The sequence below is a fragment of the Saccharopolyspora sp. NPDC002686 genome (assembly GCF_040295745.1).
GTDB lineage: Bacteria > Actinomycetota > Actinomycetes > Mycobacteriales > Pseudonocardiaceae > Saccharopolyspora > Saccharopolyspora oryzae.
Map to the genome: position 1 here is coordinate 1 of NZ_JBEOVY010000008.1, position 48,720 is coordinate 48,720.

Below are 48,720 nucleotides of genomic sequence, written 5' to 3' on the forward strand. Positions count from 1 at the left end.
CGGCACCCGATACACCCAGGTGGCCCAAGCACAGGGGTCGTGAGTGCGTAACAGTGTTCGAACACTGTTACGCACTCACGACATCAGGACGCTTCGACGACGGAGCGAAGAAGCTTGCCCATGCGGCTCGCGGATGCGCGGCCCGCTTCCAGGACCTCTTCGTGGTTCAGCGGTTCGCCGCTCAGGCCCGCCGCCAGGTTCGTCACCAGGGACAGGCCGAAGACCTCGGCGCCCTCGGCGCGCGCCGCGATCGCCTCCAGCACCGTCGACATGCCGACCAGGTCGACGCCGAGGGTGCTCAGCATCCGGATCTCGGCCGGGGTCTCGAAGTGCGGACCTGGCAGACCCGCGTAGACGCCTTCCTCCAGCGTCGGATCGATGCTGCGCGCGAGGTCCCGCAGCCGCGGCGAGTACAGGTCGGTGAGGTCCACGAAGTTCGCGCCGACCAGCGGCGATCGCGCGGTCATGTTGATGTGGTCGCTGATCAGCACCGGCTGCCCGACCTGCATGCCCTCGCGCAGCCCACCGGCCGCGTTGGTCAGCACCACCGTGCGGCAACCGGCGGCGATCGCGGTGCGCACTCCGTGCGCCACCGGGTCGATGCCCTTGCCCTCGTAGAGGTGCGTGCGGCCGAGCATCACCAACGCGCGCTTGTCGCCCACCGGCACGGACCTGATCTTGCCGCTGTGCCCGATCGCGCCCGGCGCGGCGAAGCCCGGCAGCTCGGCCATGCCGATCTCGGCGGCGGGAGCGCCGATCTCCTCAGCGGCGGGCTGCCAGCCGGAGCCGAGCACGACGACCAGGTCGTGGCGGTCGACGCCGGTGGCCTCGGCGAGCTTCGCGGCGGCGGCCGAAGCGGCGGCGGACGGGTCGGGAGCAGTACTAGACGTCACAGCCGCGCAGCTTAGTAGCTGCTCCGGGAATCGTCCGGGGCTTTCCCGCGTCAGGAGCTGCTGGTCTGCAGGCTCGGGGAGATCTGGTCGAGGATCTTCTGGTTCTCCACGAAGGTCCCGGCCGGGCCGGTGACCCGGACGATCCACAGGTCGTTGCCGCGTCGCGTCAGGTCGGCGAGCGAGAAGCGCTCGGCCGTGGCCCCCTGCGTGCCGAGCGTCGGTGCCACCGTCGTCGTGTAGCTCAGCCGCTTGCCCGTGCTGTTGTCGACCGGTTGCTCCGCGGCGACTTGGCCGCCTTCGCCCGCGGTCTTCGGTAGCTGGCTCAGGTAGTCGTCGACTGTGTAGCCCGAGTTGAAGTAGTTGCCGTAGCGCTGCACGGCGATCTCGATGCGTCCGTCCGGGGACACGTTCGACACCACGAGGCTGTTGGCGATGTCGGTGCGCTCGCTGTGGAACCGCCGCCACCCCTGGGCGTTGGGCGTGAGGATGCTGAACTCGCCGCCGTTGGGCGCGGCGGTGTGCTTGGCGTTGTCGGCGCGCCCGACCAGGTCCATCTGGTCGGCCACGTGGGTTTCCGTCGCCACGCCCTGCGGGGTGCCGGAGTGCGGCAGGACGTCGCGACCCATGATCACCCGGCTGGCGGCGAAGCCACCGCCCACCGCACCGGCGAAGAGCACGACGGCGGCCGCGGTCAGCGCCACCGCGGCCCACGGCGAGCGGCGGGGCGGTGGCGGGTCCTTCAGCTCGAACGGCGGCAGCCCGGGATCCCTCGCCAGCTGCCCGGCCTGGGAGTTGAGCGTGGGGTGCTTGGTCTGCGGGGGAGGCGGAACCACCGGGTTCGACGGCGTCGCCGGGACCAGCGTGCGGACGCGCACCGTCGGTGCTTCCGGGTCCAGCAGCATCGCGAACGGACGCGCTCCCGGCTCCGGCAGCAGGTGCTGCACCCGGCGGCGCACCTCGGTCAGCGGCATCCGCCGCGTCGGGTCCTTGACCATCAGCGCGGTGATGATCTCGCCGATCGGACCGGGGCGGCTCACCCGCGGCACGGGGCCGCGCACCACCTCGGTCACGGTGGCCAGCGGGTCGTCGCCGACGTCGTAGGGCGTGCGGCCCTCGGCAGCGGCGAACAGCGTCGCGCCCAGACCCCACAGGTCGGCCGACGCCGAGACCCCTTCGCCCGCCGCGACCTCGGGGGCGATGAACGCCGGGGTGCCGAGCAGGATCCCGGTGCTGGTGATGGTGTGCTCGGCGATGTTGCGGGAGATGCCGAAGTCGCTGACCTTGATCCGGCCGTCGTCGCCGATCAGCACGTTGCCCGGCTTGACGTCGCGGTGCACGATGCCCGCCCGGTGCGCGGCGTCCAGCCCGGCCGCGCAGCCTTCGGCGATCATCGCGATCTGGTGGTCGTCGAGCTCGCCGTGCTCGCCGAGGATCGCCGCGAGGCTCTGCGACGGCACGAGCTCCATGACCACGAACGGCTCGCCGTGCTCGCGGGCGACGTCGTAGAGGGTCACCACGTTGGGGTGCGAGAGCACGGCGATGGCCCGGGCCTCCCGGAGCGCGCGCTCGCGCATCTCGGCGGCCTCTTCGTCGGGCATCCCCGGCGGCAGCTTGACCTCCTTGACCGCCACCGGGCGGCGCAGGAGTTCGTCGGTACCGGCCCACACGGTGCCCATCGCACCGCCACCGAGCTTGCGGTCCAGGCGGTACCGGTCGCCGATCAGCCGGCCGGCACCGGTGAGGATGTCGTTGTCGTTCGCGGGCACGGAGGACATTCTCCACAGCGAACCGACCGCGCGAGGGCGAAACCGCCGATCGTTGCTCAGCTGGGACGCCCCCTTGCCTCCCGGGTGATCAGCGCGAATCGGTCGTATCGGCGTTACACAACGTGAGTAATCCCACCTGCGAAGTCGCCCGAAAGGCGTGGTCAGCGCGGCCAAGGTCATTCCGCCGCAACGGAAAAACCGGTGTCGATCTGCTACCGGTCGCAAGATCGCGGATTGGCTCGGACTCGTGTGTTTCGGATAAGTTGGACGCCGATCGGACCTCGCTGGCCCGAGCCTTCTCAACGCCGATACTCGCAGCGTCGCGCGCCGGAACGAGCAGCATATCCGCTTGTGGTGCGTCCGCGATGACGGTGGCGAACAATCCCCGGTGATCGGGTGTCGGCGGGTCGAGCTGACCACGACCAATCGGCGTCGAGGAGGTGCCCTTGCTCGCTTTCGTCGTCGTGCACCTGCTGGTGGCCCTGGCGCTACCGTTCCTCGCCCGGCGCAGCACCCGAGCCGCATTCCTGACCGCAGCCGTTCCCCCGGCTGCGGCTCTGTTTTGGGTGTTGTCGCAGGCAGGACCGGTGCTGTCCGGGCAGACGATCAGCGAGACCGTCGAGTGGGCACCGCTGATAGGCCTGCAGTTCGCCTTCCGGCTGGACGCGCTGTCGCTGCTGATGACCATCCTGGTGGCCGGTCTCGGCGCGGTGGTGCTGGTCTACGCCGACTCCTACTTCACCCGCGGTGGCGGCGACGCCCGGCGTTCCGCACCGCTGCTGCTGGCCTTCGCCGGGGCGATGCTCGGGCTGATCTTCTCCGACGACCTGATCACCGTCTACGTCTTCTGGGAACTGACCACGATCTGCTCGTTCCTACTGGTCGGGCAGGCCGGGCTCAGCCGCGAATCGCGCCGGTCGGCGCTGCAGGCGCTGATGATCACCAGCCTGGGCGGGCTGGTCATGCTGCTCGGCTTCGTGGTGCTGGGCGAGACCGCGGGCACCTACCGGATCTCCGAGCTGGTCGAGCACCCGCCGGGCGGCACCGCCACCGCGGTCGCCGCGGTGCTGATCCTGGTCGGCGCGTTCACCAAGTCCGCGCAGATCCCGTTCCACAACTGGCTGCCCGCAGCGATGGTCGCGCCCACCCCGATCAGCGCGTACCTGCACGCCGCGTCGATGGTCAAAGCCGGTGTGTTCCTGGTGGCCCGGCTCGCGCCGGTGTTCCTGGGCGTGCCGCAGTGGTACCTGCCCGCGATCCTGTTCGGCCTGGCCACGATGCTGCTCGGCGGCTGGCGCGCGCTGCACGAGTACGACCTGAAGAAGCTGCTGGCCTACGGCACGGTCAGCCAGCTCGGTTTCCTGATGGTGCTGTTCGGCGCCGGCACGCACACCGGGGCGATGGCCGGTGCCGCGATGCTGCTCGCGCACGGCATGTTCAAAGCGACGTTGTTCCTGGTCGTCGGCATCATCGACCACCAGGCGGGCACCCGCGACATCCGCGAGCTGTCCGGGCTGGGGCGCCGGATGCCGTGGCTGGCGGTGATCGCCGTCCTCGGCGTCGCCTCGATGGCCGGACTTCCGCCGATGCTCGGCTTCATCGGCAAGGAAGCCGCGTTCAGCGCCTTCCTCACCGGCGGCCGACCGGACCTGCTGGTGGACGTGGTGCTGGTGCTCGGCTCGATGCTGACCGTCGCCTACAGCCTGCGGATGCTGTTCGGCGCGTTCGCCGACAAGCCGGGAGTGCCGGCGACCAAGGCCAAGAAGCCCGGCCTGCAGGCGGTGCTGCCGGCCGCGGTCCCCGCGGTGGTGGGCGTCGTGCTCGGCCTCGGCTACCCGGTGGCCGACAAGCTGGCCAGCTCCTACGCCGAGGCGTTCACGCCCGTCGTCGACCCGTACCACCTGGCGCTCTGGCACGGATTCAACCTGCCGCTCCTGCTGTCCGCGATCGCCGTCGCCGGCGGTGTCGCGCTGCACCTCAGCCGGGTCCAGCTGACCGCGATGCGCAACCGGCTGCCGCGGCCGCTGGACGCGCAGCGCGGCTACGAGCGGATCATGGCGCTGCTGGAGCGGGTGGCGGTCGGCGTCACCGGTCGCCTGCAGGTCGGTTCGCTGCCGACCTACCTGGGCATCATCCTGCTGACCGTCCTGGCGGTCCCGGGCTCGGCGCTGCTGCTGCGCACCGACCTGCCGGACGACCTGCGCAGCTACGACGACCTGCTGCAGATCCCGCTGGCCATCGTGGTGATCGTCGCGGCGATCGCGGTGCTGCGCTCCCGCCGGCGGCTGACCGCGGTGCTGCTGGTCGGCGTCGTCGGCTACGGCATCGGTGGTCTGTTCATCGTGGACGGCGGCCCGGACCTGGCGCTGGCGCAGTTCCTGGTGGAGACGCTGACCCTGGTGGCGTTCGTGTTCGTGCTGCGCCGCCTGCCGGTGCGCTTCACCCAGTCCGACACCGCAGCGCTGCGGGCGCCGCGGGCGATCATCGCCGGTGCCGCCGGGATCTTCATCTCGCTGGCCGCGGTGATCTTCAGCGGCGCGCGCCACGCGCCACCGGAGGCCAGCGCCGAGTTCATCGCCAACGCCGAGAAGGGCGCGGGCGCGACCAACGTGGTCAACGCGATCATCGTCGACTTCCGCGCCTTCGACACCGTCGGCGAGATCTCGGTGCTCGCGGTGGCCGCCACCGGCGTGGCCAGCCTGATCCTGGCCTCCCGCCACGAGCGGCGGAAACGCAGCACGCGAGTACCGCCGATCACCGCCAAGACCACGATCAAGCAGCCGGAGGAGGTGCGCGAATGACGACGACGCCGGTGAAGCGCCCGTCCTGGACGACCTGGGACGCGCCGACCGAACGCTGGCTGCTGTCCGGTTTCTGCCGCGACGGCAAGCAGCGCACCATGCTGCTCGAGCTCGTCGCCCGCATCGCCTTCCCGACCGTGCTGGTGCTGTCGATCTACCTGCTGTTCGCCGGGCACGACCGGGCCGGCGGCGGGTTCAGCGGCGGCCTGGTCGCCGGGCAGGCGTTCGTGCTGCGCTACCTCGCCGGTGGCCGGATGGACGACAGCGCGATCGTCTCGATGCGGCCGCCGGTGCTGATCGGCCTGGGCCTGACCATCGCCACCGCCTCCGCGTTCCTGCCGCTGCTGTTCGGCGGCGAGCTGCTGGAGACGGCGATCTACAAGTTCGCGGTGCCGCCGCTCGGCGAGATCAAGTTCGTCACCAGCGTGCTGCTGGACAGCGGGGTGTTCCTGCTGATCGTCGGCGTCGTGCTGGACCTGCTGCGGACCTTGGGCTCGGGCATCGAGGCCGACGTCGACGCGGCGGAGCGGGGGCAGCGATGACGATCAACCTGACCATGGCCGTGGTCCTCGCGGTGCTGTACTCGGTCGGCTTCTACCTGCTGATGCAGCGCTCGCTGATGCGCATCCTGCTGGGCATCGTGATCCTCGGGCACGGCTCGAACCTGCTGCTGCAGACCGCGGGCGGGCCGCCTGCCGGGGCCGCGATGATCGGCACCACCGATCCGGCGCAGATGGCCGACCCGCTGCCGCAGGCGATGGCGCTGACCGCGATCGTGATCACCTTCGCGCTGACCACGTTCCTGCTGGCCCTGGCCTACCGCTCGTGGACGCTGCTCGGCCACGACGAGGTCCGCGACGACATCGAGGACCGGCGCATCCAGCGGCTGGAGCGCCGGCTGGCCGAGTCCGAAGAGGACAGCGCCGAGGACCTGGCGAAGGAGGCCACTCAGTGACGGTTCTCGTCGCCCTGCCCGTACTGCTCCCCCTGCTCGCGGCCGGTCTGTCGTTGGCGCTCGGGCGCTTCGCGGACTTCCAGCGCGCGCTGGGGATCCTGGTGCTCGGCGCGATCATCGCGGACGCGGCGGTGCTGCTCCACGTCGCCGACACCTCCGGCCCGGTCGTCCTGCAGATGGGCGCCTGGCCGGCCCCGATGGGCATCACGCTGGTCGCCGACCGGCTCTCGGCGCTGCTGCTGCTGGTCTCCTCGGTGGTGACCTTCGCGGTGCTGATCTACTCGATCGGCCAGCGCATCACCGACTACGGCCGGGAGCGCTCCAGCACCACGTTCCACCCGATGTACCTGGTGCTGTGCGCCGGTGTCTCGCTGGCCTACCTCACCGGCGACCTGTTCAACCTGTTCGTCGCCTTCGAGATCATGCTCAGCTCGTCGTACGTGCTGATCACCCGGCGCACCACCGCCACCCGCATCCGCGCGGGCATGACCTACGTGATCGTCAGCCTGGCGTCCTCGCTGCTGTTCATCACGATGATCGCGCTGGTCTACGCCTCGACCGGCACGGTGAACCTGGCCGACCTCGGCGAGAAGGTGCACGAGCTGCCGGCGGGCCTGCAGAGCGCCCTGGCGCTGCTGGTGGTGATCGTCTTCGGGGTGAAGGCGGCGATGGTGCCGCTGCACTTCTGGCTGCCGGACAGCTACCCGACCGCGCCCGCGCCGGTCACCGCGGTGTTCGCCGGGCTGCTCACCAAGGTCGGCATCTACGCGCTGATCCGCACCCAGACGCTGGTGTTCAGCCACGCCGAGAGCTGGAACCTGATGCTCGGCATCGCGCTGATCACCATGATCGTCGGCGCGCTCGGCGCGCTGGCCCAGAACGACCTGAACCGGCTGCTGTCGTTCCTGCTGGTCAGCCACATCGGCTACATGCTGTTCGGGCTCGGCGTCTACGACGTGATCGGCCTGACCGGCGTGATCCTCTACGTGGTGCACCACATCACCGTGCAGGCGACGTTGTTCCTGGTCAGCGGTCTGATCACGCGCCACACCGGCACCGTGGCGCTGACCCGGATGGGCGGGCTGGCCAAGGCCGCGCCGCTGATCGCGGTGCTGTTCGCGCTGCCCGCGCTGAGCCTGGCCGGGGTGCCGCCGTTCTCCGGCTTCGTCGCCAAGCTGGCGCTGCTGCAGGCCGGTGTCGGCGCCGCGACCTGGCCCGCCTACGTGGTGACCGGCGGCGCGGTGCTGACCAGCCTGCTCACCCTGTACGCGATGGCGCGGGTGTGGACGCGGGCGTTCTGGGGCCAGGTCAAAGCTCCCGAGCAGGACCCGGACCCGACCGACGAGCTGGTGGTCGGCACCGCCGACTCGAACCGCCCGATGGTGGTGGCCAGCGGGGTGCTGGTGGCCGCCAGCGTGGTGATCGCGCTGGTCGCGGGTCCGCTGGCGGAGGTCAGCGGGCGGGCCGCGACGGACCTGATGCACGGCGAGACCTACCGGAGCGCGGTGTTGGGAGGTGCCGCCGGTGAGTGAGCGGATCGCACGGCGCGGCGGGTTGGTGCGGCGGTTGCCGCTGGTGGCCTGGCTGACCGTGGTCTGGGTGATGCTGTGGGGCACCTTCGACCTGGGCACGCTGTTCTTCGGCCTGGTGGTGGCGGTGTTCGTCGCGACGCTGTTCCCGACGCCGACCATCAACACCAACATGTCGGTGCGCCCGCTGAGCCTGCTGGCGCTGGTCGGCTACCTGGCCTGGGACCTGGTGATCTCCACCGCGCGGGTGTCCTGGCAGGCGGTGACCCGCGGGCCGCGGGCGACGGCGGGGATCGTGGCGGTGACGCTGCGGACCGACTCCGACCACATCATCGCGATGGTGGCCAACGCGCTGTCGCTGGCGCCGGGCAAGTTCGTGCTGCAGATCGACCGGGTCAACCGGATCTGCTACGTCTACGCGCTCGGCATGCAGGTCGAGGACGCCGAGTCGGTGCGCCGGGAGGTGCTGGCCCTGGAGCGCCGGGTGGTGCGGGCGGTCGGCTCGGCGAACGACGTGGCGCTGGTCAGCGGAACAGAGGGACGCGCATGACATCTCTTGTGTCAGCCGGAGTTCTGCTCGACCGCACCTCAGGGGACCGTGATGCAACCCAGCCACAAGAAACCCCCACAACGCGAGATCACTCCCGAACGCAACAATCACTGAAGATCGCGGAGAGGCGGGACCGAGCATGACCTGGGTCTTCCTGGTGACCTTCGGCCTGCTGTGCGTGGCCGGGTTGCTGGTCCTGGTGCGGTTGATCCTGGGCCGCAGCACGCTGGACCGGATCGTGTCGGTCGACGTGTTCGTCACGATGATCATCGCGGGGACGTGCGTCGGCATGGGCTGGTTGCAGGACGGTTCGAACATCGCGCTGCTGGCCGCCTTCGCGCTGCTGGCCTTCATCGGGTCGGTCAGCGCTGCCCGGTTGGTCGAGAAGAAGGAGCCGTACCGATGAGCCTGCTGGACGTCTTCTCGGCGGTCTGCCTCATCGGCGGTGCGCTGTCCTGCCTGCTCGGCGCCATCGGGCTGCTGAGCTTCCCCGACGTGCTGGCCCGCCTCCAGGCCGCCACCAAGCCGCAGACGCTGGGCCTGATCCTGATCCTGATCGGCACCGCGGTGCAGCTGGACTTCATCTACGCCTCGGGCCTGATCCTGGTCGGGCTGTTCCAGATGCTCACCGCGCCGGTGATGGCGCAGCTGGTGGGCCGGGCGGCCTACCGCGCGGACAGCATCCGCCGGGACACCCTGGTGGTGGACGAGATGGGGGATCGGATCGAGCGGGAGCGCCGGGTCCGCTGATCCGATCCGGCACATCTTGAACGCGTCTGGTCACACTCCGCGCCGACTATGATCAAATGGTCCTGTACGGGTGACCACGAAAGTGTCGGTAGTCCGACGCGGCGCAGAAGGATGTGGAGCCATCATGTGGCGGACCGGCCGCGTGCTCGCTGGCCTCGCGATCGCGCTGTCCCTGTTCCTGGCTCCGACTGCGGTGGCCTCGGCGGGAGAGGCCGTCGCGCCTCCGCAGGTGGTCGTGCTGGCGCAAGACCAGCCGCCCGCTCCGCCGGCTGAAGACCCGGGCGTCGACACCCGCCAGCGCATGGCGATCGGCATCGGCGGTCTCGTGCTGATCGGTGCGGTGCTGCTGTCGCGCCGCCTGCGCAAGAAGCCGGTCTTGTTCGTCACGTGGAAAAAGTCGTGAGTTCCCGGGCGAACCGGGTGACCGACCCCTTTGCGAAATAATTTCACTGCCAATTCTCGCCATGGACTAGACCTGGCGCCGAACCTGTGGGATTTTCACAACTGACTACGTGCGTAGGCGCAAGCCCCAGGAGGCGACAAGCGTCCGACGTGCGGGTCCGGGGCGAGAGCCCCCTCAGACGTGGGTTGGCACCGGGAAGCCCCCCGACCGGTGCCAACCCACACCCTTGTCCGCACCCGTTCGGCGAACTCCGTTCTGGTTGCCCGTTCAACCATCGGCTCTGGTCCGACGATCACCAATCCGGCGGAATGCGCTGGTGGTGGGTGTTTCCGCTCGGTTGAACGTGAAATCAATGCGCGTTGAAAACAATTCTTCGGTCGCGCTGAATCGAGACCGCCCGTTCGTCGCAGGGGGCGTACCGGTGGGCTCGGTGTTCGCCGGTTGGCGCCCGCTAGACCATCGCGATGGTGCAGGATAGGGCCAAATGAGTACAGTTCCCGCTCCGCACCGTGATCACGATCGTGCCGCCGCCGCGCGCGCTCGCTGCCGCGCTTCGGTGCAACGCCACGAGCGCGAGCTGGTCGAACTCTCCCGCAGCATCCACGCCGAGCCGGAGCTCTCCTTCGCCGAGCACCGCAGCGCCGCCAAGGTCGCGGACCTGCTCGCCCGCCACGGCTTCGCGGTCAGCACGCCGGTGGCCGGCCTGGACACCGCGCTGGTCGCCGAGTCCGGCAGCGGTGAGCTGGCCGTCGCGGTCTGCGCCGAGTACGACGCGCTGCCCGAGGTCGGGCACGCCTGCGGGCACAACGTCATCGCCGCGGCCGCGGTCGGTGCCGCCCTGGCGCTGGCCGACGTCGCCGATGACCTGGGCATCTCGGTCCGCCTGATCGGCACCCCCGCCGAGGAGACCGGCGGCGGCAAGGTGCTGATGCTGGAGCGCGGCGCCTTCGACGACGTGGCGATGGCGATGATGGTGCACCCGGGTCCGGCGGAGGTCTGCCGCCCGACCTCGCTGGCCATCAACGATCTCGAAGTGCGCTACACCGGCCGCGAGGCGCACGCCGCCTCGGCCCCGCAGCTGGGCCTCAACGCGGCCGACGCGCTGACCGTCGCGCAGGTCGCGATCGGCCTGCTGCGCCAGCACCTCGAGCCGCACCAGATGGTGCACGGTATCGTTACCGCAGGTGGCGCGGCGCCGAACATCGTTCCCGCGCGCACCGCGGCGGTCTACAACTTGCGCGCTGCCGAAGCGCGTTCCCTGCAGCGCCTGGAGAACCGCATCCGGGCCTGCTTCGAGGCGGGCGCGACGGCGACCGGTTGCACGCACGAGGTCGTGCAGATCTCCCCGATCTACGCCGAGTTGGACCCCGACGGCTGGTTGTCGGAGGCCTACCGCCGCGCGATCACCGAGCTCGGGCGGGAACCGCTCGACCGAGGTGCAGAGCAGGGCCATGTCATCGGCAGCACCGACATGGGCAACGTGACCAGGTTCCTGCCCGCGATCCACCCGATGATCGCGATCGACTGCGGCGACGCGGTCAACCACCAGGCGGAGTTCGCCGCGGCCTGCGCGACCCCGACCGCCGACCGGGCGGTGCTCGACGGGGCGTTGGCGATGGCTTGGACGGCGGTGGCCGCCGCAGTGGACGGCGCGCAGCGGAACCGCCTCCTGGCGGCGTTGCGCGAGCGCTCCGCTGGGAGTTCGTCGGAAGAGTTCTGCACGTCGGGAGGCGGCGTCACCAGCCGCGGCCCGGGTGCGGGTGCCGAGCAGGACGCCGAAGGCGTGGCGTGAGCGGTGCTTGACCGCTCCTCGCCCGTGCTGCGGACCGGGTTCGGGCACCCCGCTACACACTGGAGGAATGGCGTGACCGTGGTGGATTCTCGTGGCTCGGAACCGGGCCGGCGCTCGAACGGCGGTTCGGCGGTGGAAGAAGCGGACTGGCTCGCGGCGGAGCGTTCCGCGGCGCCGGGCACGCTCCTCGCGCCGGGCGTGGGCGAGCCGTCCACCCCGATCGGCAGCACCATGTCCAGCGTGGACACCAGCGTCGGGGCCGGGGTGGTGGACCTGGGTGCAGGTCGCGGGCCGTCCTGGCTGGACTCCTGGTTGGCCGAGAACGCGCAGCGGGTGGTCGCCTGGCGGCGGCACATCCACGCCTACCCCGAGCTCTCCCGCGCCGAGCACGAGACCACGGCCTTCCTGGCCGAACGCCTCACCCGCGCCGGCCTGAAGCCGGAGGTGCTGCCGGTGGGCACCGGGCTGGTCTGCGACATCGGCGAGCACCGCCCCGGCACGCGCACGGTGGCGCTGCGCGCGGACATCGACGCGCTGCCGCTGACCGAGGCCACCGGACTGCCGTACGCCTCCACTGTGGACGGAGTCGCGCACGCTTGCGGTCACGACGCGCACACCACGGTCGCGCTGGGTGCTGCGCTAGCGCTGGCCGCCGCGCCGGAACTCCCCGGTCGAGTGCGGATGATCTTCCAGCCCGCCGAGGAGGTGATGCCCGGCGGCGCCCTGGACGTGCTGGCCGCCGGAGCTCTCGACGGGGTGGACCGGATCTTCGGCCTGCACTGCGACCCCCGGCTCCCGGTCGGGCAGATCGGCACCCGCGTCGGCGCCATCACCTCGGCCAGCGACCTGCTGGAACTCCGCCTGACCTCGCCGGGCGGGCACACTTCGCGGCCGCACCTGACCGCGGACCTGGTGCACGCGCTGGGCACCGTCATCACCGGCCTGCCGACGCTGCTGTCGCGCCGCGTCGACCCGCGCACCGGCACGGTCCTGACCTGGGGCGCGGTGCACGCGGGGGAGGCGCCGAACGCCATCCCGCAGGACGGGGTGCTCACCGGCACGCTGCGCACCGGCGACCGCGACACCTGGGCGAAGCTGGAGCCGCTGGTGCACGAGCTGGTGCACAGCCTGCTTTCGCCGCTCGGTGTCGGTTTCGACCTCCACCACCGCCGCGGCGTGCCGCCGGTGGTCAATGACGCGGAGAGCACCGAGCTGTTCCGCGCGGGCATCGAGGCCGGGCTGGGCGAGCAAGCGCTCGCGAGCACCCCGCAGTCCTCGGGCGGTGAGGACTTCGGCTGGTACCTGGAGCACGTGCCGGGTTCGTTCGCGCGGCTGGGCGTGCACTCCGGTTCCGGACGGGTCAAGGACCTGCACCAACCGACGTTCGCGCTGGACGAGCGGGCCTTGCTGGTGGGGGTCCGGGCGATGGTCCACACGGCGCTGCTGACGCTGCAGGACTAGCTGCTCGGGGGTTCCACCTGATCGAGGTGTATCCACTCGCAGCTGTATCTGTGGGCGGGGTTCGCTCCTCTGTATAGGTATGAAGACGAACATCATCTGCCTCGAAGAGCGAATCCCGACCAGCACTGCGGAATGGCCTCCCTCAGCCCGGCACGGTGCGATGGCCAGGGCTGATGCCGAACGATTGCTCGGCCCGGACGAGCTGTCCGCGGCGCTGGACGACGGCGAGTGGGTGCAGCCCTGGCACGGTGTGGTGGTCCCGGCAGCCCGCGCGCACGATCCGATGACCCGGGCAGCGGCTGCGCTGCTGCGCGCCGGGCCGCACTCGGTGCTGTCCGGTCTGACCGCGGTCGCGATGCACGGCTGCGGCCCGGCCGACGAGGTCGTGGACGTGACCATTCCCTACGACCGCGAGGTGCGGTCGCAACCAGACCTGACGGTCCACCAGGCGTGGGTCCGGGAGTGCGATGTCGTCGAGCTGGACGGCCTGCGCACCCAAGCCCTGGACTTCGCGATCACCGAGCTGCTGTGCACCGGTGACCAGCGGCAGGCCTTGGACTGCCTGGAGCAGGCGCTCGGCCAGCTCGGCGAGCACGCGGAGCACTTCCGGGAGCTGGTGGCCGAGCGGGTAGCCCGCCGCCGGGACCGTCGCGGCACCCGACGCGCGAGCGCGCTGCTCGGGTTGGCCTGGCCAAAGCCGAACAGCGCGCTGAGCGCTGGGATCGGTGGTGCGCGATGACGCTCTCAGCGCTGGAACCAGTTGGCCGCCTGGGCCGCCTCGCGAGCCGCGATGAACCGCGCGTAGGCATCGTCGTAGACGGCGCGGTTGGCCTCGATCGGCTGCAGCGGCTCCGACGTCCCGACCAGCTCGGCGGCCACTTCGGTGATGCTGCGGCCGGTCAGCAGCGACTGCGCGGTCACCGTCGCGCCGCGGGCCCCGGCCTGCTCGTCGGTGGTGCGCACGACCGGCAGGCCGGTCACGTCGGCGATCACCTGGCGCCACAGCCGGTTCGCCGAACCGCCGCCGGTGAGCCGGAGCTCGGTGGGCTGCGCGGCGGAGGCCCGCAGGCAGTCCCGGATCGCCATGGCCAGCCCCTCCAGGCAGGCCCGGGCGATCTCGGCCGGACCGTGCTCCAGGCTCAGGCCGTGCAGGCTGCCGCGCGCCGCCGGGTCGTAGAAGGGCGCGCGTTCCCCGGCCAGCGAGAGGTAGGGCAGCATCAGCAGGCCCTTGCTGCCGGGTTCGGCCTGTTCTGCCAGGTCGGTGAGGTTCTCCGGGTTGGGCAGTCCGAGCATCCGGCAGGCCCACTCCACCACCTCGGTGCCCGACAGCGTGGCGCTGGCGAGCATCCAGCGCCCCGGTGTCGGCGTGCGCAGCGACATGCCGACCGGCGTGCGTTCGAGCCGCGGGTCGTCGCTGATCACCTCGGTGCAGATCGTGGTGCCGAGGATCGTGCACGCCTGACCGGGTTCGGTGACACCGGCACCGATGGCGGTGGAGATCACGTCGTAGGCCCCGAGCACCACCGGCGTGCCCGCCGGGACGCCGAGGCGTTCGGCCGCAGCGTCGTGCAGCGGCGCGATCCGCTCCTGGCCGTCGACCACGTCGGGGAGCAGCGGCTGCGCCCAGTTCAGCCCGAGCTCGGTGAGCACGGTGGGGGAGTACTGCCCGGTCCGCGCGTCGAGGAACGGGTTGGAGGCTTCGGAGACGTCCCAGGCCAGACGTCCGGTCAGGCAGTGGAACAGCCAACCGCCGCAGGTCAGCACCTTCGCGGAGCGCTCGATCCGGTCGGGCTCGTGCTCGGCGAGCCAGCGCAGCTGCGCGTGCGGCAGACCGCCGAAGCCGACCGATCCGTTGATCTTGAACAGTTCGGCGAGGACTCCGGACCCGGCCCAGTCGGCGGCGATCTCGGAGGCGCGGGCATCGTTCCAGAGCAGCGCGGGACCGGTCGGTCGGCCGGCGTCGTCGACCAGCCAGCACCCGTCGCCCTGCGCGGTGAGCGCGAGCGCCGCGACGTCAGAACCCGTCGCGGCGATGAGCTCGGCGACGGTGTCGGCGACCGCACCCCAGACCTCGAGCATGTCCTGCTCGGCCCAGCCGGGGCGGGGATGCTCGACTCGGGTCGGGCGGCGGGCGACCGCCAGCTCGGTTCCGTCCGCGGCGTAGGCGACGCTCTTCACCACCGAGGTGCCGGCGTCGATGCCGATGGTGATCACGGGTGTTCCCTCCAGATCCCGCTTGGCGGGTCGGCGCCAGTGCTCGACCCGAGAACATCACAGCATCGAGTGTTAAAAATTTCAAGATGGATGTTATGTTGGCCGTGGGATGTGACACCGCGGTCCCGGGAGTGGACCGCCACCGGAAGGACGCGACGTGCCGCTTCAACCCACCGAGTCCGGAACCGGCCGCATCGACCTGGTGCTGCTCGACGTCGGCGGCCCGGTCTACGACGACAGCGCTTACCGCGACGCCCTGCTGCGCGCCGCGCGCGAACTCGCTGCCGAGGACGGCCGCGAGATCGACGAGGCGGAGTTCCAGCAGGTCTACGACGAGCGCCGCCAGGCCCAGGGCGGTTCGCTGCGGACCGCGGTCGCCGAGCGGTTCCTGACCGCGCAGGACCGCCAGCGCCTGTCCGAGCGCGCCGAGCAGTACTGGGAGTACCCGGTTTCGGCCCTGCACGACGACGTGCTGCCGACGCTCCAGAAGCTCGCCGGCCGCTACAAGATCGCGATCGTCGCCAACCAGCGCGCGGTGGTCGTGGACGCCCTGAGCCGCGACGGCGTGTCCGACTTCGTGGACATCTGGGCGATCTCGGAGGTCGTCGGCGCGGAGAAGCCGGACCCGCGGATCTTCCAGCACGCGCTGCGCGAAGCCGGTGTCGGACCGGAGAACGCGGTGCACGTCGGCAACCGGCTGGACACCGACGTGCGCGGTGCCCAGCGGGTCGGCCTGCGGACGGTGTGGGTGGTGCGCGGCGAGGCCCCGCCGAACCCGACGCCCGAGCAGCTCGCCGAGCCGGACATCGCGGTGTTCTCGATGGCCGAACTGCCGGAGGCGTTGGAGAAGCTGCAGGCCGCCGGATGACCAGCGGTGCACGCTCCGGGGAGGGGTGTTGATGGGAGAGCTCGTCGCAGGGGTCGACATCGCGACCGCGAACGTTCGGGTGCAGGTCCACGACCAGGCCGGCGCGGTGGTGGCCGCGGCTTCCCGCCCGTTGCCGCAGCCGGTGCGCTCGTCCGGCGGCCGTTCCGAGCAGGACGCGAGCGCCTGGTGGCCCGCGGTTCGGGACTGCCTGGCCGAGTGCACGGCCGCGCTGGGCGCGCGCAGCTCCGAGATCACCTCGCTGGCGATCTCGGCGACTTCGGGCACCGTGGTCGCGGTCGACGGCAACGGCGATCCGCTCGGTCCGGCGCTGATGTACGACGACCGGCGCGCCGAGACCGAGGCCCGAACCGCGGTCGAGGTCGGCGCACCGCGCTGGGAGCGGACCGGCATCACCCCGTCGGCCGGATCGGGCCTGGCCAGGATCGGCTGGCTGGCGCGGCACCTCCCGGAGGGGACCGCGCTGGTCTGCCACACCCCGGACGTCATCGCGCGGAAGCTGGTCGGGCGCCCGGTCGCGACCGACACCAGCCATGCCCTGAAGAGCGGCTACGACGCAGTGGCCGGGGAATGGGCGACCGAGGTCTTCGACGCGCTGGAGGTGCCGTCCCGGCTGCTCCCGGAGGTCGTGCGTCCGACAGCGGTCCTCGGCGTGGTCGACGCGACAGCTGCGGCGGAGACCGGTCTGCCGCAGGGCTGCGAGGTGCGCGCCGGGATGACCGACGGTTGCGCAGGCCAGCTGGCATGCGGGGCCGTCGATGTCGGGCAGTTCGTGACCGTGCTGGGCACGACACTGGTGCTCAAGGGCGTGTCGAAGGAGCTCGTGCACGACCCGGCCGGTGCGGTGTACAGCCACCTGCACCCGGACGGAGTGTGGCTTCCCGGCGGCGCGGCCAACATCGGCGGCTCCGCGCTGTCCGATGTGGACACCGCGGAGCTGGCGGGACTGGACGAAGCGGCCACCGAACGCGGCCCGGCGAGCGTGGTGAACTACCCGCTGCGCGGCGAAGGTGAGCGGTTCCCGTTCCTGGCGCGTCAGGCCACCCGGTTCGTGCTCGGCACGCCGGAGGACCGGGTGGACGAATACCGCTCCCGCCTCGAGGGCGTCGCCTTCTGCGAACGGCTCGCGCTGGAGCGGGTGGCCGAACTCGGTGCGCCGGCAGCAGGTCCGGTGCGCACTGCCGGTGGCGGTGCGCGCAGCCTAGCCTGGTGCCAGATCAGGGCGTCGATCCTGGACCGCCCGGTCCTGCGCGTCCAAGGTGCTGGCACCGCGCTCGGGGCAGCTCTGCTGGCGGCCAGCGGTTCGATCCACCCGGACCTGAGCACAGCGGCAGCCGCGATGGTCCCGGAGGGCGAACTGGTCGAGCCGGTGCGCTCGGAGGTCTCCCCGCTGGACGCCAGCTACCAGCGATTCCTCGCCGAACTCCGAACCCGCGGCTGGCTCGCGGCGTGATCAGGAGCCGGAGAGGGCTTCCGCGACGGTGAGGCTGTCCTCGTAGACGGCATAACGCGTGATCAGGCCGTCCTCGACGACCAGGTGCAGTGCGCAGAGCGCGGTGTACGCCTCGCCGGTGGCCTTCGCCGTCTGGCGGATGTCGCCGAGCACTACCGCCTCGTTGCCTTCCACGAGGATCCGTGCCGCGGATCCGGCCGCCTCTCCAGGCACGTGGAACTCGGCAATCGTGCGGAAGTGGTCGGCGACGTCGGCCCGGGTCGAGCGGGGGCGGATCCAGGGCACCGCCGGATGGCCTTCGGCCGGCCAGTCCAGCACCCAGTCGACCTGCTCGGCGAACACCTCGGCGATCCCGTCCGGATCGCCTTCCGCGAGCCGGCGCAGGAAGTCCTCCACAGTGGACCAGGTGTCTCCGGTCGGCACGGTGAACTGGTGGTCGGAACGGATCAGCCCGTCCGGGCCGAGGACGACGAAGGCACGACCGGTCCAGGCGATGTCGCCGCCCCCGGCCGGCACCATGTGCGTGGTGAAGGTGATCGTGTCGTGATGACCGGTCGCGTCGCCTGCGGACCGGAAGACGAAACCGGCACCCCGCACGAACTCGTCGTGGGCGGCGGTGATCCGGGCTTCGATCTCGTCGCGACCCCGGTGCTGCGCCGACTCGATCACCTCGACGCCGTCCTCGGCCCAGAGGGCGGAGACGGCGCTGCGCCGAGCCAACGGGTCGGACTCGTTCCACACGGCGACGTAGCGGTCGACGAACCGGTCGATGTCGATGTTCATGCCCGGACGCTTCCCTGACGTCTTCTGTCAGTGGACCGCACCTGGTCGATGTCGCCGACGCGGTGTGGAACAACCGCGCCGTGCGGATGCGCTGGGCCGAACCCCACGAGACGATCCGGACCGTGCGGCCGTACGGGCTGGTCCTGAAAGCGGGCCACTGGTACCTCGTGGCCGCCGCGGCCGAGCGGATCCGCACGTACCGTATCTCCCGGATCGTCGATCTGCGCGTCCTCGACGAGTGCTTCACCCGGCCGACCGGGCTCGACCTGGCCGCCCACTGGCAGGCCTACCTGGAGCGATTCGACGCGCGACGGCACCAGGCTGAACGCGGGTGGTCAGCCTTCGGCGACCTCCAGCGCGACCCCCGCCGCCCGCAGCTCGTCGAGCAGCGGGGCCGGTGTTCCGGCGTCCACGATGACCAGGTCGAACTCGGTCAGCGGCGCCAGCTCGTGCACCGCCCGCCGGTCGAACTTGGAGTGGTCCAGCAGCAGCACGCGCTTGCCCGTGGTCTCCATCAGGGCGCGCTTGACCTGGATCGTCTCCTGCGAGCGGTGCAGGCAGTGCCCGTCGACGACGGCGGTGGTGGACATGAACAGCACGTCCGAGCGCATGGTGCGGGCCAACTTGGCGGTGTGCAGCCCGAGGAAGGCGTCGTAGGACGGCTGGTAGTCGCCGCCGAGCCCGATCAGGTGCAGGCCGGGCTCGCCGCTGAGCAGGTTGATCACCGACAGGAAGTTCGTCACGACGGTCAGCGGGGCCAGCGCAGGCAACCGCTCCGCGACCGCCAGCGCGCTGGTGCTGTCGTCCAAGGCCACGACCTGACCGGGGGTGACGAGTCGCGCGGCGTGCTCGGCGATGCGCGCCTTGTCCTCGGCGGCGTCGGCGATCCGCGCCCGCACCGAGGTCTCCAGCAGCGCCGTCGGCGTCGAAGTCGCACCGCCCCGGACCTTGCGCAGCCAACCCTGCTGCTCCAGCACGTCCAGATCGCGGTGGATCGTCATGCCGCTGACGCCGTGCTTGGCGGCGAGTTCCTCGATCCGCACGAACCCGCTGGCCAGCACCTCCTGGCGGATCTCCTCGCGCCGCCCCTGCTGGCTGACCGGTGTGCCGCCCGCCTCGGCCACGCCGAACCCCTCACCTCAGAGCCCGTCGCCGCCCGGTGCCGCGGGCAGATCTCACCCGGCACGTGCGCAGCGACGAGCGACCACGTGTGCAACCGGAGTGATTATCACACGTGCGGCGTGATGTTCGGGTCAGATATCACGTGGAGAGCCGGGCCCGACGTTGTGGCACGGCCGTTTTCGCAGCTTCTCGACGTAGTCCTCGGGCGCACCGGCGGCTTCGGCAGCATCGGCCATCACACCGAGGTAGCGCGCGGACGGCAGCCCGCCTTCGTAGGCGTCGAGCACGTACAGCCAGGCCAGCACCGGACCGTCCAGCGTCTGCACCCGCAGCCGGAGCTTCTTGTGCATGCCCAGCTCGGCGCCTTCCCAGTTGTCGAGCTGCCGCTCGTCCTCCGGGCTGACGTCGTAGAGCACCGTGAAGACCTGCTCCCCGGGGTGTTCGACGATGGTGGCGAGGGCGCCTTCCCAGCCGTAGTCCTCCCCGCCGAAGGTCAACCGCCAGTCCATCAGCCAGCCCGTCCCCGCCAGCGGCGAGTGAGGGGCGCGCTTCGTCATCTGGGCCGGATCCATGTTGGACCCGTACGCGGCGTACAGAGGCACGCCCAACAGGGTAGCGATCGACAGCCCGAGCGGCGGAGCGGACGCGTCACAAAAGTGGGTGCAGACAGAACCGGTCGTCGTCACGGCTCGCACCGCCGACGCGCCGGAGCGGTGACGCTCGGTCATGGTGGCGCTGTGGGGCGCGCCACGACGGCCAATTCGGGCGACACCACCCGAATTGACCGGGCTACTCGCAGCGTACGGTGAGCGTGGCGCCCACAGGCAGGCATCGGGGAGGAACGCGAAGTGACCCGCATCGTGATCATGGGAGGCGGCCCGGCGGGCTACGAGGCGGCATTGGTCGCCGCGTCGAACGGGGCGGAGGTCACGCTGGTCGAGCCCGAAGGCCTGGGCGGGGCTTGCGTGCTCTACGACTGCGTGCCGTCGAAGACCTTCATCGCCTCCGCAGGCGCGCGTTCGGCGTACCGCGATGCCCGCGAGCTCGGCATCCGCGCGAAGACCGAGGACTCCGACGTCGACGTGGCAGTCGTGCACGGCCGGGTGAAGGGCCTCGCGCTCGCGCAGTCCGCCGACATCCGCTCCCGGGTCCGCCGCGAAGGTGTGAAGATCCTGCCCGGTCGAGCCCGCTTCACCAACCCGGCCAAGGGCATGGCCGTGCACCAGGTCGGCGTCGACCTCGCCGACGGCGGCTACGAAGAGCTGACCGCCGACGTCGTGCTGATCGCCACCGGCGCCACGCCGCGCGTCCTCAAGGGAGCGGAGCCGGACGGGGAGCGGATCCTCACCTGGCGGCAGCTGTTCGACCTGCCCGAACTTCCCGAGCACCTGGCGGTGATCGGTTCCGGCGTCACCGGTGTGGAGTTCGCCTCCGCCTACACCGAGATGGGCGTCAAGGTCACCATGATCTCCAGCCGCGACCGCGTGCTGCCGCACGAGGACGCCGACGCCGCGGCGGTGCTCGAAGAGGTGTTCGCCGAGCGCGGCACCGAGGTCGTCAAGCACGCCCGCGCCGAGAAGGTGGAGCGCACCGACTCCGGCGTGCTGATCCACCTGGCCGACGGGCGCCAGGTCGAGGCCAGCCACGCGCTGATGACCGTCGGGTCGGTCCCCAACACCACCGACATCGGGCTGGACCGGATCGGCGTCGAGCCCGACCGAGGCGGCTACATCCCGGTCGACCGGGTGTCGCGGACGTCCGTGCCGGGCGTCTACGCGGCGGGCGACTGCACGGGGCTGCTGCTGCTGGCCTCGGTGGCGGGCATGCAGGGCCGGATCGCGATGTGGCACGCGCTGGGCGAAGGCGTCACCCCGATCAAGCTCAAGACGGTCGCCGCGAACGTCTTCACCCACCCGGAGATCGCCACCGTCGGCATCAGCCAGCAGGCGATCGACAGCGGCGAGGTGCCGGCGCGGACCGTGATGATGCCGCTGGCCACCAACCCGCGCGCGAAGATGGAGGGCCTGCGCCGTGGTTTCCTCAAGGTCTTCTGCCGGCCGCAGACCGGTGTGGTGGTGGGCGGCGTCGTGGTGGCGCCGAACGCCAGCGAGCTGATCCTGCCGATCGCGCTCGCCGTGCAGAACCAGGTGACCGTGGACAACCTGGCCAACACGTTCTCGGTGTACCCGTCGCTGTCCGGCTCGCTCACCGAGGCCGGTCGGCTGCTGATGCGCCACGACGACCTGGACTGATCTCGCAGGCCTCCCTGCCTGCGGCTCGCCGGGTTCCCGGCCGGGAGGAGTGGTCATGATCGAACCTCCGGTGCTGATCTACGACGGCGACTGCGGCTTCTGCACGCGCAGCGTGCGGCTGGCCGAGCGGCTGCCGGTGCGGATGCGCGTGCTGACGTGGCAGGAGGCCGACCTCGCCGCCTACCGGACCACCCCGGACCGGGCGCGCCACGAGGTGCTGTGGGTGGCGCCGTCCGGCCGGGTCTTCGGCGGTGCGGCCGCCGTCGCCGAGCTGCTCAAGAGCTGCCGCGCGCCCTGGCCGGTGGCCGGTTTCGCGCTGTCCGCGCCGGTGTTGCGGACGCTGGCCGGGTGGGCTTACCGGGCGATCGCCGCGAACCGCTACCGGCTGCCCGGCGGTACCCCGGCGTGCCGGCTGCCGGATGAACAACGTCCGGGCCGTTCGGACCGTTCCTGATCCTTTAGATCTCGGCCGAAAGTACGAGAAGGCCCCTCGCCTTCCTGGCCGATCGGTCGACTTCGCCTGACACATCGGCTGATCCGCTGGCCCCTCGTCGCGCCATAACTTGGATGGCGTCGGGGGTTCAACAGGCCGGTTCCTCCCCGTTCTCAGGGGATCGACGGGGAGAACCGGCCCTCAGCGAGATTGGTGCGTCTTGGCACCAACGCGGTTCGAGATGCGAGGTGGCCGAGATGAGCAGCCAGGCGTTCGCGCCGGAGTTCCAGGGGAAGTTCCGGAGCATGTCGGTGAACACGAACTACGTGCAGGCGTTGGCCGAGGCGCGTGAGGAAGTCGCTCGCGCGATGGAGGAAGGCGACGATCTGGCGCTCGCCCAGGCGAAGTTGCTGGAATCCGAGGCGTGCCGGCGAGTGGGCGAGATCGCCGAGGCGAACGTGGCCTGGCGCGCCAGCTACCGGGCGGCCAGGAAGGCGGACGCGCCGGGTTCGATGGCGTGGGCGCTGTGGAACGGCGGCACGCTGGCCCGCCAATGTGGACAGATGACGGCTTCGCTGCGCTGGCTCGAGCTCGCTCGTGACATGGCCACCAAGGCGGGCGATGTGGTGGCGCTCGGGTACTCGGTCGCCGGAATCGCCGAAACGCTGCGGATCCGCGGTGACTACGAGAAGGCCCGCGAGCTCCACGTGGAGCTGCTCGCCGAAGCCCGCAAGCGGGGCGAGTGCCGGCACACGGTGTGGGCGCTCGAGGGGCTCGCCCAGCTCGACCGCAACGCGGGCGATCTGGACGCGGCGTGGGAGCGCTTCGCCGAAGCCGCGCAGATCGCCGAGGAGGGCGGCGACGAGCGCGGTCTCGCCTGGGCGTTGCGGGGGATGGCCGACGTGCTGTCCTTGCGCGGGGAGCACGACGAAGCGTTGCACCTGCTGTCGCGGGGCGAGCAGATCTGCCGCCGGATGGATCTGTCCAGCGCCCTGGCCTACAACCGGAAGATGCGCGGCAACATCCTGTTCCGGGCTTGCTGGTACGGCGAAGCGGTCCGCACCTACCAGGAAGCGCAGAAGATGTTCCGCGCCATCAACGAGCCGCGCGGTGCGGCGCTGGCCGAACTGGGCTTGATCAAGAGCCGCGACAAGCTCGGCCGACCACGACCAGCCACCGAGCGCGCCCTGCTGGCCCTCCTGGACACGCTGGACTCCCAGGAACTCCGCCACACCAGGAAGATGGTCCAGGACGCGCTCGACGACCTCCTCGAACTGGTGGCCTGACCCGAGGTTCGCCCGGCCGCCAGGTCGGGGTCAGCTACGCCGATCGGGTGCGCGGTGCCAGCGCCGGAAACCAGTACCTGCGCGCGGCTTCGGCGTTGTTCGCCGAAAGCGTGCGAGCTGCCGGCGGTGGACCGGTGGTCGACGTCGGTTGCGGTCCGGGGAGGTCGCAGCTCACCTCAACGAGCTCGGTGTCGATGCCTTCGGCATCGATCTCTCGCCCGGGATGATCGAGGTGGCCCGCCGCAACCACCCGGGTCTGCGGTTCGAAGTGGGCTCGATGACTGCTCTGGACCTGCCCGCCACCTCGGTGGGTGGTGCGCTCGCTTGGCAATCGTTGATCCACGTTCCCGACGACGAGATTCCTGCAGTACTCGGGCACTTCCACCGAGCATTGCGTCCAGGTGCGCCGCTGCAACTGCTGTTTCACGTCGGGGACGAGTCGTGGTTGAAGACGCAGGGCTACGGCGGGCACCCGATGAAGGTCCACGTCCACTGTCGTCAGCCGGGACCGACGCGAGTGGTCAGTTGGTGAGTTTCGCTGCTGTTGTGCGGAGTTCTGCTCCGGCGTTGCGGGTGATCGGGTCGCCGTGGCCGAAGCAGGCGATCTCGGTGTCCAGTTCGGCGAGGCGGCGTAACGATGCGATCGTCTTCGCCCGGTCCAGGTTGAACGTGCCGAGCATGACCTCGCCGACATTGGCGATCGTGTCCCCGGTGAACAGGGTTTTGCTCTTTGACAAGTGCAGAGCGATGCTTCCGTCGGTGTGGCCGGGGATCGACAGCACGCGGGCTCCGCCGCCGAAGTCGAGCACGTCGCCTTCGGCGATCTCCTGGTCCACCGGGCAGGGCGGGTGCGGGGGAACGTTCGGGGCGATGCTGTCGAACAGCGGTCGTTCCCAGTCGAGCAGCACCGGGTCGGGGCGCGGCCGTTCACCCTGGATGACGGCCACGTCCCCGGCGTGCGCCAGCACCGGTGCGCCGGTGGCCGCGCGGAGCTCCGCAGCGGATCCCACGTGGTCTTCGTGGCCGTGGGTGATGACGATCCGCTCCAGCTCGACGTCGAGCTCGGCCAGCAGTGCGGTGATGGCCGGGCCGGATCCGGCGATCCCGGTGTCGACGAGGGTCGCGGAGCGTCCTTCGAGCCAGAGGTACGCCTGGCCGAACTCGGGGCGCAGGAAGTACAGGCCGGGCGCGATGAGGTCGACGTCCATAGCTGCACGGTAGGCGCGAATCAGCTTGCCGCAGGCGGTTTCGTCGCGGGCGAACGGCTCGGCCGCCGGTCGCCCGCCGGAAAATGGTGCGACACGGCGAGCGGGCTGGGCTAGCCTGACCCGCATGGTGCAGTTGCAGCTCTACATCTGATCGAGCTCCCGATGAGGGCATGGTGCGGCGACTTCGTGTCGCCTGCTTCGTCGTGCCCTTCCACGCGCCCGCATCGATTCGGCGGGGCGGTGCGTTCCGCCCGCTGATCCCGGCAGTCCCTTGCCCGCACATCGCGAGTCGTCTTCGGGCGTTCGCGGTCGCAGTGAGGTGGGGCTCGGTTTCCGGGCGCGCTCAGCGACCTGTTTTCCCGTTCCTCGTTGCATCGAGGCTGTTTTCGATCAGGAGTCCCAGCAGATGACGAACTCTGCCCAGAACGCGTACCGCACCCGGCCCGCGCACATCGCGTTCTTCACCATTCCCGCTCACGGTCACATCAACCCGACCCTCGGGCTGATCACCGAGCTGGTGAACCGCGGTCACCGCGTCAGCTACGCGGTGACCGAGCCGTTCGCCGACCAGGTGGCCGAGGCCGGGGCGACACCGGTCCGCTACGACTCGATGCTGCCGGGGTCGCCGAACGCGTCCCGGCAGGAGTGGCCGTCGGAGGGGACCGAAGCGCGCTGGATGTTCCTCGAGGAGACCAGGTCCGTCGTGCCGCAGCTCGAAGAGGCGTTCGCGGGGGATCGGCCGGATCTCGTGGTCTACGACCTCGGAGATTTCCTCGTCCTCGCCGAGAAGTGGGGCGTGCCCGCGCTCCAGCTGTGCCCGACCCACGTCTACACCGAAGGGCTGGAGTCGGTCCTGGACCTGACGCCGACCCCGGAGACGACAGCGGTGGAGGAGGCCTACGACGAGTACTTCGCGGAGCAGGGCGTGGCCTTGACCAACCACGACCTCCTGCATCCGCGTCGTTGCATCGTGACGATCCCGCGGAGCTTCCAGTACTTCGGGGACCAGGCGGCGGACTCGTACGCGTTCGTCGGCCCGATGCTGACCGAACGGGCGTCCCAGGGGAGTTGGCAGGCGCCGGACGACCGGCCGGTCCTGGTGATCTCGCTGGGTTCGGCCTACAACGACCGCTTGGACTTCTACCGGCGATGCCTGGTCGCCTTCGCCGATCTCGACTGGCACGTGGTGCTGGCGGTCGGGACGGCGATCGATCCGGCCGAGCTCGGCGCGGTCCCGGCGAACTTCGAAGTACACCGGTGGATTCCGCAGCTCCGGATGCTGTCCCAGGCCAGCGCGTTCATCACGCACGCAGGCATGGGCGGCACGATGGAGGGCCTGAGCCACGGCGTGCCGCTGATCGCGGTTCCGCAGGCCGCCGACCAGTTCATGAACGCGGCCCGGATCGAGGAACTCGGCCTGGGCGTTCAGCTGGACGGTGCCACCGCCACACCTGAGCAGCTGCGCGTTGCGCTGGAGAAGGTCACCTCGGACGAGGGGATCCGGAACCGGCTGGCGGACATGCGGCGCGAGATCGAAGGAGCCGGTGGTCTGGCGCGGGCCGTCGAGATCGTCGAGGGAATGCTGTAGTCCCTCCGCGCACCACCTGCCGGATCACTCCGGCGGGTGGTGCGCTCGAACCCGCGCGAACCGCCCGAGCTGGGCATATCCACGGTGCTTGTGGTGGTACCCGGATGTTCTGTTTCCCGCGGCCCGCTCCCGCTTCCTACGGTCGGGATGCGACCTCGACGAGGTCGACGACCAGCAGCGATGCCGGAAGGAACGGGAGAACCATGGCGGAGCGGAGCCTGCGGGGCAAGGTCGCGGTCATCGGCGGCGGGGGCAAGAACCTCGGCGGCCTGCTGTCGACGACGTTCGCGGACGAGGGTGCGAAGGTCGTCGTGCACTACAACAGCGACTCCTCCGCGGCCGAGGCGGAGAAGACCGTCAACGCGGTGCGGGAAGCCGGATCCGAGGCGATCTCGGTGCAGGGCGACCTGACGCAGGTCAGCGAGGTGCGGCGGCTGTTCGACACCGCGGTGGACACCTTCGGCGGGGTCGACGTCGCGGTGAACACGACCGGGATGGTGCTGCGCAAGCCGATCCTGGAGACCACCGAGGACGACTTCGACCGCATGTTCGCGATCAACGCGAAGGCGGCGTACTTCTTCATCCAGGAGGCCGGGCGCCGGCTCAACGACGACGGCAAGATCATCAGCCTGGGCACCTCGCTGCTCGCGGCGTTCACCGACGGCTACTCCACCTACGCCGGGGGCAAGTCTCCGCTGGAGCACTTCACCCGCGCCGCGGCCAAGGAGTTCGCCGACCGCCGCATCTCGGTGAACGTGGTCGCGCCCGGTCCGATGGACACGCCGTTCTTCTACCCGCAGGAGACCCCGGAGCGGGTCGAGTTCCACAAGTCCCAGGGCATGGGCAACCAGCTCACCCACATCGAGGACATCGTGCCGGTGATCCGGTTCCTGGCCACCGACGGCTGGTGGTTCACCGGGCAGACGATGTTCCCGAACGGCGGCTACACCACCAGGTGACCGCCTCCGGCGCGGCAGGTGGTCAGGAGGGGCGGCCGCCTGCCGCGCCGAAGCAGCGGAGCATGATCGGGGCAGCTCTGGTTGCCGGTGTGGAGGAGGTAGCGGTGGTCAACCTGGCGAGGATCGGCTGGCAGGCGATGCGGGGGCGCGACCCGGAGGAGGAGCACCGCGTCTCGACCCCGCTCGAGCTGTTCTTCGACCTGTGCTTCGTGGTGGCGGTGGGGCAGGCCGCAGCGCAGCTGCACCACACCCTGGACGAGGGACATCTCGGCGGTGGGCTCGCCGGGTACGCGGCGGTGTTCTTCGCGATCTGGTGGGCGTGGGTGAACTTCACCTGGTTCGCCTCGGCCTACGACACCGACGACGTGCTCTACCGGGTGCTCACGCTGCTGCAGATGTCCGGGGTGCTCGTGCTGGCGGCCGGGGTGCCCGCCGCGTTCCAGGACTACGACTTCACCGTCGTGACCATCGGCTACGTGCTGATGCGGATCTCGATGATCTGCCACTGGGTGCGGGCCGCCGTCGAGGACCCGGCCGGCCGGGCCACCGCGCGGCGCTTCGCGATTGGGATCGCGGTGGTCCAGCTGGGGTGGATCGCGCGGCTGTGGGCGCCGGGGACGTGGGTGTACGTCACCTTCGTGGTGATGGTGCTCGCCGAGCTGGCCGTTCCGGTGTGGGCGGAATCGAACCGGCCCACTCGCTGGCACCCGGAGCACATCGCCGAGCGGTACGGCCTGTTCACCATCATCGTGCTCGGCGAGGTCATCCTCGGTGCGCTCACCGCGGTGCAGTCCGCGTTCGCCGAGTTCGGGCTCTCGCCGGCGTTGATCATGATCGCCGCTGGTGGTCTCGTGCTGGTCTTCGTCGTGTGGTGGACCTACTTCGCCGCGGGCGAACCGCGGCTCCGCAGTCTGCGCGTCGCGCTGACCTGGGGTTACGGTCATTTCGTGGTGTTCGCCGCGATCGCCGCGCTGGGCTCGGGCCTCGAAGTCGCGGTGGACACGGCAGGGCACCACTCGCACATCAGCGACCAGTCGGCGGCGTTCGCGATCGCGGTGCCGGCCGCGCTGGTGCTGGTCGCGCTGGGCCTGCTGCACCGTCTCGCGGGGACCGGCGCGATGCGGAACTTCGGGTTCGTCGTGGCGGGTGCGGTCGTGGTGCTGGCACTGCCGTTCAGCGCTCCGCTGATCGGTCTGGGTGGTGCTGTGGTGGGCATGGCTGCGGCGTTGGTCGTGACGTTGGTCGTCAACTGCCGCGGCGCCGGATCGGGCGTGGAAAGCAGGGCGTGACGTGGGCTTGGACCTGCACAAGCTGGGACATCTCGTCGCAGTGGCGGAGGAGGGCAGCTTCACCCGCGCCGCGGCGCGCTTGCACTTGTCCCAGCAGGCGTTGTCCACCTCGATCCGCGCGCTCGAACGCGAAGTCGGCGTCGACCTGCTCGAGCGCACCACCACCGGGGTGGCCGTGCTGCCGGCCGGGGAGGCGCTGATCTCCGACGCCCGAGTTTTGGACGGCGTGGCCCGCTCCGCGTTGAAGCGCGCGCGGCGGATCGGTCGCGGTGAATCTGAGGTGCTGCGCATCGGGCACACCCCGGCCGTCACCGGCGACGAAGTCACGGCGTTGCTGCGCGAGGCGCACGCGGAGCACCCGGACCTCGCCACCGACGTCAACCAGCGCTACCCCGCCGAGCTCGAGAAGCAGCTGCTCGCCGGGGAACTCGACCTCGGGCTGTGCCGGGCCATGGCACCCGCTCACGGCCTCAACCGCGCCACCCTGGTCCACCAGCGGTTGCAGGTCGCCGTTGCCGCGGAGCACCGCCTCGCCGACCGGGACGTGGTCGAGCTGTCCGAACTGGCCGACGAGCAGATCGTCGTGTGGGGCCACCCGGGCCGCTCCGGGTACACCGATCTGCTCATCGAGAGCTGCCGGAAAGCGGGCTTCGAACCGCGCACCCACCGCAACGCCATCCAGGGCACCCCGCCGGTCACCGCGGTCCTCGGAACCGAGCACGTCGCGTTCGTGACCGCTGCCCCGGGCCCGGCGGCGAACGGGAAGGTCCGGGTCATCGAGCTCACCCCGCCGATCGAGGTACCGCTGCAGGCGCTCTGGTCGGCCCACATCACGTCCGACGCCCGGCACACCTTCCTGGAGACCTTCACCTGAGCGGTCCCGGTGATCTTGGCATCACCTGCGCGGACCGCTATACCTGGTGGTTGGCGCGGAAGCGAGGTGGCCCGATGACTGCGCTGATCACCGGTCTGCGGACCTGCGACGTCCGGTTCCCGACTTCGCGGGAGCTGGACGGTTCGGACGCGATGAACCCGGACCCCGACTACTCGGCGGCCTACGCGGTGATCGAGACCGACGCCGACGACGGGCTCGAAGGCCACGGGTTCGCGTTCACCATCGGCCGGGGCAACGACGTGCAGGTCGCGGCGATCCGGGCGCTGGAGCCGTTCGTGGTCGGTCGTCAGCTGGGCAAGGTGCTGGACGATCTCGGCTCGGTGTGGCGGGAACTCGTGCACGACTCCCAACTCCGCTGGCTCGGCCCGGAGAAGGGCGTGGCGCACATGGCGATCGGCGCCGTGATCAACGCGCTGTGGGACCTGAAGGCCAAGCGGGCCGGGAAACCGCTGTGGCAGCTGCTCGCCGAGCTGTCCCCGGAGCAGATCGTCGACCTGGTCGACTTCCGCTACCTGACCGATGCGCTGACCCGCGAGGAAGCGCTGGACATCCTCCGCGGTGCGGAGCCCGGCCGCGCGGAGCGAACCGCGGAACTCCTCCGCGACGGTTATCCGGCGTACACCACGAGCCCGGGCTGGTTGGGCTACTCGGACGAGAAGCTCCGGAGGCTCTGCCGCGAAGCGGTGGACCGGGGTTTCCCGCTGCTGAAGCTGAAGGTGGGCGCGGACCTCGACGACGACGTGCGGCGGATGCGGATCGCGCGCGAAGAGGTCGGTCCGGACGTCCGCATCGCCGTCGACGCCAACCAGCGTTGGGACGTGTCCACTGCGATCAGCTGGATCTGCGAGCTCGCGCCCTTCGGCTTGTGGTGGGTGGAGGAGCCGACCAGCCCGGATGACGTGCTGGGACACGCCACGATCGCTTCGGCCGTCGCACCGGTCCGGGTGGCCACCGGGGAGCACGTCGCCAACCGCGTGGTGTTCAAGCAGTTCCTGCAGGCCAAGGCGCTGTCCTTCCTGCAGCTCGATGCGGCGCGGGTGGCCGGGGTCAATGAGAACCTGGCGATCCTGCTGCTGGCGGCGAAGTTCGGGGTCCCGGTGTGCCCGCACGCGGGTGGGGTCGGGCTGTGCGAACTGGTGCAGCACCTGGCGATGTTCGACTTCGTCGCGGTGTCCGGTTCCACCGATGGCCGCGTCGTCGAGTACGTCGACCACCTGCACGAGCACTTCGTGGACCCGGTGGTGATCCGGGACGGGCACTACCAGGCGCCGCGGCGTCCGGGCTTCTCCGCGCAGCTGCGCCCGGAGGCGCTGCGCGAGCACAGCTACCCCGACGGGCCGGTGTGGGCCGGCGGGTGAGGGACGGGGAGCGGATGCAGCGAATCGCCTTGCGCACCAAGCTGGCACCGGGCCGGGAAGCCGAGTACGAGCAGGTGCACGCGGTGATCCCGGCCGAGCTGGACGCGGCGCTGCGCGAAGCCGGCGTGCACAGCTGGCGGATCTGGCGCGACGGCCAGGACCTGTTCCACGTCGTGGAGGTCGAGGACTACCAGGCGATGCGGCGGGCGCTGCGCGACCACCCGGCCAACGTGGCCTGGCAGGCGCGGATGTCGGAGCTGCTGGCGGTCGAGGACGACTACTCCGGTGCGGACACCGGTCTCCGGCAGGTGTGGGAGCTGCCGTGAAGCTCGGCGGCTCGGACGTCGAGGTGTCCCCGCTCGGATTCGGCGGCGCGGTCATCGGGAACCTCTACCGCGCGGTCGACGAGGAAACGGCGCTCGGCGCGGTGGACGCGGCGTGGGACGCGGGGATCCGCTACTTCGACACCGCACCGCACTACGGGCTCGGCCTGGCCGAACGCCGTCTCGGCACCGCGTTGGCCGGGCGGCCGCGGTCGGAGCTGGTCGTGTCCACCAAGGTCGGCAGGCTGCTGGTGCCGAGCCCGCGAACCGCGAATACCCGCGATCCGGCGGGTTTCGACGTGCCCGCGGACCGAGAGCGGGTGTGGGACTTCAGCGCCGACGGGGTGCGGCGATCGCTGGAGACCAGCCTGCGGCGGCTCGGCCTGGACCGCGTGGACCTGGTGCTGATCCACGACCCCGACGACCACTGGGCGCAGGCGGTCGACGAGGCGTACCCGGCGTTGCACGAGCTGCGAACCCAAGGCGTGGTCGGTGCGATCGGCGTCGGGATGAACCAGTGGCGGATGCTGGAGCGGTTCGCGACCGAGACCGACGTGGACGCGGTGATGCTCGCCGGGCGCTACACGCTGCTCGAGCAGTCCGCCGCCGGCACCATGCTGCCGACGTGCCTGCGCCGCAACGTTTCCGTGCTGGCTGCAGGGGTGTTCAACGGTGGTGTCCTGGCCACCGACGAGCTCGGCCCGGAGGCGATGTTCGACTACGCGCCCGCCTCCCCGGAGCTGCGCGCGAAAGTCGCACGGATCGCGGACGTGGTCCACCGGCACGGCGCCAGCCTGCCGCAGGTGGCGATGGCCTTCACCCGCGCGCACCCGGCCGTGGCCAGCGTCGTCGTCGGAGCCAGGTCGGCCGGCGAAGTCCACCGCAACGCAGCGCTTTTCGACCGGCCGGTGCCGTCCGAGGTGTGGGCGGAACTGGTCGAGGCCGGGCTGCTGCCGGACGGCATGTCGTTGCCGGGCGTTTGACCTCCAGCGCGCTCGAGGTCCTAGCGTGGTCGCCCTGATCCGATCGGTTGAGGAGAACTTGATGACGGTGTTGGTGACGGGTGCGACCGGGAACGTCGGGCGCCGCGTGGTCGATCGGCTCCTGGCTTCCGGCGCGGAAGTGCGCGCGCTGACCAGGAATCCGGAAACCGCCGGGCTGCCAGCCGGGGTGGAGGTGTTCGGCGGCGGGCTCGGCGATGCGGAGCCGCTGCGCGAGGCGCTCGACGGGGTCGACCGGGTCTTCCTGTTCCCGGTTCCGGAAAGCACTGCGACGTTCGTCGAGCAGGCCAAGGCCGCTGGTGTCCGGCGGGTCGTGCTGCTGTCGTCGTTGGCGGTGGAGTTCGGCGAGGAGAACGCGATCGGTCAGCGCCACCGGCTGATCGAGCAGGCGATCGAGGACAACGGCTTCGAGTGGACGTTCGTGCGGCCGGGTGCGTTCGCGACCAACGCGCTGGCCTGGGCGGAGTCGATTCGTTCGGAGGGCGCGGTCCGGGAACCGTTCCCCGGCGCGCTGCAGGCGCCCATCCACGAGGACGACATCGCCGCGGTCGCGGTCACCGCACTGCTGGAGGACGGGCACGCCGGGAAGGCCTACCCGCTGACCGGACCGGAGCTGATCAGCCTCGCCGACCAGGTGCGCGCGATCGGGGACGCGATCGGCCGGGACGTCCGCTTCGAGGAGGAAACCCCGGAGCAGGCGAAGGCCCGCATGGTTGCCCAGGGGACGCCGGAAGCAATTGCGGACACCCTGGTCGGTTACCGGGCGACAGCGGGGCAGAACCCGGCCCCACCGGTGCCGACCGTGCAGCAGGTGACGGGGCGCCAGGCCCGGACCTTCCCCGAGTGGGCAGCCGACCACGTCGGCGATTTCAGCTGAGCACGGCGAGGTCGAGCGGGGATGCCGCCCGACCTCGACCGATCAGCCGTTCTTGGAGATGACGACCAAGCCGGCGGCGTCCTGGCCGGGGTCGGAGGCAAAGACGCCCGTGTCGCCGAGCACCGCGGCCGGGATCCGGGTCTCCGGGGGCAGCGCGGTGCTGCCCTGCGCGGTGACCGAGACCGGGGTCTTGGGGGAGTCGTCGTCATCGCCTTCGGCCCAGCCGTAGGCGGTGCCGTCGTCGCCGACCGAGATCAGGTTGATCTCCTTGGCCTTCTCGTCGCTGTCGGAGCAGAAGCCCTTGCCGGACTTGAGGTCGAACAGCGCGCCCTCGGCGACCAGGTACTGGCCGTTCGGGGACAGCGCCGGGGTCAGGTCCGAGGTGACCGACTCGGGGACCTGGAAGTCGACGCCCCACACCGCCGAAACATCGCACGGGGCAGTCGCTTCGACCCGACCGGTTTCCGCGTCGTGCACCGCGGTGATGACGTCGTTGGTGTCCGGGTTGGTCCACTTGGCGAGCAGATGGCCTTCGACCGCGCCGCTGATGTCGCCGTTGTAGTCGGTCTCCGGGGCCGTGGAGAACCAGGTTTCCTCGGACGGGTCGCCCAGCGTCGCCGGAACGCCCGGCGGAGCCACCTGGTCGCTGCGCCAGCCGCCGGGGATGCCGAAACCGCCGCTGCGGCCCTTGTGGACCAGGCCCTTCGACGTGGGGAAGACCGGGTCGTCCTCCCACTCCTCCGACGCGGCCGGGGTTTCGGTCGTCTTGCCGGTGGCCGGGTCGACGAGCCACGAGGTCGCGTCGGCCTGGGCCAGCAGGCCGGTCGGCGTGGACCGCAGATCGGTGGATTCGCTGGCCTCGGTCAGGTCGGCGGAGGAGACCGGGGCGACCGAGTCTCCGGAGCTGGCGGCCGGGTAGAAGGACACCGAGACGCCTTCTTCGGCCTCGTGCAGCTGGTCCGCGCGCTTCTCGCCGTAGGCCAGCACGGCGAAGTACTCCTGGCCACCGCTGGTGATGCGCATGACCCGGGGCACGGTCATCGGCCTATCGCTGTCCCACGACTCCGGATCACCTGCCAGCTGGGACTTGGTCAGGTCGGGCGCCTTCCACGGCGTGCTGCTCCAGACCTCGTCGCCGGAAGCGGCTTCGCGGACCCGGAGGACGTAGCCCTCCTGGGTCTGGTCGAGGTGGGCGATCTGCCCGGACGTCGAGGTGGCCACCGGCAGCGGTTCGAGCCCGGGCATCCAGGCCGGCTTGTACTCCCAACCGGATTCGGCGTCGAATCCGGGAGGGGCGGTGATCCGGGATTCCGCGTCGATCTCCGCCGGACCGACGGCGGGGTCCGCGGACCCGCACGCCGAGACCGCCCCGACCAGCACGCCCGACACCACCAGAGCTGCGGCTCTGCTCCCGCTCTTCATCCGTCCAACCTCCACGTCCAAGTCCACTATGGACGAAAATCGGGCGAACCGGATTTTCGCGCGCGCAGTGGGAAAACGCCAGCAAGAGAAACCCCAGAGCTCGACGGCGATTCCGGTTGCGGGTGTCGAGCTGGAGGTAGGACGAAACGAGATCGAGAACGGTTCCGCCGAGATTTCCGGACCCGGGAAGCAACCCCGAGTTCGGCCGGACGTCTTACCGGCAGGGACGAGATCGAAGGGCAGCGATCTCGCGGCGGCGACCGATGTCCTGGTGGCGAGCACCCCTCGGCTCGCCGTCCGGCGCTGCCGAGGGCGAGCAGCGCTGGGGCAGGGCGCTCCGCCCCTCCCGAAGCGTGGTTCCCTCCGATCCACCCCGGAGGGAACCACGTCGGGAACTTCGCGCAGCAGACCGAAGAAGACGCGGCCCGCACCTCGAGCAGAGGTGCGGGCCGCGCCGTCGTTTTGATTCGCCGTCAGGCGAGAAGGTTTCTCACTCGACCCAGTTCAGGGTCTTGGAGACCGCCTTCTGCCAGTTCTTGTACTCCTTCTCGCGGAGCTCGGCAGGCATCTGCGGGTCCCACTGCTTGTCCTTGGCCCAGTTCGAGCGGATGTCCTCCTCGCTGGTCCAGAAGCCCACCGCGAGGCCGGCCGCGTAGGCCGCGCCCAGCGCCGTGGTCTCCGCGACCACCGGTCGGATCACCGGCACGCCGAGGACGTCGGCCTGGAACTGCATCAGCAGCTCGTTCTTCACCATGCCGCCGTCGACCTTCAGCGACTTCAGCGGAACACCGGAGTCGGCGTTCATCGCCTCGATCACCTCGCGGGTCTGGAACGCGGTCGCCTCCAGCACCGCGCGGGCCAGGTGACCGCGGTTGACGTAGCGGGTCAGGCCGACGATCGCGCCACGGGCGTCGGAACGCCAGTGCGGTGCGAAAAGACCGGAGAACGCGGGCACGAAGTAGGCGCCACCGTTGTCCTCGACGGTGCTGGCGACCTGCTCGATCTCCGGGGCGTCGGAGATGATGCCGAGGTTGTCCCGCAGCCACTGCACCAGCGAACCGGTGACCGCGATCGAACCCTCCAGGCAGTACACCGTGTCGTTGCTGCCGATCTTGTAGCCGACCGTGGTGAGCAGCCCGTTCTCGCTGATCACTCGCTCGGTTCCGGTGTTGAGCAGCACGAAGTTGCCGGTGCCGTAGGTGTTCTTGGCCTCGCCGGGCGACAGGCAGGCCTGGCCGAAGGTGGCCGCCTGCTGGTCACCGAGGATGCCCGCGATCGGGATGCCCGCGAAAACGCCGCGCTCGCGGAACTTCCCGTACACCTCGGAGGAGGAGCGGATCTCCGGCAGCATCGCCATCGGCACGCCGAGCTCGGCGCAGATGTCGGCGTCCCAGTCCAGCCGCTCGAGGTCCATCAGCATCGTGCGGGAGGCGTTGGTCGGGTCGGTGACGTGCAGACCGCCGTCCGGGCCGCCGGTGCAGTTCCACAGGATCCAGGTGTCCATGTTGCCGAACAGCAGCTCGCCGCGCTCAGCGCGCTCGCGGGTGCCTTCGACGTTGTCCAGGATCCACTTCACCTTGGGACCGGAGAAGTAGGTCGCCAGCGGCAGACCGGTCTTGCGCTGGTACCGGTTCTGCCCGTCCTCGCCTGCGGCGAGGGCGTTGACGATCTCGTCGGTGCGGGTGTCCTGCCAGACGATCGCGTTGTACACCGGCTTGCCGGTGGCCTTCTCCCACACCACGGTGGTTTCGCGCTGGTTGGTGATGCCGACGGCGACGACGTCGGAGGACACCAGGTCGGCCTTGGCCAGCGCACCGGCGCAGACCTGCCGGGTGTTGGTCCAGATCTCGATCGGGTCGTGCTCGACCCAGCCGGCCTTCGGGAAGATCTGGCGGTGCTCGACCTGGTCGACGGCGACGACGCGGCCGGAGTGGTCGAAGATCATGCACCGGGTCGAGGTCGTGCCCTGGTCGATGGCGGCGACATAAGAAGCCATCTGTCCTTCTACCTTCCTATGTGGACGAATCTGGTCAGCTGGCGATGGGCAGTGCGAGGGCCAACGCACCCGCCAGCACACCGCCGATGATCGGGCCGGCGATCGGCACCCAGGAGTAGGCCCAGTCGGCCGAGCCCTTGCCGCGGATCGGCAGGATCGCGTAGGCGATGCGCGGACCGAGGTCGCGCGCCGGGTTGATGGCGTAGCCGGTCGGGCCGCCGAGCGAGTTGCCGATGCCGATCACGATGAAGGCGACCGCGGCGTAGCCGAGCGCCGAGTTGCCGAAGGTGGGCACGCCGTCCGCGCCGGAGGGTCCCGCCTGCGGGCTGAGGATGATCCAGAAGACCAGGACGAAGGTGCCGATGATCTCGGTGACGAGGTTCCACGGGTAGTTCCGCACGGTCGGTGCGGTGGAGAAGATGCCCAGCGTGTTGGCGGGGTCGTCGTGGGTGTCGAACTGCAGCTTGTAGACGGCCCAGCACAGGATGCCGCCCAGCGTGCCGCCGATGATCTGCGCGATGATGTAGACCGGCACCTCCGACCAGGGCGTCTGGCCGTTGATCGCCAGCCCCAGGGTGACTGCCGGGTTGATGTGCGCGCCGGTGGGTTCAGCGATGCTCGCGCCGGCGAAGACCGCGAACCCCCAACCGAAGTTGATCAGCAACCAACCGCCGTTGTGCCCGGCTGATTTGCGCAGCACGTTGTTGGCCACGACGCCGCAGCCCATCAACGTCAGTACCGCTGTCCCCATCAACTCCCAGAGGAAGATCTCCCCGAGACTGGTCGTCATCCTTGACGTCCCCTCTTCATGCCGCCGTTGGCACAGGCGGGATTTCGTGACTGTCCGACATGGAGCGAGTCGGGACGGTACTGCCGCATGTGAACACGTGTCCATGCATGCTGCCAGTCGTGGGTACCGGGTTGCTCCGTCCCGCCCAACGCCTTGGATCGACCGCGCGGGTGCTGATCGGCCCCGGTTCTGGCAGCAGCGCGACCCGACGCCGCTCCGTACTCTGCGGTAACATTAGACTTGGGGAAAACAACGTTGCAAGGCACCTCTGATGGTGTTTTTATCGAGTTGCTTGGTGTGGGAGCGAGAGGGAGGACGACGATGTCCGCTCGGCGTCCGTCCGAGAAGCAGCAGGACCGCAGGCGCAAGATCACCGAGCTGGTGATGGCCGAGGGCACCCTGCGCATCGACGACCTGGTCGCGACCATCGGTGCCAGCGCGATGACCGTCTACCGCGACCTCGCCGACCTGGAGTCGCAGGGCCTGGTGCACCGCAACCGGGGCAACGTCTCCGCCGCGTCGTCACTGCTCTACGAAGCGGCGTCGGAATACCGGCTGCCGCAGAACCAGGCGGAGAAGGAAGAGCTCGCCCGCGCCGTCGTCGAGCTGGTCGAACCCGGCCAGGCGCTGGTGCTGGACGACTCGACGACCGGTGTCTACCTGGCCCGGCTGCTGCCCGAACGGGCGCCGCTGACCGTGGTCACCAACCACCGGGGCGTGTTCGACGAGCTGCGCAACGCGCCGGGCATCAGCCTGATCTGCGTGGGCGGCGACTACCTGCCGTGGGCGGACGCCTTCGTCGGCGGCATGGCGCTGGACGCGCTGCGCAACCTGAGGGTGGACCTGGCGATCATGTCGGTCTCCGCGGTCACCGACGGGATCTGCTGCTACCCGCAGCAGGAGATGGTGCAGATCAAGAAGGCGATGCTCGCCTCCGCGCAGCGCCGGGTGCTCTACGTGGACCACACCAAGTTCGAGCGGCGGGCGTTGCACGCGGTCGCGCCGGTCGAGGACTTCGACATCGTCATCGTCGATTCCAAGACCAGCAGCGCCGACATCGAGGTGCTGCGCGACCGCGGTGCGCTGGTCGAGCAGGCAGGAAATGCGCGTGGTGTCGCACCGGGCACGGACCGTGCTGGTCGGGCATGATGACCATTCGTCAAGGTCCGGTTCCCGCGTCGGCGGTGGGCGTTGGAAAGTGCGTTGCAAGTGACTTGCGCGGTGGCGCGGGCAGTGCCCCGCGATCGCCTTCCCGGCCCGGGGTAGTCCTCGAGCGAAGGCCTGCGAGTGCACGCAGCGGAGCAAGCTGAGTCCCACCCCGCGCGCGGCTTCCGCCGCCGCTGAAAGACCTGGTGGGACGCGATTCGAGCGAGGAGGACGCGGTGTCCGAAGACAAGACCGAGAACCGGCTGAAGGGCACGTTGGGACCGGCCGAGCGGGCCGAGAACTGGCGGCGGTTGGGCGCCGACGAGTTCGACGTGGTGGTGATCGGTGGCGGGGTGACCGGTGCCGGCGCCGCGCTGGACGCCGCGACCCGCGGCCTCAAGGTCGCGCTGGTCGAGGCCCGCGACCTCGCCGCCGGCACGTCGAGCCGTTCCAGCAAGCTGTTCCACGGTGGCCTGCGCTACCTGGAGCAGCTGGAGTTCTCGCTGGTCCGCGAGGCCCTCCGGGAGCGCGAGCTGATGCTCACCCGGATCGCGCCGCACCTGGTGAAGCCGGTGCCGTTCCTGTACCCGCTGACCAAGCGGTTCGTGGAGCGCCCCTACACCGCGGCCGGTCTGTTCCTCTACGACACCATGGGCGGCGCCCGCTCGGTCCCGGGCCAGAAGCACCTCTCCCGCGCCGGTGCGCTCCGGATGGTGCCCGCGTTGAAGCGCAGCGCGCTGATCGGCGGCATCCGCTACTACGACGCGCAGGCCGACGACGCCCGCCACACCATGACGGTCGCCCGCACCGCGGCCCGCTACGGCGCGGTGGTCATGACCTCCACGCAGGTCAACGGGTTCATCCGGGAAGCCGACCGGATCGCCGGTGTGCGGGTCCGCGACGTCGAGACCGGTGCCGAGACCGAGGTCCGCGCGCAGGCCGTGATCAACGCGACCGGCGTCTGGACCGACGAGCTGCAGCACCTGTCGGGCGGCCGCGGCCGATTCCGGGTGCGCGCCAGCAAGGGCGTGCACATCGTCGTCCCGCGCGACCGCATCGTCGCCGAGTCCGGGATCATCCTGCAGACCGAGAAGTCGGTGCTGTTCGTCATCCCGTGGGGCAACCACTGGATCGTCGGCACCACCGACACCGACTGGAACCTCGACCTGGCGCACCCGGCCGCGACGAAGGCCGACATCGACTACATCCTCGAGCACGTCAACACGGTGCTGGCGACCCCGCTGAAGCACGAGGACATCGAGGGCGTCTACGCGGGTCTGCGCCCGCTGCTGGCCGGGGAGAGCGAGGAGACCTCGAAGCTGTCCCGCGAGCACGCGGTGGCGCGGGTCGCCCCGGGGCTGGTTGCGATCGCCGGCGGCAAGTACACGACGTACCGGGTGATGGCCGCCGACGCGGTCGACGCCGTGTCCCCGGACATCGCCGGCCGGATGGCCCCCTCGTGCACCGACCAGGTCCCGCTGCTCGGCGCCGACGGCTACCACGCGCTGATCAACCAGGCCGACCAGCTCGCCGCCGAGCACGGCGTGCACCCGTACCGGATCCGGCACCTGCTGGACCGCTACGGCTCGGAGATCCACGACGTGCTGGCGCTGGCCGCCGACCGCCCGGAGCTGCTCAAGCCGATCCCGGCCGCGCCGAACTACTTGCAGGCCGAGGCGGTTTACGCGTGCACCGCGGAGGGTGCCCTGCACCTGGAGGACGTGCTCACCCGGCGCACCCGCATCTCGATCGAGTACCCGCACCGCGGTGTCGACTGCGCCGAGCCGGTGGCCCGCCTGATGGCCGACGTCCTCGGCTGGGACGAGGAGCAGGTGGCGCGCGAGGTCGAGGTCTACACGCAGCGCGTCGAGGCGGAACGCGACTCGCAGACCCAGCCCGACGACCAGGCGGCGGACGCGAAGCGGTCGGCGGCCCCGGAGGCCCGCAAGCGCATCGAAGAACCGCTGGTCTGACCCTCCTCCACCGCTCCTGACCCCGGCGTCGATGTGCCGCTCCCCGGCGCATCGGCGCCGGATCGCGTTGCGGGCCAACGCAAATTCAATGGAAATCGGACCTCCGATTTCCATTGAATTTGCGCCCGGAACGGAGCACCCACCGGACACGGCCCGGAGCACCTGGCGGTTCGGGACCTGACCCGGTGTCCTGCGGTGGGTCGTCGGGTCGTGGTTCCGGGGTTCGGTGCGGGTGGTACTGAACCACAGTTTCAATTGAAACTGCGGAACCCAGGCACGGCGGATCGCAGTTTCAATTGAAACTGCGGTTCGCGGCGGGCTCAGCGGTCGGTGGTCGCTTCGGTGAGGAGTTCTTCGAGGTGGGCCGTCAGGCGGCGGGCGTCGACCGGGGCGATCGTGCTCCAGACGTCGCCGGACGGGGATTCCCGTCGCAGCTGGGCGTAGCGGCCGTGGGTCGTGTCGAAGAAGCCGACGACCCGATCTGCTCGGACCCGGCGGCCGAAGCGGTCTCGGGCCGCTGCGCCGAACTGGCCGCGAGCGCCCACGCCGGAAACCATGCCCGTCAGGGCTTCCGCGTCGTCCGGGCGGAGGCCTCGGCGTTGCAGAGCACTGGTCAGCTGCTCGACGTTGTTGCCGGCTTCTTCCGCCGCGGCGTCCAAGTCGCTGCTGCGCAGCGAGACCGAGCGCCCGGGACCTGGTGGCAGCGCGGGCAGAACCGAGATCGCTTCGCGCGGCAAGCCGCTCGCCGACGCCGAGCGGAAGGTCAGCTGATCTCCGTCCTTGACGACCAGGACCGCTTCGTCACCCTTCGCCGCGGCGAGCACCCGCACGCTGCGGTCCAGCCAGAGCCGCCCGTCGACCTCGCGGTCCGGGTGGGCCAGCAGGCGCAGCATCCGCTCCAGGTCCGCGTCGACGTCGGTCGGCCGCCCGAGACCGCGCCCGTGCAGCGAGCGCCACGCCGAGTCGACGAGCTCGGCGCGTTCGGTGTGGGTGCGGCCGGGGGACGGGACTTTGAGCACCAGCGGCATGGTTTCGAGCTCGAGGTGCTCGACGAGCACGTCGAACTCCAGCGCCGACAGGACCAGCTGCCGGGCGGTCGCGGGGAACGTCATTGTCCGGGTTCGCCGCCGATCACCGGTCGCGACGGCGACTCCGCCAGGTCGAAGAACCCGCCGCGGTTGCCGACCTTCTCCGTGACCTTCTGGTCCACGGTTTCGTCGCGCTGCTCACGCTTTCCGCGTCCACCACCGCCGGAACGCTCGTTGCCGGTCGGCCGCCCCGCGCCGGCGGACCGGCCTTCACCGCCCCGCGTCGAGGTGGTGCCGGACCTGGTGGTGATCGGCTGGCCGGTGCGCTGCGTCGCGCTCGTCGATCCGCGCGGTGCGGGCACGTTCGCCGGACCCCAGCTGATGGTCACGTTCTGCTGACCGGCGGAGACGTTGGAGCCTCCGCTCGGCGGGACGTCCACGACGACCTGCGGCGGCGGGGTGAACGAGGCCAGCGACGTCGTGTTGGTCTGCGTCGACGCCTCGTACGTGCGCATCACGTCGAACGCGCGCTGCTCGGCCGCGTGCTGCTTGGCCTCCTGGACCTCGTAGTCGGTCTGCCCGCCGAAGAGGTGCGTCAGCAGGGTTTCCGCGCCGCTCGGTTCCTCCGCGCTGACCTGCACCGGCGGCGGCATGTCGCGGCGGGCTTTGGCGATGAACTCCGCCTGCTCCTCGGCCCGCTCGCGCATCACGCTCGTGGCCTCCTGGGCCAGCGCGGCCCAGTTGCCCAGCGGCCGCAGCCCGTCGTGGGCGCTGTCGGCGGCGGCTCCGCTCCACCCGGCCATCGCCGAGGTCAGCACGGAAGCCAGCCCGGCGTCGATGTCGCCGAGCGCGCGGGTCAGCTCGCTCCAGCGCCGGACGCTGCTGGTCGAGCCGTCGGCTCCCGGGCCTTCGTTGATCTGCGCGTACAGCTCGGGGTGTCGGTACCCCTGCCACCGGTGGTCGCTCATCGCTGGTCAGCAGCCTCCGATGCCCATCGCGGTCTCGCCGTCGATGGTCGAGTACTGGCGGTTGGCGCGCTCCAAGGACTCGGCGGCGGCCTGCAGCTGGTCGCGGTAACCGCACAACGCGGTCAGCGCGTCGTCGCCGCCGCCGAGGGAGCGCTTGTTGAACTCCTCGGCGGCGTCGGCGCTGACCGGGTCGCCGGCCCACGGCCGGATGCGCAGTTCGGTGATGGCGTGCTCGATCTGCAGGCCCACCGCGTCCAGCGATTCCTGCAGCGCGTTGACCAGCCGGGGGATGGCGGCGGGCTCGACCTGCATCGAGCCGCCGGACACTCCCGGCAGGGCTTCGGTCGAGCTGTCGCCCCACGGAGCAGTTAGCGGCACGTTTTCCCCTCCCACAGGTAAGGGCCCTGATCGCGGGTGCAGGCCCTCGTGCTCGAACGCGCGGTTGTGCGGGGCCGCGCGCCGGGGCAGGTGTTGTGCGGGCACCTGGCCGGTGAGCGGAACGCCCGAGCGCTCAAGCTACTAAACGTCCAGCGGACACTGTAGTCACCAATCGTCACGCTGGGGAGTGCTCCATAAGCGGTGAGTATCACTCTTTGCATTGGGCAACTGATCGCACTGCGTGATCAACGCGGCTGGGTGGTCTGCCTGGTCTGCGTGGGTTCCGAGGTCTCCGGCGAGGACAGGGTGACCACCGCGTCCTCCGCGACCCGCTGGGCTCCGGCGCACAGCTGGTCCACCGGTGACGGCGGTTGCCCGCCGTCGTCGCGGTACAGGACGTCGAGGTGCTGGCCCTCGGCGACGTCCACCGCCACGTTGCAGGACAGGTCGAGCCCGGGCGTCTTGATGACCAGCGCCGGGAATCCGCCGACGACCACCTGGGTGGCCTCCACCTGCGCGGTGTCGTCGGTCCACACGCTCATGCCCTCGGTGGTGATCAGCGCCAGCCGGGCGCCCACCTTGGCGGTGGTGTTGCGGTAGCTGCAGGTCGCCGCGTTGCCGAAACCCGCCTCGGAGTCGGGCATCGGGTCGCGGTCGAAGCCGAGCTGGTTGCGCTGGGCGGTGGTGAGCAGCGTGCACGCCGCGACGCCGTCGAGCCCGAGCTCGTAGGGCCGTGGTGGCGGTGGGGGCTGGGTGCTCGTCGTGGGCAGCGGCATCGGTGGTGGGGCCGCGGTGTCCGCGGTCGGTTGCGACTGCCAGAGGCTGCACCCGGTGAGGGCGAGCGTGCTGGCGGCGAGCAGCGCGCTCAACCGCCGAGCCCCGGTGATCCGCGAGCTGTGCATGCCATCACCGTAACGAAGCGTGGTCGGAGGCGGCGCGGTCCTGGTAGATGAACCGAGTGATCTTCAGCGGCGCCAGGTGAACCAGAGGACGGCGATCAGCGGGATCAGCACGATCAGGGCGGCCTGCCGGGCGACGACGAGCAGCAGCACGGCCAGCACCGCCACGCCGACCGCGAGCGCGACCTTCATCCCCACCGGGCGGGGCTCGGGCGTCTGGGGCACGCGGATCGGCCGGGGATCGGGCAGATCTTCGAACAGCGCCTCGATCTCGGAGCTGAACCGGGCCGCGGCGACCTGGCGGCAGCGCTCGTCGTACTCGGCGACGTCGAGGCGTCCGACGGCGAAGTGCTCGCCGAGCAGCCGCATCGCGCCTTCGCGCTCGGGGTCGCCGATGCGGAGGTCCTTGCCCCGCCGTCCCTTCTCCACGCCCCCATCCTACGGTCGGCGGACCCCCGTTCGAGCCGGGTGAGCGGAGGGTTCCGGCACTGTTCCGCGAAACGTCGGAGGGCCCCGCCGACCGGTGTCGACGGGGCCCTCCGAGCGGAGCGGATCAGGCGTTGACGAGCTCGGTCTCGTCGGCGGCCTTGCTCTCGACCAGCGGGGTGCTCGGCTTGGCCAGCACCTCGTCGTCGAGCAGGCCCTCGCTGCGGGCGACCACGGTCGGCACCACGATCTGGCCAGCGACGTTGGTGGCGGTGCGCATCATGTCCATGATCGGGTCCACCGCGTAGGCGATGGCGATGCCGGTGGCGACCACCTCGGGCGGGAAGCCCAGCGCGGCGGTGGTCAGCGTCAGCATGGTGAACCAGCCGGTGACGCCTGCGGTGGCGATCGAGCCGAACACCGCGACCGCGACGATCGTCAGGTACTGCACCGGGCCGAGGCTGATGCCGAAGAGGTTCGCGATGAAGATCGAACCGACCGCCGGGTAGATCGCGGCGCAGCCGTCCATCTTGGTGGTCGTGGCCAGCGGCACCGCGAAGTTCGCGTAGGACGCCGGAACGCCCAGGTCCTCGGTGGTCTGCCGGGTCAGCGGCAGGCTCGCGCTGGAGGAGCGGGAGACGAACGCGAACTGCAGCACGTTCCAGGACTTGGCGAAGAAGCGCACCGGGCTGACCTTGGCGACCAGGCCCAGCAGCAGCGGGTAGACCACGAACAGCACCAGCGCGCAGGCCACGTAGGTGGAGCCGATCAGCTTCAGCAGCGGCGCGAAGAACTCGTTGCCGTAGCTGGCCACGGCGTTGCCGATCAGGCCGAGGGTGCCGATCGGGGCGAGCTTGATGATCCAGCCGAGCACTCGCTGGATGACCTCGAAGGCGGCCTTGTTGAACTCGACGAACGGCGCGGCCTTCTCGCCGAGGCTGTAGGTGGCGGCGCCGATGATCAGCGCGATGAACACGACCTGCAGCGTCTCGCCCTCGGAGAAGGCGCTGATCAGGTTGCTGGGCACCAGACCGTTGATCAGGTCCAGCCAGGAGCCGTGGGTCTTCTCGCCGATGGACTGCAGCTTCTCCGGGTCGGGTTCGATGACCAGGCCCTTGCCGGGCTGGAACACCGAGCCGACGGCCAGGCCGATCACCACCGCGATCAGCGAGGTGATGGCGAACCACAGCGCGGTCTTGCCGCCCAGGCGCGCCGCGGTCCGGCCGCCGCCGAGACCGCGCAGGCTGTTGATGCCCACCACGATCGCGGTGAAGATCAGCGGCAGCACGGTGAAGGTGAGCAGCTTGGTGAAGGTCGTGCCGATGGTGTCCAGCGTCGTGGTGAGCCACTCGGCGCCGGTCTGCTTGGCGATGTAGCCGAGCAGAGCGCCGAGCACCAGCGACGCGACGACGGCCACGGCGAACAGCTTGGGGTTGAAGCGCAGGCGCGATCGCCCAGCGGAGGTGGACACAGGGGTCTCCCGGATTCGCGGAGTGGGGTTCGAAGGCAGTTCGGATTCGAGCGGCGCGCGCGAGACGAGGGCGCGCGGATCTCAGGAAGCGGCCGTGCCGCGCTCGATCACAGACAGACGGAGCTGGCCTGCCGTCGAAGATCGACGTGCAGGCGAGAAGTCAGATACAGCCGTCGGAGGGTGTCCATCGCGAACATTTGTAACCAGCCGCGCGGCGAAACCCATCCAGGGGTAACCGAATTGTGTTCGTATTCACTCGGGCGCCGGATGTCCGATCTCACTCCGCAGTCGGGGTGCTCCACAACGTCACGACGCTGACGCCGACCTCGGCGAGCAGCTTGCGGGTCAGCGGCAGGCTGATCCCGAGCACGCTCGACGGATCGCCGTCGACACCCTCGACGAACCAGCCGCCGAAGCCTTCGAGGGTGAACCCGCCCGCGACGTGCAGCGGCTCGCCGGTCGCGACGTAGGCCTCCAGCTCGGCCTCGCTGGGCTCCCCGAACCGCACGGTGGTGCCTAGGTGCCCGTTGGCGCGCGCGATGACCTCGCCGCCCTGGAGCCGGACGATCGCGTGCCCGGTCAGCAGTTCACCGCTGCTGCCCGCGTTCTGCGCCCAGCGCTTGGCGGCCGCCTCGGGCGTGCCGGGCTTGCCGACGATCTCGCCGTGCGCCATCAGCAGCATCGAGTCGCAGCCGACGACCACCGCGTCCGGCTCCTCGACGCCGATCTCGGCGGCGACCGCGTCGGCCTTGGCCTGCGCCAGCGCCGTGACCAGCTCGGTCGGTGAGGGGTCGCCCAGCGAAGCGGTCACCGCGTCCTCGTCGACGCCGGAAACCCGCACCAGCGGCTCGATGCCGGCGGAGCGCAGGACCGAGAGGCGGGCGGGGGACGCGGAAGCAAGCACGAAGCGCACGCCGCCGATGGTAGAGACCGCCCCGCACCGGTTCCGCTCCCGGCTCGAAGCGACGAACCGCCTTCGCCCCGCTCGGCCCATCGGCCAGTGCTGCTGCTGGCGGTTCCGCGCCGAAAAGCCCGTCCTGCAGCGGGATTCAGGTGCCAAGGATGCCCCGAAAGGTGGTGTCCGCTGCGGCGACGGTCTCTTTAAATGTCCTTCGCACGAATCGTCGCGGTCTGCGGTCGGTTCGGGCTCATCCCTTCCTCTGCTCCACCCGCCCTGCTCTTCGGGCGGGCGTTCGTCCCCGGCGGTGGACGCCGGGGCTCCAGCTCCCGCGCATCGCGGCCCGATCGGTCGTGCGCGGGTGATCCCTGCCCAGAAACGGATCGAGGGAGTCGACCATGAGTCGAGGCAGAACCACCCGGTTGTTGGGTGCAGCGGTGCTGGCGGCGGGCACGCTCGCCGCCCTGGCGGTGCCCTCCAGCGCCGCACCCGCGGAGCAACAGGTGTCCCCGGAACTGCTCGCCGCGATGCAGCGGGACTTCGGGCTGACCGAGCAGCAGGCGCACGACCGGCTGGCGCGGGAAGCGGAGGCGATCCGGCTGGACCAGGCCGTGCGCGGCAGCACGGGCGGGGCCTTCGCCGGTTCCTACTTCGACGCGGCGCGCGGCAAGCTCGTCGCGGCGGTGACCGACGGACGTGCGGCGGAAGCCGCGCGCGCCGCCGGCGCGGACGCCGTGGTGGTGCCCAACAGCGAGCGGGACCTCGACGCCACGAAGTCCACTTTGGACAGCATGGACGCGTCCGCGCCGCGGTCGGTCACGGGCTGGCGCGTGGACGTGCGGTCGAACTCCGTCGTGGTGTCGGTCGACCGCACGCAGCGCGACGCCGCCACCGAGGACTTCCTGGCCGAGGCGCGGAGCCTCGACGACTCGGTGCGGGTGGAAGAGGTCGCCGAAGCGCCGCGGCCGCTCTACGACCTCATCGGCGGGGACGCCTACTACATGGGTGGCGGGCGATGCTCGGTCGGCTTCCCGGTGCGGACCTCCTCCGGCGCTGCGGGCATGGTCACCGCCGGGCACTGCGGCCGTCCGGGGACCGCGGTCTCCGGCTACAACCAGGTTTCGATGGGCACCTTCCAGGGCTCGTCGTTCCCCGGTGACGACTACGCCTGGGTCTCGGCCAACTCCAACTGGACGCCGCGCGGGCTGGTGAACATGTACAACGGCTACGGCCGGGTGGTCTCCGGCGCGTCGGTGGCGCCGACCGGTTCGTCGATCTGCCGCTCGGGTTCGACCACCGGCTGGCACTGCGGAACCGTGCAGGCGATGAACCAGACCGTGCGCTACGCCGAGGGCACGGTCTACGGGCTGACCCAGACCAACGTCTGCGCGGAGCCGGGTGACTCGGGCGGCTCGTTCATCAGCGGCAACCAGGCCCAGGGCACGACCTCGGGCGGCTCCGGCAACTGCTCCAGCGGAGGTACGACCTACTTCCAGCCGGTCCAGGAAGCGCTCAACGCCTACGGCCTCAGCCTCGTCACGGGCTAGGCCTGGTAGGTGCACGTGAGCACTTTGGGGCGCTATGGCACCCCAAAGTGCTCACGAGTCCTGACCAGCGCGATTCGGGTGACACCTCTGGACGCCGGACCTGGGGTTCCGGTAGATCTGGCCTTCCGCCGCCGGAAGGGAACGATCATGGTCGGGAGAACTCCCGCCGTGGCCCTGGTGGCGGCGGCGTTCCTGCTCGCGTCGGCGCCTCCGGCGTCCGCGGCGGTCATGTGGGACGGCGATGCCTCGCACGGCACCGGCGTCTTCGCGCACATCGGTTCCGAATGCGCCGATCCGGGCAGCGTCACGGCGGTCGACGACCCGGAGCAGGGCGCGATCTGGCGCTACGACAAGCCCGCCGGGCTCCGGCGGTGCGAGAGCCGCGGCATCAGCGTCGACGGCCAGGAGTACGACTTCGAGAACGGCTCCACCTACTACCTGGGCTGGCGCAGCAAGCTGTCCAGCACCGTCGACAACAACGCCACCTTCCAGTGGAAGTCCTACGGCAGCCACGTCCAGAACTACCCGGTCGTCCTCAAAGTCATCGATGGCAAGCTGTCGCTGCTGCAACGCCAACCCGACGAGACCCGCATCATCTGGGAGCGCCCGATCGCAGCGGGCGAGTGGCACAGCATCGTCCTCGGCCTGCACCTGTCCGACGAGACCACCGGCGGCTGGGTGGAGTTCTGGTTCGACGGTGAGCAGCAGACGTTCACCGACGGATCCCACCGCTGGGCGTGCCGCACCTTCGACAGCGAGAACCACCCGAAGTGGGGCGTCTACGGCGCCGAGGGCGACGACGTGGTCAACGAGATCGACGCGTTGAAGATCGGCACCGAGTACGCCGACGTGGCACCGTGATCCGGCCGTGGGGGGGGGGGGGGGGGGCCGGCCCCCCGGGGGGAGGCGGGGCGGGGCGGGGGGGACCGGGGGCGGGGGGGCGGGGGCGGC

General features: G+C 70.4%; 47 protein-coding genes and 1 pseudogene. 30 read left to right on the forward strand and 18 right to left on the reverse strand.

Going from position 1 to position 48,720, the window contains the following annotated elements; all coding sequences use genetic code 11:
* Positions 1-83: 83 nt before the first annotated feature.
* Together ABTZ89_RS02130 and ABTZ89_RS02135 are read right to left on the reverse strand one after the other, a co-directional pair.
* On the reverse strand, positions 84-893 hold the full coding sequence (locus ABTZ89_RS02130) for a purine-nucleoside phosphorylase (protein WP_270948364.1): 810 nt from the start codon (positions 891-893) through the stop codon (positions 84-86).
* A 50-nt stretch (positions 894-943) separates the two neighbouring features.
* A complete protein-coding gene (locus ABTZ89_RS02135) occupies positions 944-2,659 on the reverse strand; it encodes a serine/threonine-protein kinase (RefSeq protein WP_502949502.1) in 1,716 nt (571 codons plus the stop codon).
* A gap of 446 nt (positions 2,660-3,105) precedes the next feature.
* Here ABTZ89_RS02135 and mbhE point away from each other — a divergent pair, with 446 nt between their 5' ends.
* The 11 genes from mbhE to ABTZ89_RS02190 all read left to right on the forward strand — a co-directional run bounded on the left by mbhE (position 3,106) and on the right by ABTZ89_RS02190 (position 13,639).
* Entirely contained in the window at positions 3,106-5,460 is a 2,355-nt protein-coding gene (mbhE, locus tag ABTZ89_RS02140; protein WP_502949503.1) for a hydrogen gas-evolving membrane-bound hydrogenase subunit E, read from the forward strand.
* Positions 5,457-6,002, forward strand: a complete 546-nt coding sequence (locus ABTZ89_RS02145; RefSeq protein ID WP_270948361.1) for an MnhB domain-containing protein — start codon at positions 5,457-5,459, stop codon at positions 6,000-6,002. Before mbhE ends, ABTZ89_RS02145 begins: the two co-directional genes overlap by 4 nt.
* Positions 5,999-6,415 (forward strand): Na(+)/H(+) antiporter subunit C, encoded by a 417-nt coding sequence (locus tag ABTZ89_RS02150; protein WP_270948360.1) that lies wholly within the window; start codon positions 5,999-6,001, stop codon positions 6,413-6,415. Before ABTZ89_RS02145 ends, ABTZ89_RS02150 begins: the two co-directional genes overlap by 4 nt.
* Positions 6,412-7,947, forward strand: a complete 1,536-nt coding sequence (locus ABTZ89_RS02155; RefSeq protein ID WP_351039063.1) for a Na+/H+ antiporter subunit D — start codon at positions 6,412-6,414, stop codon at positions 7,945-7,947. Before ABTZ89_RS02150 ends, ABTZ89_RS02155 begins: the two co-directional genes overlap by 4 nt.
* Complete coding sequence (locus ABTZ89_RS02160) at positions 7,940-8,494, forward strand: Na+/H+ antiporter subunit E (RefSeq protein ID WP_270948358.1); 555 nt, start codon at positions 7,940-7,942, stop codon at positions 8,492-8,494. Before ABTZ89_RS02155 ends, ABTZ89_RS02160 begins: the two co-directional genes overlap by 8 nt.
* Positions 8,495-8,633: 139 nt before the next feature.
* Positions 8,634-8,900, forward strand: coding sequence for an MrpF/PhaF family protein (locus ABTZ89_RS02165; protein ID WP_270948357.1), 267 nt, complete (start codon positions 8,634-8,636; stop codon positions 8,898-8,900).
* Positions 8,897-9,244 carry a monovalent cation/H(+) antiporter subunit G gene (gene mnhG, locus ABTZ89_RS02170; protein ID WP_270948356.1) on the forward strand — a complete coding sequence of 116 codons (348 nt, stop codon included), beginning with the start codon at positions 8,897-8,899 and terminating at the stop codon, positions 9,242-9,244. The genes ABTZ89_RS02165 and mnhG overlap by 4 nt, the downstream gene beginning before the upstream one ends.
* A 124-nt stretch (positions 9,245-9,368) precedes the next feature.
* Positions 9,369-9,647 (forward strand): hypothetical protein, encoded by a 279-nt coding sequence (locus ABTZ89_RS02175; RefSeq protein WP_270948355.1) that lies wholly within the window; start codon positions 9,369-9,371, stop codon positions 9,645-9,647.
* Positions 9,648-10,131: 484 nt separating this feature from the next.
* Positions 10,132-11,439, forward strand: coding sequence for a M20 family metallopeptidase (locus ABTZ89_RS02180; protein ID WP_351039068.1), 1,308 nt, complete (start codon positions 10,132-10,134; stop codon positions 11,437-11,439).
* 231 nt (positions 11,440-11,670) lie between these two features.
* On the forward strand, positions 11,671-12,900 hold the full coding sequence (locus tag ABTZ89_RS02185; protein ID WP_270948484.1) for a M20 family metallopeptidase: 1,230 nt from the start codon (positions 11,671-11,673) through the stop codon (positions 12,898-12,900).
* Positions 12,901-13,060: 160 nt separating this feature from the next.
* On the forward strand, positions 13,061-13,639 hold the full coding sequence (locus ABTZ89_RS02190; protein ID WP_351039071.1) for a hypothetical protein: 579 nt from the start codon (positions 13,061-13,063) through the stop codon (positions 13,637-13,639).
* Positions 13,640-13,644: 5 nt separating this feature from the next.
* On the opposite strand, the gene ABTZ89_RS02195 is transcribed toward ABTZ89_RS02190, so the two are convergent.
* Positions 13,645-15,114, reverse strand: coding sequence for an FGGY-family carbohydrate kinase (locus ABTZ89_RS02195; RefSeq protein WP_270948352.1), 1,470 nt, complete (start codon positions 15,112-15,114; stop codon positions 13,645-13,647).
* A 157-nt stretch (positions 15,115-15,271) separates the two neighbouring features.
* On the opposite strand from ABTZ89_RS02195, the gene ABTZ89_RS02200 reads away from it, so the two are divergent.
* Both ABTZ89_RS02200 and ABTZ89_RS02205 read left to right on the forward strand, forming a co-directional pair.
* Positions 15,272-15,982 (forward strand): HAD family hydrolase, encoded by a 711-nt coding sequence (locus ABTZ89_RS02200; RefSeq protein WP_351039074.1) that lies wholly within the window; start codon positions 15,272-15,274, stop codon positions 15,980-15,982.
* A gap of 31 nt (positions 15,983-16,013) precedes the next feature.
* Positions 16,014-17,453, forward strand: coding sequence for an FGGY-family carbohydrate kinase (locus ABTZ89_RS02205; protein ID WP_351039077.1), 1,440 nt, complete (start codon positions 16,014-16,016; stop codon positions 17,451-17,453).
* Here ABTZ89_RS02205 and ABTZ89_RS02210 read toward each other — a convergent pair whose 3' ends face one another.
* Positions 17,454-18,236: a nuclear transport factor 2 family protein gene (locus tag ABTZ89_RS02210; protein ID WP_351039080.1), complete on the reverse strand. Its 783-nt coding sequence runs from the start codon at positions 18,234-18,236 to the stop codon at positions 17,454-17,456.
* A 41-nt stretch (positions 18,237-18,277) separates the two neighbouring features.
* Here ABTZ89_RS02210 and ABTZ89_RS02215 point away from each other — a divergent pair.
* A pseudogene (locus ABTZ89_RS02215) lies at positions 18,278-18,454 on the forward strand (WYL domain-containing protein); the annotation flags it as partial.
* A gap of 117 nt (positions 18,455-18,571) precedes the next feature.
* Here ABTZ89_RS02215 and ABTZ89_RS02220 read toward each other — a convergent pair.
* A complete protein-coding gene (locus ABTZ89_RS02220; protein WP_351039083.1) occupies positions 18,572-19,360 on the reverse strand; it encodes a DeoR/GlpR family DNA-binding transcription regulator in 789 nt (262 codons plus the stop codon).
* A 129-nt stretch (positions 19,361-19,489) separates the two neighbouring features.
* A complete protein-coding gene (locus ABTZ89_RS02225) occupies positions 19,490-19,960 on the reverse strand; it encodes a gamma-glutamylcyclotransferase family protein (RefSeq protein ID WP_270948347.1) in 471 nt (156 codons plus the stop codon).
* 246 nt (positions 19,961-20,206) lie between these two features.
* On the opposite strand from ABTZ89_RS02225, the gene ABTZ89_RS02230 reads away from it, so the two are divergent.
* The 4 genes from ABTZ89_RS02230 (at position 20,207) to ABTZ89_RS02245 (ending at position 23,861) form a co-directional block, all read left to right on the forward strand.
* Positions 20,207-21,610 (forward strand): NAD(P)H-quinone dehydrogenase, encoded by a 1,404-nt coding sequence (locus tag ABTZ89_RS02230; protein ID WP_270948346.1) that lies wholly within the window; start codon positions 20,207-20,209, stop codon positions 21,608-21,610.
* Positions 21,611-21,665: 55 nt separating this feature from the next.
* Positions 21,666-22,064, forward strand: a complete 399-nt coding sequence (locus tag ABTZ89_RS02235; RefSeq protein WP_351039086.1) for a thiol-disulfide oxidoreductase DCC family protein — start codon at positions 21,666-21,668, stop codon at positions 22,062-22,064.
* Between the two features lie 236 nt (positions 22,065-22,300).
* Positions 22,301-23,329: a tetratricopeptide repeat protein gene (locus tag ABTZ89_RS02240; protein WP_270948344.1), complete on the forward strand. Its 1,029-nt coding sequence runs from the start codon at positions 22,301-22,303 to the stop codon at positions 23,327-23,329.
* A gap of 148 nt (positions 23,330-23,477) precedes the next feature.
* Positions 23,478-23,861, forward strand: coding sequence for a class I SAM-dependent methyltransferase (locus tag ABTZ89_RS02245; RefSeq protein WP_502949504.1), 384 nt, complete (start codon positions 23,478-23,480; stop codon positions 23,859-23,861).
* On the opposite strand, the gene ABTZ89_RS02250 is transcribed toward ABTZ89_RS02245, so the two are convergent.
* Positions 23,851-24,537: an MBL fold metallo-hydrolase gene (locus ABTZ89_RS02250; protein ID WP_351039090.1), complete on the reverse strand. Its 687-nt coding sequence runs from the start codon at positions 24,535-24,537 to the stop codon at positions 23,851-23,853. The two genes, ABTZ89_RS02245 and ABTZ89_RS02250, sit on opposite strands and share 11 nt — an antisense overlap.
* A gap of 406 nt (positions 24,538-24,943) precedes the next feature.
* Between ABTZ89_RS02250 and ABTZ89_RS02255 the strand changes: the two genes are divergently transcribed.
* The 8 genes from ABTZ89_RS02255 to ABTZ89_RS02290 all read left to right on the forward strand — a co-directional run bounded on the left by ABTZ89_RS02255 (position 24,944) and on the right by ABTZ89_RS02290 (position 32,827).
* On the forward strand, positions 24,944-26,125 hold the full coding sequence (locus ABTZ89_RS02255; protein WP_351039093.1) for a macrolide family glycosyltransferase: 1,182 nt from the start codon (positions 24,944-24,946) through the stop codon (positions 26,123-26,125).
* Between the two features lie 203 nt (positions 26,126-26,328).
* The gene (locus ABTZ89_RS02260; protein WP_270948341.1) at positions 26,329-27,084 is read left to right on the forward strand and encodes an SDR family oxidoreductase; all 756 of its coding nucleotides are present in this window, start codon (positions 26,329-26,331) and stop codon (positions 27,082-27,084) included.
* 62 nt (positions 27,085-27,146) lie between these two features.
* A complete protein-coding gene (locus ABTZ89_RS02265; RefSeq protein WP_351039096.1) occupies positions 27,147-28,373 on the forward strand; it encodes a low temperature requirement protein A in 1,227 nt (408 codons plus the stop codon).
* Position 28,374: 1 nt separating this feature from the next.
* A complete protein-coding gene (locus ABTZ89_RS02270) occupies positions 28,375-29,247 on the forward strand; it encodes a LysR family transcriptional regulator (protein ID WP_270948339.1) in 873 nt (290 codons plus the stop codon).
* A 74-nt stretch (positions 29,248-29,321) separates the two neighbouring features.
* Entirely contained in the window at positions 29,322-30,626 is a 1,305-nt protein-coding gene (locus ABTZ89_RS02275) for an L-fuconate dehydratase (RefSeq protein WP_351039099.1), read from the forward strand.
* 14 nt (positions 30,627-30,640) lie between these two features.
* Positions 30,641-30,952 (forward strand): L-rhamnose mutarotase, encoded by a 312-nt coding sequence (locus ABTZ89_RS02280; RefSeq protein WP_351039102.1) that lies wholly within the window; start codon positions 30,641-30,643, stop codon positions 30,950-30,952.
* On the forward strand, positions 30,949-31,932 hold the full coding sequence (locus ABTZ89_RS02285) for an aldo/keto reductase (protein ID WP_351039105.1): 984 nt from the start codon (positions 30,949-30,951) through the stop codon (positions 31,930-31,932). The genes ABTZ89_RS02280 and ABTZ89_RS02285 overlap by 4 nt, the downstream gene beginning before the upstream one ends.
* 61 nt (positions 31,933-31,993) lie before the next feature.
* The gene (locus ABTZ89_RS02290) at positions 31,994-32,827 is read left to right on the forward strand and encodes an NAD(P)H-binding protein (RefSeq protein WP_351039108.1); all 834 of its coding nucleotides are present in this window, start codon (positions 31,994-31,996) and stop codon (positions 32,825-32,827) included.
* Positions 32,828-32,869: 42 nt separating this feature from the next.
* Here the strand turns inward: ABTZ89_RS02290 and ABTZ89_RS02295 are convergent, their stop codons facing one another.
* The 3 genes from ABTZ89_RS02295 to ABTZ89_RS02305 all read right to left on the reverse strand — a co-directional run bounded on the left by ABTZ89_RS02295 (position 32,870) and on the right by ABTZ89_RS02305 (position 37,035).
* Positions 32,870-34,249 carry a hypothetical protein gene (locus ABTZ89_RS02295; RefSeq protein WP_351039111.1) on the reverse strand — a complete coding sequence of 460 codons (1,380 nt, stop codon included), beginning with the start codon at positions 34,247-34,249 and terminating at the stop codon, positions 32,870-32,872.
* 490 nt (positions 34,250-34,739) lie between these two features.
* Entirely contained in the window at positions 34,740-36,245 is a 1,506-nt protein-coding gene (gene glpK / locus ABTZ89_RS02300) for a glycerol kinase GlpK (protein WP_270948333.1), read from the reverse strand.
* A gap of 34 nt (positions 36,246-36,279) precedes the next feature.
* Positions 36,280-37,035, reverse strand: a complete 756-nt coding sequence (locus ABTZ89_RS02305) for an MIP/aquaporin family protein (protein WP_270948332.1) — start codon at positions 37,033-37,035, stop codon at positions 36,280-36,282.
* A gap of 321 nt (positions 37,036-37,356) precedes the next feature.
* On the opposite strand from ABTZ89_RS02305, the gene ABTZ89_RS02310 reads away from it, so the two are divergent.
* Positions 37,357-38,184 carry a DeoR/GlpR family DNA-binding transcription regulator gene (locus ABTZ89_RS02310; RefSeq protein WP_270948331.1) on the forward strand — a complete coding sequence of 276 codons (828 nt, stop codon included), beginning with the start codon at positions 37,357-37,359 and terminating at the stop codon, positions 38,182-38,184.
* Positions 38,185-38,417: 233 nt separating this feature from the next.
* On the forward strand, positions 38,418-40,154 hold the full coding sequence (gene glpD, locus ABTZ89_RS02315) for a glycerol-3-phosphate dehydrogenase (RefSeq protein WP_270948330.1): 1,737 nt from the start codon (positions 38,418-38,420) through the stop codon (positions 40,152-40,154).
* A gap of 320 nt (positions 40,155-40,474) precedes the next feature.
* Here the strand turns inward: glpD and ABTZ89_RS02320 are convergent, their stop codons facing one another.
* The 8 genes from ABTZ89_RS02320 to ABTZ89_RS02355 all read right to left on the reverse strand — a co-directional run bounded on the left by ABTZ89_RS02320 (position 40,475) and on the right by ABTZ89_RS02355 (position 46,237).
* The gene (locus ABTZ89_RS02320; RefSeq protein WP_351039118.1) at positions 40,475-41,266 is read right to left on the reverse strand and encodes an ESX secretion-associated protein EspG; all 792 of its coding nucleotides are present in this window, start codon (positions 41,264-41,266) and stop codon (positions 40,475-40,477) included.
* Positions 41,263-42,150: a PPE domain-containing protein gene (locus ABTZ89_RS02325; RefSeq protein WP_351039120.1), complete on the reverse strand. Its 888-nt coding sequence runs from the start codon at positions 42,148-42,150 to the stop codon at positions 41,263-41,265. The genes ABTZ89_RS02320 and ABTZ89_RS02325 overlap by 4 nt, the downstream gene beginning before the upstream one ends.
* Before the next feature lie 6 nt (positions 42,151-42,156).
* The gene (locus ABTZ89_RS02330; protein ID WP_270948327.1) at positions 42,157-42,528 is read right to left on the reverse strand and encodes a hypothetical protein; all 372 of its coding nucleotides are present in this window, start codon (positions 42,526-42,528) and stop codon (positions 42,157-42,159) included.
* Between the two features lie 245 nt (positions 42,529-42,773).
* Entirely contained in the window at positions 42,774-43,430 is a 657-nt protein-coding gene (locus ABTZ89_RS02335) for a DUF3558 domain-containing protein (protein WP_270948326.1), read from the reverse strand.
* 63 nt (positions 43,431-43,493) lie between these two features.
* The gene (locus ABTZ89_RS02340; RefSeq protein ID WP_351039125.1) at positions 43,494-43,856 is read right to left on the reverse strand and encodes a DUF1707 SHOCT-like domain-containing protein; all 363 of its coding nucleotides are present in this window, start codon (positions 43,854-43,856) and stop codon (positions 43,494-43,496) included.
* A 124-nt stretch (positions 43,857-43,980) separates the two neighbouring features.
* Positions 43,981-45,324, reverse strand: a complete 1,344-nt coding sequence (locus tag ABTZ89_RS02345) for a dicarboxylate/amino acid:cation symporter (RefSeq protein ID WP_351039128.1) — start codon at positions 45,322-45,324, stop codon at positions 43,981-43,983.
* Between the two features lie 107 nt (positions 45,325-45,431).
* Entirely contained in the window at positions 45,432-45,521 is a 90-nt protein-coding gene (locus tag ABTZ89_RS02350) for a putative leader peptide (RefSeq protein WP_351039131.1), read from the reverse strand.
* A gap of 80 nt (positions 45,522-45,601) precedes the next feature.
* Positions 45,602-46,237, reverse strand: coding sequence for a Maf family protein (locus tag ABTZ89_RS02355; RefSeq protein ID WP_351039134.1), 636 nt, complete (start codon positions 46,235-46,237; stop codon positions 45,602-45,604).
* 383 nt (positions 46,238-46,620) lie between these two features.
* Between ABTZ89_RS02355 and ABTZ89_RS02360 the strand changes: the two genes are divergently transcribed.
* Both ABTZ89_RS02360 and ABTZ89_RS02365 read left to right on the forward strand, forming a co-directional pair.
* Positions 46,621-47,769 (forward strand): S1 family peptidase, encoded by a 1,149-nt coding sequence (locus tag ABTZ89_RS02360; protein WP_351039137.1) that lies wholly within the window; start codon positions 46,621-46,623, stop codon positions 47,767-47,769.
* A gap of 147 nt (positions 47,770-47,916) precedes the next feature.
* On the forward strand, positions 47,917-48,630 hold the full coding sequence (locus tag ABTZ89_RS02365) for a heparin lyase I family protein (RefSeq protein WP_270948321.1): 714 nt from the start codon (positions 47,917-47,919) through the stop codon (positions 48,628-48,630).
* Positions 48,631-48,720: the final 90 nt, after the last annotated feature.

What these genes read in the sequence shown, in the direction of transcription:
- ABTZ89_RS02290 (WP_351039108.1), top strand. Translation starts at nt 31,994, where the DNA reads ATGACGGTGTTGGTGACGGGTGCGACCGGGAACGTCGGGCGCCGCGTG.
- ABTZ89_RS02235 (WP_351039086.1), top strand. Translation starts at nt 21,666, where the DNA reads ATGATCGAACCTCCGGTGCTGATCTACGACGGCGACTGCGGCTTCTGC.
- ABTZ89_RS02165 (WP_270948357.1), top strand. Translation starts at nt 8,634, where the DNA reads ATGACCTGGGTCTTCCTGGTGACCTTCGGCCTGCTGTGCGTGGCCGGG.
- ABTZ89_RS02305 (WP_270948332.1), bottom strand. Translation starts at nt 37,035, where the DNA reads ATGACGACCAGTCTCGGGGAGATCTTCCTCTGGGAGTTGATGGGGACA.
- ABTZ89_RS02250 (WP_351039090.1), bottom strand. Translation starts at nt 24,537, where the DNA reads ATGGACGTCGACCTCATCGCGCCCGGCCTGTACTTCCTGCGCCCCGAG.
- ABTZ89_RS02320 (WP_351039118.1), bottom strand. Translation starts at nt 41,266, where the DNA reads ATGACGTTCCCCGCGACCGCCCGGCAGCTGGTCCTGTCGGCGCTGGAG.
- ABTZ89_RS02210 (WP_351039080.1), bottom strand. Translation starts at nt 18,236, where the DNA reads ATGAACATCGACATCGACCGGTTCGTCGACCGCTACGTCGCCGTGTGG.
- ABTZ89_RS02190 (WP_351039071.1), top strand. Translation starts at nt 13,061, where the DNA reads ATGGCCAGGGCTGATGCCGAACGATTGCTCGGCCCGGACGAGCTGTCC.
- mnhG (WP_270948356.1), top strand. Translation starts at nt 8,897, where the DNA reads ATGAGCCTGCTGGACGTCTTCTCGGCGGTCTGCCTCATCGGCGGTGCG.
- ABTZ89_RS02265 (WP_351039096.1), top strand. Translation starts at nt 27,147, where the DNA reads ATGATCGGGGCAGCTCTGGTTGCCGGTGTGGAGGAGGTAGCGGTGGTC.
- ABTZ89_RS02180 (WP_351039068.1), top strand. Translation starts at nt 10,132, where the DNA reads ATGAGTACAGTTCCCGCTCCGCACCGTGATCACGATCGTGCCGCCGCC.
- ABTZ89_RS02260 (WP_270948341.1), top strand. Translation starts at nt 26,329, where the DNA reads ATGGCGGAGCGGAGCCTGCGGGGCAAGGTCGCGGTCATCGGCGGCGGG.
- ABTZ89_RS02295 (WP_351039111.1), bottom strand. Translation starts at nt 34,249, where the DNA reads ATGAAGAGCGGGAGCAGAGCCGCAGCTCTGGTGGTGTCGGGCGTGCTG.
- ABTZ89_RS02205 (WP_351039077.1), top strand. Translation starts at nt 16,014, where the DNA reads ATGGGAGAGCTCGTCGCAGGGGTCGACATCGCGACCGCGAACGTTCGG.
- ABTZ89_RS02365 (WP_270948321.1), top strand. Translation starts at nt 47,917, where the DNA reads ATGGTCGGGAGAACTCCCGCCGTGGCCCTGGTGGCGGCGGCGTTCCTG.
- ABTZ89_RS02175 (WP_270948355.1), top strand. Translation starts at nt 9,369, where the DNA reads ATGTGGCGGACCGGCCGCGTGCTCGCTGGCCTCGCGATCGCGCTGTCC.
- ABTZ89_RS02350 (WP_351039131.1), bottom strand. Translation starts at nt 45,521, where the DNA reads ATGTTCGCGATGGACACCCTCCGACGGCTGTATCTGACTTCTCGCCTG.
- ABTZ89_RS02335 (WP_270948326.1), bottom strand. Translation starts at nt 43,430, where the DNA reads ATGCACAGCTCGCGGATCACCGGGGCTCGGCGGTTGAGCGCGCTGCTC.
- ABTZ89_RS02280 (WP_351039102.1), top strand. Translation starts at nt 30,641, where the DNA reads ATGCAGCGAATCGCCTTGCGCACCAAGCTGGCACCGGGCCGGGAAGCC.
- ABTZ89_RS02150 (WP_270948360.1), top strand. Translation starts at nt 5,999, where the DNA reads ATGACGATCAACCTGACCATGGCCGTGGTCCTCGCGGTGCTGTACTCG.
- ABTZ89_RS02255 (WP_351039093.1), top strand. Translation starts at nt 24,944, where the DNA reads ATGACGAACTCTGCCCAGAACGCGTACCGCACCCGGCCCGCGCACATC.
- ABTZ89_RS02145 (WP_270948361.1), top strand. Translation starts at nt 5,457, where the DNA reads ATGACGACGACGCCGGTGAAGCGCCCGTCCTGGACGACCTGGGACGCG.
- ABTZ89_RS02325 (WP_351039120.1), bottom strand. Translation starts at nt 42,150, where the DNA reads ATGAGCGACCACCGGTGGCAGGGGTACCGACACCCCGAGCTGTACGCG.
- ABTZ89_RS02240 (WP_270948344.1), top strand. Translation starts at nt 22,301, where the DNA reads ATGAGCAGCCAGGCGTTCGCGCCGGAGTTCCAGGGGAAGTTCCGGAGC.
- glpK (WP_270948333.1), bottom strand. Translation starts at nt 36,245, where the DNA reads ATGGCTTCTTATGTCGCCGCCATCGACCAGGGCACGACCTCGACCCGG.
- ABTZ89_RS02275 (WP_351039099.1), top strand. Translation starts at nt 29,322, where the DNA reads ATGACTGCGCTGATCACCGGTCTGCGGACCTGCGACGTCCGGTTCCCG.
- ABTZ89_RS02310 (WP_270948331.1), top strand. Translation starts at nt 37,357, where the DNA reads ATGTCCGCTCGGCGTCCGTCCGAGAAGCAGCAGGACCGCAGGCGCAAG.
- ABTZ89_RS02185 (WP_270948484.1), top strand. Translation starts at nt 11,671, where the DNA reads ATGTCCAGCGTGGACACCAGCGTCGGGGCCGGGGTGGTGGACCTGGGT.
- ABTZ89_RS02360 (WP_351039137.1), top strand. Translation starts at nt 46,621, where the DNA reads ATGAGTCGAGGCAGAACCACCCGGTTGTTGGGTGCAGCGGTGCTGGCG.